The organism is Cognatundibacterium squillarum, assembly GCF_014652435.1.
In the GTDB taxonomy this organism is placed as follows: domain Bacteria; phylum Pseudomonadota; class Gammaproteobacteria; order Burkholderiales; family Burkholderiaceae_D; genus Undibacterium; species Undibacterium squillarum.
Genome location: NZ_BMYU01000009.1, coordinates 1 through 57066, shown reverse-complemented (window position 1 = coordinate 57066; position 57066 = coordinate 1). Strand labels below are relative to the sequence as shown.

The following is a 57066-nucleotide window of genomic DNA, read 5'->3' as shown; positions in this document are numbered from 1 at the left end:
ATCAATCGGTTCATACAACGTGTGCTGGCAGAACGGATGCAGGCGTCCACGGGCTGGAGCAGGTTGTGCATTTTGATACTGATCTGACTCGCACACCATATTCGTGGGTGAATGGTGTGAATGCGTTTCTGCCATCGTCAGTTGCGGTGCAGTGGGCAAAGGAGCTGGATTGTGATCCTGTTTCACCGGAAGCATTTCACTCCCGCTTTAGTGCCAGAGCACGCACCTATCACTATGTTTTGCATAATAGTAAGATTCGTTCTCCGCTTTGGGGCGGCCGGGCCGGCTGGGTTTTTCGCGAACTGAATCTTGAAAAAATGCAGGCAGGTGCAGCATTGTTATTGGGTGAGCACGATTTTTCCGCATTCAGAGCGGCAGAGTGTCAGGCAAAATCGCCGGTTAAGCACATGTATAGTATTGACATCAGGCAGCAGGGTGAGATGTTTATATTTACCCTGAAGGCCAGTGCTTTCCTTCATCATATGGTCAGGAATATTGTTGGATCGCTGGTGTTTGTCGGAACGGGTAAGCGTGAGCCTGAATGGATGCAGCAACTATTGTTGAGTAAGGACAGAAGTCTTGCTGCGCCTACTTTTATGCCCGATGGATTGTATCTCGCCCGAATTGACTATGATGCATTTTGGCAATTGCCTCAACAGAAACAATTATTGCTGCCGGGCTTCCTGTCTCTTTTGCCGGGCGACTGAGCGGATTCTCGGCTTTATCGCGGATTTCTGACTCGAAATCCGGTAAAATGACGCTTTGCAAAAAAGACTGGCAGGCGCCCGCCTGGGATTGAGCCCAGACCGGAGCGCTTTTTTTTAGCCGGTTTCGCTGTGCTTTCGAATTGAATTGTTACCCAATGAATAACATCCGGAATTTTTCTATTATTGCTCATATCGACCACGGTAAATCAACGCTGGCCGATCGTATTATTCAGTTGTGCGGCGGCCTTTCTGACCGCGAAATGGAAGCACAGGTGCTCGACTCGATGGATATCGAGCGTGAGCGTGGGATTACCATTAAGGCACAAACTGCTGCACTGAATTACAAAGCAAAAGATGGTAAGGTTTATAACCTGAACCTGATTGACACGCCGGGCCACGTTGATTTTAGCTATGAAGTCAGTCGTTCTCTTTCTGCTTGTGAAGGCGCATTGCTGGTCGTCGATGCTTCTCAGGGTGTTGAGGCGCAAACTGTAGCAAACTGCTACACCGCAATTGATCTGGGTGTCGAAGTTGTGCCGGTTCTGAATAAGATCGATTTGCCATCTGCAGATCCGGAAAACGCGACGAAAGAAATTGAAGATGTAATTGGCATCGATGCGACTGACGCGGTTCACTGCTCCGCGAAGACAGGTCTTGGTGTGGCTGATGTGCTGGAATCGCTGATCGCCAAAGTGCCGGCGCCAGAAGGCGATCCGTCCGCACCATTGCAGGCGCTGATCATTGATTCCTGGTTTGATAACTACGTTGGTGTTGTCATGCTGGTACGTATTGTTAATGGTACGTTGCGTCCGAAAGATAAAATTCTGCTGATGGCAACCGAGGCGCAGCATCTGGTTGAAAGTGTTGGTGTGTTTACGCCGAAATCGCTTTCACGTGATTCGCTGTCGGCTGGTCAGGTTGGATTTGTGATTGCCGGTATTAAGGAATTAAAAGCAGCTAAAGTTGGCGATACGATTACCACCGTTGCAAATAAGGCCAAGGAACCATTGCCTGGTTTTAAAGAAATTCAGCCTCAGGTTTTTGCTGGCTTGTTCCCGGTTGAGGCAAATCAGTATGATGCTTTGCGCGAATCTCTGGAGAAGCTGAAACTGAATGATGCTGCGCTGATGTTTGAGCCGGAAGTGTCGCAGGCACTTGGTTTTGGCTTCCGTTGCGGCTTCCTCGGATTGTTGCATATGGAAATCGTGCAGGAACGCCTCGAGCGCGAATTCGATATGGATCTCATTACGACCGCTCCGACGGTCGTATATGAGGTCGTGATGGCCGATGGCTCCATCATTCAGGTCGATAATCCGGCAAAAATGCCGGACCCTTCCAGAATTGAAGAAATCCGCGAGCCTATTGTTTCGGTGAATTTGTACATGCCACAGGAGTACGTAGGCGCGGTCATTACACTGTGTACCCAAAAACGCGGCGTCCAGATGGATATGGCTTATCACGGACGTCAGGTGAAGCTGACTTATGATCTGCCAATGGCTGAAATTGTGCTGGATTTCTTTGATCGTCTGAAGTCGATTTCCCGTGGCTATGCATCCATGGATTACGAATTCAAAGAATACCGCCATGCCGATGTTGTGAAAGTCGACATGCTGATTAACAGCGAGAAGGTGGATGCGCTGGCAATTATCGTCCACCGCGCAAACAGTCAGTATCGCGGTCGTGCCGTGGCTGCAAAAATGCGCGAACTGATTCCGCGTCAGATGTTTGATGTTGCGATTCAGGCGGCGATTGGCTCCAACATTATTGCGCGTGAAAACGTCAAAGCGATGCGCAAAAACGTTCTGGCAAAATGTTATGGCGGCGATATCTCACGTAAGCGCAAGCTGCTGGAAAAACAAAAAGCAGGTAAGAAACGTATGAAGCAGGTTGGTTCGGTCGAAGTGCCGCAGGAAGCATTCCTCGCAATTTTACAGGTGGAAGAAAAATAATGTTTCAGTCTTTGCTGACGAATTTTGCACTTATTTTGCTGATTTTGACGGTAGTGACCGGCATTATCTGGACACTCGATTTATTTGTTTTGTCAAAAAAACGTCGTGAGGCTGCGGAGAAGGCACTGGCTGAGTATGATCAGCGTGAAGCAAAGCTCGCAGCTGACGGTGTTCGTATGGATACGAATAAGCGTGAGGAAATTGCTTCAGGCCTTCTGCGTCAGCCAGTCTGGGTCGAGTATTCAGGCAGTTTTTTTCCGGTGATTTTGCTGGTCTTTGTACTGCGCTCTTTTTTGTTTGAACCATTTAAGATTCCGTCCGGCTCAATGCTACCGACACTGTTTGTCGGTGATCTGATTCTGGTGAATAAATTCACTTACGGTATTCGTTTGCCGGTAATTAATAAGAAAGTGATTGAAATCGGGCAACCGCAACGTGGTGACGTGATGGTATTTAAGTACCCGATGGATCCGCAGGTTGATTACATCAAGCGGGTTGTGGGCGTACCAGGCGATAAGGTTGAATATAAAAATAAACGTCTGACGATCAACGGAACACCGGCAAGCTATCAGCCGCTTCAGGATTTTCTCGGTGATAACAATCTGGAATACTCCAGACAATTCAAAGAAAACCTGCTTGGCGTGCAACACCATATTCTGAACAATGATGATGCTCCGGTATGGGTTGAAAAGCCTATGAAATTCCCCGGCCGTGAAAATTGCGTTTATGACAATGAAGGCTTCACCTGCGTGGTGCCGCAAGGGCAGTATTTCATGATGGGTGATAACCGCGATCGCAGTGCGGACAGCCGTTACTGGGGATTTGTACCGGATGAAAATATCGTCGGAAAAGCGTTTTTTATCTGGATGAATCTCGGAAACATTCGTCGTATCGGCAGTTTTCAGTAATCTCAGCAAAGGACAGTCATGATGAAGCAAAATGTAGTGAATCTGAAGCGTCGCCAGCAAGGTCTGTCACTGGTGGGGCTGGTTTTATCTCTGGGTATTCTGGTTGTGCTGGCGATGGTGGCGATGAAGGTTGTGCCTACCGTAATTGAATTTTCATCGATCAAAAAAGCAATTGTTACTGCAAAGAACGGTGCCAGTACACCGCGCGAAGTGCAGGTTGCATTTGATAAGCAGGCTGAAGTCGGTTACATCACTTCTATTGCAGGGAAAGATTTGCAATTCACTAAAGGTGATGACGGCATGGAAGTCAGTTTTTCTTATCAGAAAAAAATCCCGCTGGTAGGTCCTGCCAGTTTGTTACTCGAATATGAGGGAACTACAGCCCGTTCCGGCGTTGTTGCTAAAAAGCCGGAATAAGCGAAATACAATATGAATTTACAAGTATTGCAAAAGAGACTGGGGCACCAGTTCAGTAACCCCGCTTTATTGCAGCAGGCATTAACACACCGCAGTCACAGCGGTACCCACAATGAGCGCCTCGAGTTCCTCGGGGACTCGGTGCTTAATTGTGTGGTTGCAGCATTGTTATTTGACAGTTTTGCCGATATCGACGAGGGTGACTTATCACGCGTTCGGGCAAATCTGGTCAAACAACAATCGTTGTTTGAAATTGCCCAGCGGCTCGAATTATCACAGTTTTTGCGACTCGGCGAAGGGGAGTTGAAGTCCGGCGGTTTTCGTCGTCCTTCTATCCTTGCTGATACCTTAGAAGCATTGTTCGGTGCAGTTTATCTGGATGCAGGATTTGATGCGGCGAAAGCGGTCATTGTTGCGCTGTATCAGCCTGTGCTGACGTCGGTTGATCCGTCAACACTGGGTAAGGATGCAAAAACGCTATTGCAGGAATTCTTGCAAAGTAAAAAAATTGCATTGCCTCAATACAATGTTGTGGCAACTCACGGTGCTGCGCATAATCAGGAATTTGAAATTGAGTGCCTGGTGCCTAAACTGGATATTCAGGTGTTCGGAACAGGTGGCAGTCGTCGTGCTGGTGAGCAGGCCGCTGCAAAACTGGCGCTGGAAACAGCCATTGCCACGCTGGCCAGAACACCAGCCGCCAGAAAAGCGCGCACCCGTAGTCCGCAGCTGAAGCTGGCGGGTATTGGTACTGTGCAGCCGGAAGCTCAGCCGGCATCCGGCGCAGACCTTACAACCAAATCAGAATAGGTATACCCATGCAGGAAATGACAGAAAATCCCGGATTCCGTTGCGGGTATATTGCTATTGTCGGACGTCCGAATGTCGGCAAGTCCACGTTAATGAATCAGTTGATCGGCGCCAAAGTCAGTATTACGTCGCGTAAGGCGCAGACCACCCGTCACCGGATTACCGGTGTTCAGACCAAAGACCAGGCGCAGTTTGTTTATATCGACACGCCTGGTTTTCAGACGCGTCATTCGAATGCGCTGAACCGCACGCTGAACCGTACTGTTACGACGACGCTGACTGCGGTGGATGTGGTTCTTTACATCGTTGAGGCGGGTACATTTGGTGAAGCTGATCGTCAGGTTCTGGAGCTGCTGCCAAAAAATGTTCCCTGTATTCTTGTTATCAACAAAGCAGATCGCATGAAAGATAAGGCATTGCTGATGCCTTTTGCGCGCCAGGTTGCCGATGCATTTGAATTTAAGGCAGTGGTCCCGGTATCTGCGAAGCAGCGTTTCCAGTTGGATCGTCTCGAAAGCGTTGTACGCGATTTCCTTCCGGAAAATCCGCCGATGTTCGGTGAGGATGATATTACCGACCGCAGTGAAAAATTCCTCGCGGCAGAGATCGTCAGGGAAAAAGTATTCCGCTTTGTCGGTGACGAGCTGCCTTACACCAGTACCGTTATCATCGAAAAGTTTGAGCAGGAAGGTGATTTGCGCCGTGTGTTCGTTGCGATTCTGGTGGATCGCGACAGTCACAAAGCCATGCTGATTGGCCACAAAGGTGCACGCCTGAAAGAGATTTCCACGCAGTCACGTATGGACATGGAAAAACTGTTTGGTGGCAAGGTGTATCTCGAAGTCTGGGTGAAGGTGAAATCCGGATGGGCGGATAATGAAGCGGGTCTGCGCGCGTACGGTTACGAATAATTACCATGACCGGCAGTGTCCCGCTGGATGACGAAGAGCTTGCGGAATGGCTGGCAGAATCGCCTTCCGTGGCCACTGCAGTAAGTGTATCGCCGGTTGTGCATCGCAAGGTGCAGACGCAGCCGGGTTTTGTTCTTCACAGTCGCCCGTACAAAGAAACCAGTCTGGTGATTGATGTTCTGACGCGGGATTTCGGGCGCATCGCCTTAATTGCAAAGGGTGCTAAGCGACCATATTCTCAGTTAAGAACTGTGTTGCAGACTTTTCAGCCGTTGCAACTGAGCTGGACCGGAAAGCAGGAATTGAAAACCCTGACGCAGGCGGACTGGGTTGGCGGTATGATTCCCCTTGAAAAGTCCGCGCTGGTATGCGGCTTTTATCTGAATGAGCTGATGCTCAAATTGCTGGTGCGCGATGATCCTCACCCGGCTTTATTCCAACAATATGTTTCTACGCTGAATCAGCTCGCGCATGGCGAGCCCGTGGCGCTGGTGTTGCGCCAGTTTGAACTGGTGTTGCTGAAAGAGGCTGGTTTGCTTGGAGATTTGCGTTACTGCAGTGGAAGCAGAATGCGTGTTGTTCCGGAGCTGGCTTATGTGCTTGATCCGGAAGCTGGCGTGCGCCCCGCGCAACATCAGGAGTATTTTCCAGTTGTGTCCGGGGCTTGTCTGCTTGCAATGCAGGCAGGGGACTTTCGTGAGCAGCAGATTCAGATTCAAAGTAAACTCTTAATACGTTCATTGCTTCAGCATCATTTGCATGGCGCTGTGCTGAATACCCGTCAGCTGCTAATCGATTTACAGAATTTATGATGATTCAGAATGTTGCCTTTCTGCCGCGACTGGCAGTCCGTTTATCAGCGTTTGTGCCAGAGGGCGCAGCAGCAGACGCTGCATTCATGACACAACTGACGTGCTTGCTGGCGGAGTCAGGAATTGATCTCGTGCTCAACGATACGGGGTACGGGATTGCAACAACGTTTTGCGAAGTCATCACGGGGAGCGATGTCACAGAGGCTGTGCTTCCATTGCGTGATGTGTTGCCGGATGCACAGCATCTGATACTGACCAGTGCAGCACTGTCAGATTCACGTTTGTTGCATGACAATCTGCAATCGCTCGCGCTTAAAGGTAGCTCCGTCTGGTTTGAGGCTGTCAAAACGGACGACGTTTCCGTACTGGCGGATTCTTTGCAGGTACAGCAAATTCTCTTGTCCGCCGGGCTTGCGCAAGCCTGTCTGAAAGAGGGTGTTGTCAGCGCTGTCCGGAATGTATGTGCAGTCGTGGCAAAGGCGCGCGCTAAAGCAATGCAAGGGAGCTGCTGATGATTATCGGTATCGGCAACGATATCGTTCGTATCGTACGTATTCAGGCGGCTTTGCAGCGGCATGGCGATGCGTTTGCGCGTAAGGTGCTTGGCGATCTGGAGTTTCCGGTTTTTGAGGCGCGCAGGGCCCAGGCGGAAGCGCGTGCGGTTCGCTTTCTGGCGACGCGGTTTGCTGTGAAAGAAGCTTTCGGAAAGGCGTTCGGTACCGGCGTCAGTTTTCCTGTGACACTGCAAAATGTGCAGACGGTTTCCGGCGTCTCCGGTAAGCCGGAATTGCATTATGCAGGGCCTTTGCAAAGTGCAATGGCCGAGCGCGGCTGGCGCGCCCACGTGTCACTCAGTGATGAGCGTGAATACGCTGTTGCCTTCGTTGTTATCGAATCGAACTGATCATGAATGCAGATGATGTCGGGCCGGATATCCGGCAACAAGTCAGTGATACGGTGGCTCAGCTGCCGCATTTGCCCGGCGTTTACCGCTATTTTGATGCGCAGGATCAGGTACTGTATGTCGGTAAGGCTAAAGATTTAAAGAAGCGCGTCAGTTCTTATTTTCAGAAAACTTTATCCAGTCCCCGTATCGCGATGATGGTCGCCCGTATTGCCCGGCTGGAGACCACAGTAACGCGCACAGAAGCGGAAGCGCTGATTCTTGAGAATAATCTGATTAAGACGCTGAAGCCGCGTTATAACATTCTGTTCCGCGATGATAAGTCGTATCCGTATTTACGCATTTCTGCTGATGCTACGCCGCGTATCAGCTATTACCGTGGCAGTGTAGATCGTAAACACCAGTATTTTGGCCCATTCCCTTCCGCGTGGGCAGTGCGTGAATCGATGCAGATACTGCAAAGAGTTTTCTTATTACGCACTTGTGAAGACAGTGTGTTTCATAACCGCACCCGTCCCTGCCTGTTACATCAGATCCAGCGTTGCAGCGGCCCTTGTGTGGGATTGATCACGCCTGAGCAGTATCAGGAAGATGTGCGTCATGCCAGTGGTTTTTTGCGTGGTCGTCAGCATGAGATACTGCATGCTTTGGAAGCACGCATGATGCAGCATGCTGAAAAGCTGGAGTTTGAGCAAGCCGCGCTGGTGCGGAACCAGATGGCAGCCTTGTCCAAAGTGTTGCAGCAGCAAAGTATGGAGACGACCGGCACCACAGATATTGATGTTATCGCTGTACTGGTGGAAGGTGGCCGCGCCTGCGTTAATCTGGCGATGGTGCGCGGAGGACGGCATCTGGGCGACCGCGCTTATTTTCCGACGCATGTTGATGATGTGCAGGGCACGACGGAGCAGAGTATTGAAGCAGAAGTGCTTGCCGCATTTCTGGCGCAGCATTACGCGGATCAGGCAATTCCGTCTGTGCTGGTGACGAATGTGGAGCTGGATGCGCCGGAGTTGATGACTGCGTTAATGCAGCAATGCGGCCATAAAATTCAGCTGGTAATGCAACCGCAGGAACAGCGTCGTTTATGGCTGGAAATGGCTGTTAAAGGCGCCCAGCTGGCACTGGCACGATTACTGTCTGAACAGGGTTCTCAGCAGGCAAGAACCCGCGCGCTGGTGCAAGTGCTGCAGCTTGACACTGAAGAGCTGGAAACGCTGCGTATTGAATGTTTTGATATCAGTCATACGCAGGGTGAAGCTACGCAGGCCTCATGTGTGGTGTTTCATCATCACACCATGCAAAACAGTGAATACCGCCGTTTTAATATTCACGATATTACGCCCGGTGATGATTACGCTGCGATGCGTCAGGTGCTGACGCGGCGCTATGAGAAACTGGCCGCCGGTGAGCAGCAGGGTGATCAGGTAATGCCGGATCTGGTGCTGGTGGATGGTGGTAAGGGGCAGATCTCGGTGGCACGCGAAGTGTTTGAAGAGCTGGGGTTAAATGTCAGTCTGATTGTGGGTGTGGCAAAAGGTGAGGGCCGTAAAGTCGGGCTGGAAACGCTGGTGTTTGCTGATGGCAGGCCGGAGCTGGAGCTCGGTAAAGAATCCGCGGCACTGATGCTGATTGCGCAAATCCGCGATGAAGCGCACCGATTTGCGATTACCGGAATGCGTGCGAAACGCGATAAGGCGCGGCAGTCGTCGCAGCTGGAAGAGATTGAAGGCGTCGGGCCTAAACGTCGTCAGCGCCTGCTGGCGCGCTTCGGCGGCTTAAAGGGCGTTGCCGCAGCGAGCGTGGAAGAATTGTCCGGCGTTGAAGGGATATCCCGAAAACTTGCGGAAGAAATCTACAAGCGATTGCGCTAGCCCCATATAATGTCGGAAAAATATCTCGGTTGAATCCTCATGCCTTTTAATGTTCCGATATTGCTGACCTGGTTGCGGGTCGCACTGATTCCACTGGTTGTTGGTGTGTTTTACTTGCCGGAAAGCTGGCTGGCCTCGTATCACAAAGGACTTGCTGCAACGATCGTCTTTATTGTGGCGGCAGTCACGGACTGGTTTGACGGCTTTCTGGCGCGTCGCTGGAATCAGACTTCATCATTCGGCGCCTTTCTTGATCCCGTTGCCGATAAGCTGATGGTCGCCGGTGCGTTGCTGGTGCTGGTGCAACTGGATCGCGTCAATGCAGTGATTGCCTTCATTATCATCGGTCGTGAAATCACGATTTCGGCGCTGCGCGAATGGATGGCGCTGATCGGTGCATCCAAGTCTGTCGCCGTGAATTCGCTCGGCAAAATTAAGACCACAGCGCAAATGGCGGCGATTCCTATGCTGCTGTATTACGATCAGCTGATATTCGGTCTGGATGGCGCTTTGCTGGGTTCGTGGTTATTGCTGATTGCAGCAGTGCTGACGGTCTGGTCGATGTTCTATTATCTGAAAAAAGCGTGGCCGCTGATCAAGGAAAGCACGGAAAAAATGGATCAATCGAAGTGATGTGCTTGACAAATTTCTCCGGTAATTTATAATTCTGGTCTTCGTTGCTGCGGGATTAGCTCAGTTGGTAGAGCGCAACCTTGCCAAGGTTGAGGTCGAGAGTTCGAGCCTCTTATCCCGCTCCAAAAGCTTCGGAAAAAATTAGTGATGCGGGATTAGCTCAGTTGGTAGAGCGCAACCTTGCCAAGGTTGAGGTCGAGAGTTCGAGCCTCTTATCCCGCTCCAAAATTTTAGTAGTGCTGAAAAGATCAAAGCGGGATTAGCTCAGTTGGTAGAGCGCAACCTTGCCAAGGTTGAGGTCGAGAGTTCGAGCCTCTTATCCCGCTCCAGATTTCTTCAGTAGTACAGCATGTTAAATGCGGGATTAGCTCAGTTGGTAGAGCGCAACCTTGCCAAGGTTGAGGTCGAGAGTTCGAGCCTCTTATCCCGCTCCAGATTGATTGTGCCGGCAACGGTGCTGTCATGGCGGGGTAGCAAAGTGGTTATGCAGCGGCCTGCAAAGCCGTGGACGCCGGTTCGATTCCGGCCCCCGCCTCCAGAATCAAGAAAGCGCTTTAGGGCGCTTTTTTTGTAAAGATCAGATTTCCCTGCTCGCAGGGATGGGCCCGAGTGGTGAAACTGGTAGACACATCGGACTTAAAATCCGCCGCTTTCCGTAAAAGGGGCGTGCCGGTTCGATTCCGGCCTCGGGCACCATATCTGTCAAATCATCAAACCCGCTTTCGCAAGATGGCGGGTTTTTTTGTTTTTGTCGTTCAGCAGATTGTATTCTCCATGCTGTACGCCCGCTTGCTGGAAGCGCGCTGGCAGCAGTTGATGGCGCCTGGCGGGTAAGCAGTGCGCTGATTGTGCTGCGATCGTCATTTCTTATTTCCGCAAGCCCGGACTTTCTGCCGACGACCACCGGTTCGCTATGCTGAATGCCGCATTTATGTTGTTTTGATGCCATGAAAGGCGGCATCCGGCGGTGTTTGTTAGGTCCGGTACCGTCATTTCTCAGTGACGAAGTTTTCCTGTGCTAAGGTGTTGTTTTGTTAATTTTCTGAGAGAGATACAGATGTTGTTATCTTCTGCAGATCCAGTCTATCTGGATCAGTGCCGTGCGGCGCTGGCGGCTGAGCAGGCGAAATCGCTGGCGGAAACCAATAACTGGTCGCATGTCGATAAAGCGCAGATTCATGCGGACTGGCAAGTGTTGTACACAGGGATGGCTGCAGCACTGGATGGTCTGGCGGCTGATTCCGAGGCGGCGCAGGGGTGGATTGCACAGCATTGTGCGATTGCTTCGCGGTTTTATCCACCGAGCAAGGATGCGTATATCGGGCTGGCTTTATTTTATGAAGAAAATGCTGATATGAAGGCGTATCACAATGCTTATCATCCGCAGATGGTGGCATTTCTGGGCGATGCAATCTACACCTATGCCATGACGCGGATGTGAATCTGAACGTGAGTAACAATCAACACCGGCTGCGGCCGGTGTTTGTTTTTGTGCAGATCGTTCAGCTTTTCAGATCATCAAAAATCGCTACCGCACGCGTCCATCCTGCCGATGCGCCGCGGATTTTGACCGGGAAGCAGGCGATGGTGAAGCCGGTGGCGGGCAGGGCTTCGAGGTTGTGGAGTTTTTCCAGATGGCAGTAGCCGATGTCGCGTCCGGCTTTGTGGCCTTCCCAGATAATGGCCGGATTGCCTTCTTCAGCGTACTTTTTCGCGGTATGAATAAACGGCGCATCCCAGCTCCAGCCATCGGTGCCGGTCAGGCGCACGCCGCGTTCCAGCAAATACATGGTGGCGTCGTAGCCCATGCCGCAACCGGCGCTCAGGTAATCCGGCTGACCGTAGCGGCTGCCGGCGCGGGTGTTGACGACCACAATATCCAGCGGCTGCAGGCTGACTTGTATGCGGTCCAGCTCGCGTGCCACATCGTCGGCGCTGACCACATAGCCGTCTTCAAAATGCCGGAAATCCAGCTTCACACCGCGCTGAAAGCACCATTCCAGCGGCACTTCATCGATCGTGATCGCGCGCTCGCCACGGTTCATGGTGGAGTGAAAATGGTAGGGCGCGTCCAGATGCGTGCCGTTGTGGGTGATCAGTTCCACTTTTTCCACGGCCCAGGTTTCGCCGTCCGGTAAGTCGCTGGCTTGCAGGCCGGGGAAAAACGGGGCGATCTGGCCGAAGGTATCCTGATGGCGGTAGTAAGTGACTTTGGGCTGATAGCCGGGCGGGTCGGATGCGATATCGTTTTCAATCGGAATAGATAAGTCGATGATGCTGCGTGCCATTTGCGGTCTCCTGAGTTTGTTGGCAGACGGGTTGCCGGCATTGTGACGGCGGGCTTGCGTCTTTGCTGTATTGCCTGCAATGCGGCGATGGGCGAAACGGATCGCCTGATGTGTACCGGCGGCGATTGTATTTCAAAAAAAATAAGACCGGCAAGCAAAGGCAGGAAGCTTGACTGTTACACTGACTGAATCGCTGGTCACCGGCGCTGCGTAGCACACCGGAAATGCACGGAAATGCCTGAAATGCGGTGTTCAGCACAGGAAAAGGCCGGTTTTTGACGGACGTCGGCAGAAACACTGGCTGAGCGGGCAGGGTGGTTTTGAGCAAAATGCGGAGTTCTGCATCATCAGGATGAAGGGATATGGGCGACTACAATCTGGAATCGGTGCAAACCTTTGATCTGCACGCACAGCGTTACACAGAAAAATACGCGGACTTGCCGGATTACGACGGGCATTACCTGCAATTGCTCGCCGCCTTACCGGCGGAACCCTGCGCCGTGCTGGATCTGGCTTGCGGGCCGGGGCAGGTGGCGGCGTTTCTGGCGGCGCGGCGGCCGGAGCTGGATTACTGGTGTGTGGACCGTTCAGCAGCGATGCTGGAACAGGTGCAGCAGCGTTTGCCGCAGGCACGCTGTGTGCAGGCAGATTGCCGCGATTTGCAGTGTCTGCCGGAAGGTCTGCAATTCGGTGCGGCGGCGTTTTGTTTCGGCCTGAGTTATCTGAATGAAGCTGACGCGCAACGCACGCTGGCGGAACTGTTCCGTTTGTTACGCGCCGGTGCACCTTTGCTGCTGAGCAGTGTGGCGGGTGATGCGGCGCTCAGTGGTGTGCAGGTGAATGCCAGCGGTGACCGTGTTCACAGTTTTTACCGCAGCGCTGATCAGATTACTCAGATGCTGTGCGCAGCCGGTTTTCAGATTCTGGCGCAGGCAGTGATCGCCAGTCCGGCCAGTGCCAGTCTGCAAACGGAAGATGTGGTGTTGCTGGCGCGTCGCTTGTGACTGTTGGCCGCTGCATCTGTGCAACATGCCTGTGCTGCAAACGATGCGCAAATTTTGCTTGCTGCACGGAGATGTAAAAGTTGTTACGCCAGCCGTGCTGATCCCTCTTTCCATCTTGCCGGAAAGTTATGCAATCGAAATACTGAGCGGGCTGCTGATCCCGTGGTGGTGTCTGGCAGCGTGACAATTTCCTGACTTGAGGAGTGATGATGCAAGAACTGAATCTGGCTGAAATGGAAGAGGTAGGCGGTGCACTGAACTGGAGCGCAGTTGGTGTGGGTGCGTTGAAAGGGGCGTTGCTCGGCACGATGCGTGCCGGTGTGCCCGGTCTCGTGATGGGAGCGCTGGTTGGTGGCGGTATGGAAGCATTTGCGCAAACCTACGCACCGGAATCCAGCATCGCCGGTCAGGTCGGCGCGCTCTGATTGTTGCTGTACTCTCCAGATTTGAACCGGCAGGTGCATACCTGCCGGTTTTTTTACGTCTGTCAGTTGGAAAGCATGTGCGCCGCTGACGCAGATTCACCACATATCTGTCTTCATCACCTCAGCGCACATTTGTGCGCCGATGCATCCGCAAGCGGACTGCGAACCGGCTTTTCTCTCACCCTCAAACCGATGCTGCGCGTTGCCGGAAATGTCTGAAATGCGGTGTACAGCACAGAAAAAGTGCCCGCTATGCCGGACGACCGCGAAAACACTGGCTGCGCAAGGTGTGGTTTTTTCGTCAGATGCGGGTTTCAGCACAATCAGCGGCGGGGTTCCGCACCCTGCCCGCCACGCTGAAATACCGGTTTTTACAGGCAGTGGCAGCAGGTAACGGCTGCGTTTTCGCAAACTTGAGGCTCAAACCGGATAAAAGGGGTTTTTCCCCCTTTATTCCACGCTTCTGATTGCCGCACGGCATCCAATAATGATACCTGTGTGATGGTAAATGGGATTCCGGTCCCGCAATGGCATAACAGGAGCCGGCAATGGCCGAAGAAAGCGATCTCGAACGAACCGAAGAGGCCTCGCCCAAGCGCCTGGAAGAGGCGCGTAAAGAGGGCGATGTTCCCCGGTCACGTGAGTTATCGACCTGTACCGTATTGCTGGCAGCCGGTGGTGCCTTGTGGGCGATGGGCGGCTCGCTGATCAAGCAGTTAAATCAGATGCTGACCCACGGATTAAGCCTGAACCGTGAAACGATTTACGACTTTAATGTGCTGGCAGAAAAAATCGCGGCAGATTTACTGGATGTCCTGATCGCTTTTTCACCGGTAGCCGGTTTGTTGCTGGTGGTTGCAGTGGCATCGCCGGTACTGATTGGTGGCTGGGTGTTTTCTGCAAAGGCGCTGGGTCCGAATTTCGGACGTTTAAATCCGGCTTCCGGCCTTGGCAACATGATTTCTTCGCGCGCCGGTGTGGAATTGCTGAAATCCATCCTGAAAACCGTGCTGGTCGGCAGCGTGGCATGGGTGGTTGTGATGGCGCAGAAAGAAGCGATTTTCAGTCTGGCCAATGAACCGCTGCAACAGGCGCTGGCACATGCAGGCCATATGTTCGGTGTGTGTTTTATGACGATCGTGGCTTCGCTGGTGGTGATTGCGATGATCGATGCACCGTATCAGATGTGGTCGTATGCGAACAAACTGAAGATGACGCATCAGGAAGTGGTGCAGGAATCGAAAGAGATGAACGGTAATCCGCAGATCAAAGCGAAGATCCGTCAGCAACAACGTGAAATGGCCCGTCGCCGCATGATGTCTGAAGTACCGAATGCCGACGTGATCGTAACGAACCCGACGCACTACGCCGTGGCACTGAAATACGCAGAAGTCGGTATGCGTGCACCGCAGGTGGTGGCAAAAGGGGTGGATGAAGTCGCGGCAAAAATCCGCGAACTGGCACAGGAAAACAATGTGCCGATGCTGGAAGCGCCACCGCTGGCGCGTGCGCTGTACAAACATACTGAGCTGGGCGATGAAATTCCGGAAGCTCTGTATGCCGCAGTTGCCGAAGTGCTGGCCTATGTGTACCAGCTGCGGACGTATCGCAATCAGGGTGGTGACCGTCCTGAACAACCACGTGAATTACCTGTACCGAAAGAGATGGACCCTTTGAACAACAACGGAGATCGCAATGAATAGCCTCAGATTACCGCTGTGGCTGAGCAGCATGAACACCAAGGCACTGGCAGCGCCGCTGCTGATCGTGCTGATGCTGGCCATGATGATTCTGCCGCTGCCGGCATTCATTCTCGACGTGTTCTTCAGCTTCAACATCGCGATGGCGGTGATTGTGCTGCTGACCAGTCTTTACACCGTGCGTCCGCTGGACTTCATGGTGTTTCCGACTGTGCTGCTGGTGACCACGATGCTGCGTTTGTCGCTGAACGTGGCATCCACCCGTATCGTGCTGACGGAAGGTCATACCGGTCCGGATGCGGCCGGTAAAGTGATTGAAGCATTCGGTCACTTCCTGATCGGCGGTAACTACACCGTCGGTATCGTCGTGTTCATTATCTTAACGATTATTAACTTCACTGTTGTTACCAAAGGTGCAGGCCGTATCGCGGAAGTCGGTGCGCGTTTCGCACTGGATGCGATGCCAGGTAAGCAAATGGCGATCGACGCGGATCTGAATGCTGGTCTGATCGATCAGAACGAAGCGCGCCGCCGCCGTACCGAAGTATCGCAGGAAGCAGAGTTCTACGGCGCGATGGACGGTGCGAGTAAATACGTACGCGGTGACGCGGTTGCCGGCATTCTGGTGACCGTGATTAATATCGTCGGTGGTCTGATCGTTGGTATGGTGCAGCATGATCTGGATTTCGGTACCGCGATCAAAAACTATACGCTGCTGGCAATCGGTGACGGTCTGGTCGCTCAGATTCCTTCGCTGATTATTTCGATTGCTGCCGGTGTCGTGGTTTCCCGTGTTGCCAGCGATCAGGATATCAGTGGTCAGTTGGTGGCGCAGTTGTTCACCCGTCCGGAAGTCATGTACATCACCGGTGGCATCATCGGTGGCCTCGGTATTATTCCGGGTATGCCGCATCTGGCATTCATGATGCTGGGCGGTATGTTTGGTGGTATCGGTTATCTGATTCAGAAACGTGCGCAGCGTCCTGCACAGGATGCAGCAGCTGCAGCGGCTGCAGAAGCACCGGCTTCTGCCACCGCAGCGCCGGAAATCGAAGAAGCGACATGGCAGGACATTCTGCCGGTGGATACACTGGGCCTGGAAGTTGGCTATCGCCTGATTCCGCTGGTGGATAAAAATCAGGGTGGCGAATTGCTGCGCCGTATTAAGGGTATACGTAAGAAATTTGCGCAGGAAGTCGGTTTCCTGTCGCCACCGGTACATATCCGCGACAATCTTGAACTCAAACCTTCAGCCTACAAAATCGCGCTGAAAGGTGTAGAAGTCGGTACCGGCGAAGCGATGAATGGTCAGTATCTGGCGATCAATCCGGGCATGGTCAGCGGTCCGTTGCCGGGCGTGGAAACCAAAGATCCTGCTTTCGGTCTGCCAGCGATCTGGATTGATGGCGGTCTGCGTGAACAGGCACAGGTGATGGGTTACACCGTGGTGGATGCCGGTACCGTGATTGCAACGCATCTGAATCATATTATTACGACACATGCTTCTGATCTGCTCGGTCGTCAGGAAGTACAGCTGCTGCTGGATCATCTGGCCAAAGAAATGCCGAAGATGGTGGAAGATCTGGTGCCGAAACTGGTACCGCTGAATGTGCTGCAGAAAGTGCTGCAAAACCTGTTGCAGGAAGGCGTACATATCCGCGACATGCGCACCATCATCGAAACACTGTCGGAATATGCAATGCGTACACAGGATGCGAACGAACTGACCGCGTTTGTGCGTATCGGTCTGGGTCGTGCAATCGTGCAGCAACTGTTCCCTGGTACGAACGAACTGACAGTAATGACGCTGGATGGCCGTCTTGAACGCCTGCTGATGCAGGCAATCCACAGCGGTGGCGATGCTGCTGCGCTAGAGCCGGGTCTGGCTGACACGCTGACATCGCAGGCACAAATGGCAACAGCACAACAGGAACAAATGGGCGTGACACCGGTACTGCTGGTGCCTGCACCGCTGCGTCCGCTGCTGTCACGTTTCCTGCGCCGCTCGATTCCTCAGCTCAAAGTGCTGTCGCATGCTGAAGTTCCGGATACAAAAACAATACGAGTTACTAGCCTCGTCGGAGGACAATCATGAACGTAAGAAAATTCACCGCCAATACTTCACGGGAAGCTTTGCGTCTGTTGCGTGAAGCACTGGGTGCCGATGCCGTGATTCTGTCGAATAAAACCGTCAACGGCCGCGTGGAAATTCTCGCCATGGCAGACGAAGCCATTCCTGAATATGCACCGGCAGAAGCAGCGCGCCGCGCTGCGCCGGAAACAGCACGCTTCACTCCGCCGCCTGCAGCCAGCCGTCAGGCTGCTGCGTATCGTCTGGATGAAGAAGAGGAAGAAGCACCTGCACCGGCATTCCGTCCGGGCTTGTTCCGCGCACAACCGGTATTTGCGACACCTGCAGCAGAACCTGCGCCAGCACCGGTTGCAGCAGCGCCGGTGATGCGTGCAAGGCCGCAAGCGCCGGTACAGGTCGCTCCGGTCGCACCGGCAGTGCAGGCAGCGCCACAAATCATGACCGGCATGCCGGACATGCAAAGCATGATGAGCGAAATCCGCTCCATGCGTTCGATGCTGGAATCGCAGCTGGCAGAAATTTCCTGGAGCACCACGCAGCAAAAACAACCGCAGAAAGCGGAAGTGCTGCGCGAAATGCTGGCGACCGGTATCAGCGCCACGCTGGCCCGTTTTCTGGTGAACAAAATGCCGGAAGGTCTGAATGTGCAGCAGGGCATTGAATGGGTGAAATCCATTCTGGCACGCAATCTGACCACGATCAGCAATGAAAATGAAATTCTGGAAAAAGGCGGTGTGTACGCGATTGTCGGCCCGACCGGTGTCGGTAAAACTACCACCACGGCAAAGCTTGCTGCACGCTGTGTTATGCGTCACGGCCCGTCCAAGCTGGCGCTGATCACGACTGACGGCTACCGTATCGGCGGTTTCGAACAATTACGCATCTACGGAAAAATTCTGGGTGTGATGGTACATGCGGTTAAAGATGAAACCGATCTGCGTATTGCACTGGAAGAGCTGAAAGGCAAACACACCGTGCTGATCGACACCGTGGGTGTCAGTCAGCGCGACAAAATGGTGACCGATCAGGTGGCAATGCTGTCTGCTGCCGGTACTGACGTCAAACGCTTACTCTGCCTGAACGCTACCTGCACCGGCGAAACGCTGAGTGAAGTGGTGCGTGCCTATCAGGGCGGCGGTCTGGCAGGCTGCATTCTGACCAAGCTGGATGAGGCTGCAACTATCGGTGGCGCGCTGGATATCGCAATCCGTCAGCGTCTGGCGCTGTATTACGTTGCCAGCGGTCAGCGTGTGCCGGAAGATTTGCATGTTGCAAATAAGCAATATCTGATCGACCGCGCCTTCAAACTGAAACGCGAAACAGCAGCATTTCGCTATCTGGACGAAGAATTGCCGCTGATCATGGCGGGCGCAAGCGCCGCAGCACCGGTACGTGGTATGGAAAGAGAGGTATCCCTTGGTTAAGACCGATCAGGCCGAAGGCCTGCGCCGCATGCTGGCGGTGCCGAGACCACGTGTGCTCAGTTTTATTTCCGTTCTGGATGATCATCGCAAAAGCCGTATGCTGATTAATCTCAGCATGGCGCTGGCAAGTCAGGGGCAGCAAGTGATGGTGGTGGATGCACGCTGTACCCGCCACAGCATTGGTGTCTGGATGAATGCAAGATTTGACCGCTGCTTATTGGATGTGGCAAGACAACAGCGTACAATGCAAGAAGCAGTGAAGACCGTGGTAACGGGGCTGAATGTCACGCAATTGTGCCGCCAGTCTGAGTCGCTGGAATGGCTGCCGCAGGAATCCGTGCGGCAACTGAACCGTGTGCTCGATATGGCAGCCAATCACGCAGACCTGATGCTGGTGGATGCCGCGCCGGATGATCAGGATCAGTTTCCATTGTCCGCGCTGGATGACAGCGAGCTGATGGTGCAGGTATCTGCCACGCCGGAAGACATTAAAGCGGCGTATGCGCTGATTAAACGCCTGAGCCAGCGTCTGGGTCGCCGTACTTTTCATATTCTGGTCAGTGCAGCTTCAGAAAGAGACGCACGTTTGATCTATTCGAATATGGCACAGGCCGCGAGCCGTTATCTTGCAGTACCGTTGCAGTATGCCGGCTTTGTGCCGGAAGATGAATATGTAGTCAGAGCCGCACACCAGGGACAGTCGGTTACCGATGCATTCCCGCATTCCCGTGCAGCTCAGTCGTATATGGCACTGGGCGCCGCGCTGGCGCAGCAGGCCGGTATGGAAGCCGTCCGTGGGATGTCCGGTCAAGCCGATCTTGGTGTGAGTCTCGGAATGTAAATACGAATATGTACACCGCCAGTGGAAAATCCGATAAAAGCTACCTTCTCAGAGAGCATGTGCCTCTGGTGAAGCGGCTTGCCTACCAGCTCAAGGCACGTCTGCCTCCCAGTGTGGAGGTGGATGATCTTGTGCAGGCGGGCATGATAGGCTTGCTCGACGCGGTGAACCGGTATGAAGATACCCACGGTGCGCAGTTTGAAACCTATGCTGTGCAGCGTATCCGTGGCGCGATGCTCGACGAATTGCGCAATACCGACTGGTTGCCGCGTGGTGTGCGCCAGAATATGCGCAAAATTGAAGCGGCAATGAATGAATTGCAGCAAAGGCTCGGACGTCCGCCCACAGAAACCGAAGTCGCGAAATCGCTGAAACTTACGCTCAGTGAGTATCAGGATATTCTGAATGACAGTGGCGGCCACCAACTGGTGTACTACGAAGATTTCCACGATCCGGATACCAGAGAACATTTCCTCGATCATTTCTGTATTGATGATACCGGCGATCCTTTGCAGGATTTGCTGCACGAAGATTTCCGCGATGCGGTCATCGGTGCGATTGATGCATTGCCCGAGCGCGAAAAGCTCTTAATGGGTTTGTATTACGAGCAGCAGTTAAATCTGAAGGAGATCGGCGCGGTGATGGGGGTTTCTGAATCCAGGGTGTCACAACTGCACAGCCAGGCAGTCGCGCGTATGCGTGCCTTCCTCAGGGAGAGAGCGTGGACTGGGCTAGCATAACCGGTATTCTGCTGGTGCTGACCGGTATCATTGCCGGACATACTATCGAAGGCGGCAAGCTGTCCTCACTGGTGCAGCCCGCTGCTTTTCTGATTGTTTTTGTCGGCACCATTGGTGCTGTACTGCTGCAAAACAAACTTCAGACTTTCCGTCGCGGTATCAATATGCTGCGCTGGGTGGTGTCGGAACCGCCGGATAATACCCGTAAAAATATTCAGGAAGCGCTGAACTGGAGTCTGATCGCCCGTCGCGAAGGTTTCCTGAGTCTGGAGCGCACGCTGACGGAAGCCAAAGATCCGTTCATCAGCAAAGGTCTGCGTCTGATTATCGACGGCGTGGAGCCGGGTCGTCTGCGCGAAATTCTGGAAGCCGATATCTCTTTGTATGAGCTGGAGCAGCGTCAGGCTGCGCGTATCTGGGATGCTGCCGGTGGTTATTCGCCGACCGTTGGTATTCTTGGTGCGGTGCTGGGCTTGATTCATGTGATGGATAATCTTGCTGAGCCATCCAAGCTGGGTGCCGGCATCGCAACGGCTTTTGTTGCCACCGTGTACGGCGTCGGGCTGGCCAATCTGTTTTTTCTGCCGGTCGGAAACAAGCTGAAAGATATCATCATGCGCGAAATCACCCGTCGCGAAATGCTGGTGGATATCTTTTACAGTATCGCTGTCGGTGATGGTCCGCATGTGGTGGAAGAGCGGGTTGCTTCTAACCGGGGCTGATCATGGCACGCAAGCGCTTTCAGGAAGAACATGAAAATCATGAGCGCTGGCTGGTGTCTTACGCCGACTTTATCACTTTGCTGTTTGCCTTCTTTGTGGTGATGTATGCCATTTCTTCGGTCAACGAAGGTAAATACCGCGTCTTATCCAATTCTCTGAACGGTGCTTTCGGCAGTACCGTGAATGCGCCGCCGCGTTCCGGTTCAGAAACGCAACCAGTGGTGCAATTGCAGCCTTTGCCGCTGATCCGTAAGCCGGGTGAAGCTTACCGGCGTGATCGTGAGCAACTGGCAAACGTTACCCGCGACATGCTGGCTGCGCTTGATCCGCTGGTGCAGGAAGGCAAAGTCAGCGTGATGCAGACAGCTAAAGGTGTCACGATTGATATGAATGCCGGTGTTTTGTTCGCGGTTGGCGATGCCACACTCGCTCCGCAATCGGCGCAGGTATTAAGGGCGATTGCCGCTGTACTGCGTGTCGATAATCATCAGGTGCAGGTTGAAGGACATACCGACAATCAGCCCATTCATAGTGCCGCCTACGCATCTAACTGGGAACTGTCCGGCATGCGAGCCAGTACCGTTGCCCGCCTGCTGATGGAGAACGGTGTGGAGGAGCGCCGGATTACCGCCATCGGGCAGGGTGCAAAAATGCCGGTTGGCGACAATGCCACGCCGGAAGGTCGTGCGCGCAACCGTCGCGTCACGGTGAATGTGCTGGCGACGCTGGCACCGCCTGCGCCGGAAATTGCCGGCGGAACACACTGAGCTGTTCGCGCTGGTCTTCGGTAATCCCCCCGTTAATCTCTGCTTATCTGGTGCTGATCGTTGGCGTTTTTTTTTTTTGCCACGATGGCAGAGATCTTCACCCGAACATTTTTTGTAAATGGCTAAGCTTGATGAGTGCGTGCTATGCATCAATCGTCACAAGGCATTTCCGGAGAGCCGGACTTTCTGCCGACGACCGCCGGATCGCTGTGCTGAACTCCGCATTTCGGCCGTTTTTTTACGGATTGCGGCGTGCAGCAGACGGTATGAGCTGTTCTGTAAAAATAAAAACACCGGCAGTCTGAAGCAGAGCCGGTGATTTTTTGCGGTGTAATCCGGAAGATTCGGTATTTTTCCGGTGTATTGGTGTGCTATCGCAGATGCTGTTGCGCTGTGAAGCAATCAGCGGACAATCACACCTTTTACCGGTGAGGAGCGGATGCTGGTTTGTCCGGAAGGGCCATATAAGGAGCCGGTGTCGGAACCTTGTTGAAATACATTCAGCGCAGCCTGATTCTGGGCGAGCTTACGCGCGATCAGCGAACCATTGACGCGGTTTTTTTCTTTTGCCAGTTCTGTGGCGCTGAGCAAGTCCTGCCACAGCGCATGTTCGGCGGAATCGGCATTCTGATCGAGGAATTCCCGCATGCCCGATGCATCTTTGCGGTAGCCAGCGGCATTGATCAGCTGAAACCGGTTTTTTTCCAGCTCCGTGAGTAAGCGTAACACTTCGTTTTTCTGATCGAGTAACTGAATCAGTGAGCCGGCGTCATCGTCGACAAGTGCGTTCTGTTCATCATGCAGTTTCTGATGTAACTCTTGCATGGCTGACAGCTCCTGCTGCAGCGATTGTTTCAGGGTCTGTTGTCCGGCACTTGTCGTCATGATGCTATCCGCGTTTTCTGGCGCTCAGTAAGTCCTTCACTGTCTCCAGTAAACCGTCAGCGACTTTTTCAGAGTTGACCTGAAAGCGGCCTTCAGAAATCGCTAATTTGATTTCTTCCACTTTCTTAGCCTCAAACACAGCACTGCTGGCCTGTGTACTCTGCATCGCTTGCAGCTGCGAAGACAAAGAAGAGATTTGTACATTCGTAGAGGGAGGCGTCGGCGTCGAACTGACCTTTTCCGGCGCTTTCTCTGTACGACCTTGTTGGGGACTTATCGGTAAGCCACCAGTCTTGTTTATGGAGTCATTAATTTTCACAGCGATACCCTCAATAGTGGGACTTTTTCACATCTACGTTGGGGTTATCGGCCAGTAAATTTTAAACTTTAGTGATTCAGGGAAAAAACCTTAAAAAGTTTGATATTGAATTCTCCTCTTTAATAGGCAATTTCTATGATTCCGCCCGCTCTGGCAATGCCGGAAACGGTTTGTCCATTATTTAACTTTGCTCTTGCTGTTTGTCCGTCTGCGGCATTGTTCAGTGCCTGTCCATCTGTTGTGATACGGAAACCATTGCCGCCGGCCTGGATGCGGACTGCTTGCCCTTGCTGAATCACTATCGCATTCCGCAACTGATCTGCACGTAAAACTGTGCCTGCCTGTACCGAGGTTCCCATGGTTTTGCCGGTTGCCTGGTCTTCACTCAGCATGTATCCGGAGGGCAGCGCTGAAATGTCGCCGCGTATTTTGCTGATGTCTGCCTGCGTTACGGTTTGTCCCGCCGTAAGCGGATGGGCTGCCACCAGATATTCAGTAAACACCTGAATCTGCGCGCCCAGATATACCTGCCAGTTTTTTGGCGCGCTGCAACGTAATCCGACATGTGTTTTGCCGATCGTTTTTGCACCCGGCGGCATAAACGCACGCAATTCATCACAGGCTGCGAGATTCTGGCGGCTATCCAGATCCGCGATCTGAATTTTTACTTCTCCCGGTAATGAGGCAGTGACTTCTTTCAGGAATTCACTTGCCACATGTTTTGCCAGTACCGGGTCCTGACGGGCGGGCGCTGGTTGTAACGGTGCATTCTGTGCCTGTGCGCCTGCACAGATCAGAAATGTCAGTAGTGAACGCCAGAGAAGTCGCATTGCAGAATCCGTTTCCGTAAAGCGCGGGGATTTCTTACGAACCGGAAATTCCCGCTGATGAACACATTGTAGTTTCCGGCTGAAAGTATGAAGGGGCGAATAAAGGGGTTTTTCCCCCTTTGCTCAGGGAATTGCAGTTCCGGTCGCGGCACTACTATGTCAGACATAGGAAACCATCATCTGATGTGCTCATTTGCCGGAGATTACTGTGAACCGACTTGATGATTATTTGAAATTTCATGAAACCGCGTTGTCGATTCGCGGTCAGCGGCAGCAATTACTTGCGTCAAATATCGCCAATGCGGATACGCCAAATTACAAAGCAAGAGACATTGACTTTGCCAGCACGCTGCAGACAGCGTTGGGTGTGCAACAGGGTAAGCCTGTGACTGAGCTGAATAAGACAGCCGCGAAACATCTGGATGCGAAGCAAAGCGGCGATAACGATGGTGTTCTTTACCGGAAAGAGGTACAGGGCAATATCGATGGAAACACGGTGGATCTGGATGTCGAGCGTAACCAGTTCACTGAAAACGCACTGCGCTACGAGGCAAGTCTGACCATGATCAATATGCAGATCAAGGGCATGCTGGCCGCAATTCAGGGGCAATAATCATGTCACTTTTTAATGTATTTAACGTTGCCGGTTCGGCCATGAGTGCGCAGTCTCAGCGCCTGAATGTGGTTTCCAGCAATCTTGCCAATGCGGACAGCGTCACCAGTTCCAATGGTCAGCCTTACAAAGCCAAGCAGGTAGTTTTTTCTGCGGTGCCGGTCGCTGGTACAGCATCGACTGCTGTCAAAGTCAAAGAAGTCGTTCAGGATGCAACGCCGCCAAAGCTGCAGTATGACCCTAAGCATCCGCTGGCAGACGACAAGGGCTATGTCGCCATGCCGAATGTGAATGCGGTGGAAGAGATGGTCAATATGATTTCTGCTTCACGTTCCTATCAGACCAATGTTGAAACCATGAATGCAGCGAAAGCCATGCTGCTGAAAACACTGACAATCGGTCAGTCTTAATGTGTAAGGAAATCAGATCATGACCACGATACAGTCAGGAAATACCGTCGATCAAAGCTTGCTGGATGCGATGAACGGCAAAAAGAAAACCGGTAGCAGTTCGATTCAGGATGTGCAGGATCGTTTTATGTCGCTGCTGGTTGCGCAAATGAAAAATCAGGATCCGCTGAATCCTATGGATAACGCGGCTGTCACCAGTCAGATGGCGCAGCTATCGACCGTTACCGGTATTGAAAAGCTGAATGCATCGATGAATACCATGAGCGCGAATATGACGGCGAGCCAGACGCTGCAGGCCGCCAGCATGATTGGCCACGGCGTGATTACACCAGGTAATTCACTGCCACTGAGCAGTGGTAAGGCGGTCTACTCGCTGGACCTGCCATCGAATGTGGATTCGTTAAAGGTCACGATCAAGGATTCGACCGGCAAAGTGGTACGTAACCTTGATCTGGGTGCGCAGCAATCGGGTGTAAAGAATCTGACCTGGGATGGCAAGTCGGATACCGGTGCAACCTTGCCGGACGATAACTATACCTACGAAGTTGCCGGTACTGCAGCCGGTAAAAAAATTGACATCACTGCGCTGTGTTTCGGCATGGTGAACAGTGTTACTTCCGGTAGTGGCGGTATTAAGTTAAGTGTTTCTGGTGTGGGTGAAATCGGAATGGGTGATGTACGTCAGATTTTCTGATGCAGTGTGCGACAAATTGCGAAAGCTAAAGGAGAGTTAACATGGGATTTCAACAAGGTTTAAGTGGTTTGAATGCTGCATCCAAATCACTGGATGTCATCGGTAATAATATTTCGAATGCGAATACGGTTGGCTTCAAACAGGCGCAGGTACAGTTTGCAGACGTATATGCGAACTCACTGAACGGTGCCTCTGCTAATGCGGTGGGTATCGGTGTTAAGGTGTCGACGATTGCGCAGCAATTCACGCAGGGTAACATCAGCTCGACCAATAATCCGCTGGATATTGCGATCAACGGCAGTGGTTTTTTCCGCGTTTCAACGAACGGATCTGTGACCTATACCCGTAATGGTCAGTTCCAGCTGGATAAAAACGGTTTTATCGTCAATGCGCAAGGCGCGCAGCTGACGGGTTATCTGGCGAACGCAAGCGGCGTGTTATCAACTGGCTCACCGGCTGCGCTGAGTATTAATACAGCGGATATTGCGCCGAACCAGACCACCAAAATTAACGCAATTATGAATCTGGATTCTCGTGAACTGGTTCCGGGAACGCAGAAGCCGGTTGCGATTCCACCGGTCATTACGCCGATTGCTTTTTCTCCGACAGATCCGACTTCCTATAATAAATCGACTTCGGTGACCGTATTCGATTCGCTTGGTAACTCACACGTACTGCAAACATATTATGTGCGCGTGGATCCGGCAACCACACCGCCGGCAACTGCCGGTTCGATCGAGTGGAACGTATTTGCCACAGTTGACGGAAATCCTTTTGATGCCACGGGCGCACTGGTTCCAACCGGTACAACACCAACGCCGATCGGTAAGCTGGCCTTCGATAATATGGGCAAATTGCTTGGTGCAGTACCTGCATACAGCACAACATCCCCGCGTGCCCTGCAAATGATTGTGCCGGTGAATTCCGGTGCGGTAACACCAATCAACACCACGGCAAATATTGCATTTGACTACACCAGCTCCACACAGTTTGGTTCTGATTTCAGTGTTAGTACGATGAAGCAGGATGGCTATACATCCGGTAAGCTTTCTAAATTTATTACTTCAAAAGACGGAACAATTGTCGGTAACTACACCAACGGACAAACCAAAGTTCTGGGGCAGGTTGTGCTGGCTGGCTTTACGAATCCGAATGGTTTGCAGTCTCTGGGTGATAACCAGTGGGCTGAGACATCTTCTTCCGGTCAGGCGCTGGTTGGCCCGCCGGGAAATGGCGCACTCGGTGTGCTGACAGCATCTGCGACGGAAGATTCTAATACCGATCTGACCGGTGAGCTGGTAAATATGATTACAGCCCAGCGTGTCTATCAGGCCAATGCGCAGACGATTAAGACGCAGGATCAGGTCTTGCAGACAATTGTGAATCTGCGCTGATCATAATGACCGAATGACGGAGTAAAGCATGGACAGGATGATCTATACCGCAATGACCGGAGCGAAACACGTTCTGGAACAACAAGCGACTAATACCAACAATCTTGCGAACGCCACGACAACAGGCTTCAGGGCGCAGCTGGATTCCTTCCGTGCTGTTCCCGTCATCGGTGCTGAGTTGCCAACGCGCGCATTCGTTGTCGATGCGACCGTAGGTACTGATTTTTCAACCGGCAGTGTACAGATGACCGGACGCGAGCTGGATGTTGCAATTCAGGGTAAGGGCTGGTTTGCGATTGAGCTGGCAGACGGTAGTGAGGCTTACACCCGCGCTGGAAATTTTAAAGTCAGTGAGACCGGCGTTTTGCAAACACAGCGCGGACTGAATGTTTTAGGCGAGGGCGGAACGATCACTTTGCCGCCGGACACTTCGGTCACGATTGCAAAGGACGGCACGATTTCTGCCGTACCGAACGGCAATCAGGTGAATAACGTGCAAGTCATCGGACGTCTGAAACTGGTCAATCCGGAAGAAAATTCGCTGACCCGTGGAGACGATGGATTATTCCGCACGAAAGGTGGTGTTCCTGCCGATGCAGACCCGGCAGTTTCGGTTGCGGGCGGTATGCTCGAGAACAGCAATGTGAATGTGGTTGAGTCCATGGTGACCATGATTAACCTGGCCCGTTCTTTCGAGATGCAAATGAAATTAATTCAGAACGCTGAGAATAACGAGACAAAAGCCGCTCAGATCCTCAGTTTGAGTTGATGCACGCTGGTGCAAAATAGCATTAACAGTCAGTCAGTAAAGCAAGCCGGTAACGGCGGGAGAAAATCATGATACGTTCATTGTGGATTGCAAAAACCGGTCTGGATGCGCAGCAAACGCATATGGACGTGATTTCAAATAACCTCGCAAACGTCAGTACAACCGGCTTTAAACGCTCCCGCGCTGTATTTGAGGATTTGTTGTATCAGACTGTACGTCAGCCCGGCGGCCAGAGTTCTCAGCAAACTCAGCTGCCATCGGGTTTGCAGCTGGGTACCGGTGTGCGCCCGGTAGCGACCGAAAAGATTTTTACGCAAGGTAACCTGCAGCAAACCGGTAACAGTAAAGATGTTGCTATTCAGGGTCAGGGTTTCTTTCAGGTCTTGCTGCCGGATGGCACAACGGCTTATACGCGCGATGGTTCGTTTCAGACCGATAGCCAGGGGCAACTGGTTACTTCCAGCGGTTATGTGATTCAGCCAGCAATTACGATCCCCGGAAATGCGCAAAGTATTACGGTCGGACGCGATGGCACGGTGTCTGTGATGCAGCCGGGTTCCGCTGCACCGGTTCAGGTTGGCTCCTTGCAGCTGGCGACGTTTATTAATCCGGCAGGTATGCAATCCCTGGGCGAGAACCTGTTTGTCGAGACTGCAGCTTCCGGAAATCCGAATGCGAATACACCGGGTACAAATGGCGCAGGCTTGCTGATTCAGAATTTTGTCGAAACATCGAATGTGAATGTGGCAGAAGAGCTGGTCAATATGATTCAGACGCAGCGCGCTTATGAAATTAACAGTAAAGCCATTTCCACATCGGATCAGATGCTGCAGAAGTTATCGCAACTGTAATGTGAGTGAGGTCTGACATGAAAAAACTGATTCTGATCATTCTTCCGGTGATTGCTTTGCTTTCCGCTTGTGCAACAACACCGGCGCCGATTGTGCATCAGCCAATGTCGATGACTGCGCAGACAGCAAAGCCGATGCGCGAAGTGAATGGTGCGATTTTTCAGAGTGCGTCTTACCGTCCGATGTATGAGGATAACCGTGCACGGATGGTGGGTGATGTGCTGACGATTAACATCAGCGAAAAAACATCCGCTGCAAAATCCAGTGCAAATTCCGGCAGTAAAACTGCAAGCACATCGATGGCAACACCTAGTTTATTTGGCTTGGGGACAGCGGTCACTTCCCGTGGCTCGCTGAGTACCAGCGCCGCTTCAAAGGTAGACGAAAAAGGTGCAGAGACTGCCAGCAATACCTTCACCGGTACGATTACAGCTACAGTGATTGATGTATTGCCGAACGGTAATTTGCTGGTCAGTGGTGAAAAACAGCTGGCGTTTGATAAGGGTGCAGAGTTTGTGCGTTTTTCCGGTGTGGTGAATCCCACATCGATTGCTGCCGGAAATGTTGTGAATTCTACCCAGGTAGCAGATGCACGGTTTGAGTATCGTTCTACCTCCCGACTGGATAAGGCGGAATTCAGTTCTATGCTGAGTCGTTTTTTCCAGAGTCTGCTGCCAATGTAACCGGGGATTTTTATGAAAGCCATCTCAACATGTCTGCTTGCCGCTTGTATCAGTTTCGCACTGATGCCGTCGACAGTACACGCAGAACGTCTGAAAGATCTGGCCGGCATTCAGGGTGTGCGTCAGAATCAGTTGCTGGGATATGGTCTGGTTGTCGGCCTGGATGGCACCGGTGATCAGACGACACAGACCCCGTTTACGGTGCAGAGTATCGTCAGTATGTTGCAGCAAATGGGTATCAGTCTGCCGACCGGTACCAGTCTTCAGTTGAAAAACGTTGCGGCTGTGATGGTGACTGCCAGTCTTCCGCCGTTTGCGCAGCCGGGGCAGGCAATGGACGTCACAGTTTCTTCGATGGGTAATGCAAAAAGCCTGCGTGGCGGGACTTTGCTGATGACGCCGCTCAAAGGTGCGGACGGCCAGATATACGGCATGGCACAGGGCAATGTACTGGTTGGCGGGGTTGGTGCTGCTGCTAACGGCGCAAAAGCGCAGGTGAATCATCTGAGCGTCGGGCGGATCTCCGGCGGCGCAACCGTAGAACGCGCTGTCGCCTCACCTCTGACGCAGGGTGATCTGGTACAGCTCGATCTGAATCAGGCAGATTTTTCGACTGCCAGCAAAGTAGTGGATGCGATTAACCGACGTTTCGGACAAGGCACGGCAGCGGCGCTGGATGGTCGTTCGATTCAGGTGCGTGCACCGGCTTCTCCGGATCAGCGCATTGCGTTTCTTGGTCAGCTCGAAAGTCTGGATGTAACGCCTGCGCAGCAGGCTGCCAAGGTGATTCTGAATGCCCGTACCGGTTCGATTGTGATGAATCAGGCAGTGACACTGGAAACCTGCGCAGTTGCGCACGGTAATCTGTCAGTGGTGATTAGCACTGACAACGGTGTCAGTCAGCCGAATCCGCTGGCCGCAGGGCAGACAACGGCAACTGCCAATTCCAATATCAGTATTACCAAAGATCCGGGGCAGTTGCTGATGCTGAAGGCGGGCGCTTCGCTGGCGGATGTGGTGAAAGCTTTAAACGCAATCGGTGCAACGCCGCAGGATTTACTCGCGATTCTTCAGGCGATGAAAGCTGCCGGGGCATTGCGTGCTGACCTTGAAATTATCTGAGTGAGAATACAATGATCAGGGGCAACGATTACACGACCAGTACCGCTGCGTTCGATACGCGCAGTCTGGACGGTCTGCGCTCTCAGGCGAAAGATAATTCGCAAGAGTCTGTGCGCGCTGCCGCCAAACAGTTTGAGGCTTTGTTGCTGAACAATATGCTGAAATCCATGCGCCAGGCTTCCGGGCAGGACGGTATTTTTGACTCTGAGCAAACCAAAACGTTTACTGCCATGCTGGATCAGCAGTTATCGCAGCATATGGCGAATAAGGGTATGGGGTTGGCAGATGCGCTGGTACGTCAGCTGACGCACCAGTCTTTACAGCAGGCAGTGCAGCCGGAAAACGGAACGCAGACAACGCAGCCGGTGGGCAATACGCTGGCGCGCGGCATTGATGCCTATCTGGCAAACCGTCGTATGGAAACGCAAACCAGTGACAGTCAGGTGCAGACGGCTACTTCCGGTCCGGCCCATGTTCGTGAATTCCAGAACCGGCTTGGTGCACATGCAGAAGAGGCCAGTCGTGAAACCGGTATTCCGGCCAAATTTATGCTCGGACAGGCTGCATTAGAAACCGGCTGGGGCAAAAAAGAAATTAAAACGGTGGACGGTACAAACAGTCACAACATTTTTGGTGTGAAAGCAACCAAAGACTGGAAAGGCAAAACCGTGGATGCCGTCACCACGGAATACATTAACGGCGTGGCACAACGCCGCGTGGAAAAATTCAAAGCCTATGACAGCTATGCAGATGCATTTAAAGATTATGCACGTTTGCTGACCCGCAATCCGCGCTATGAATCCGTGATCGCCAATGCAAAAGATGCTGTGCAGTTTGCACAGGGATTGCAACGTGCCGGTTATGCAACCGATCCGAACTATGCTGCTAAATTAACAAAAATCATTAAGCAGACTTTATCTGCGTAACAATGACCGGTATCACAGGTCTTTTCGGATTTCCTGAGGGTAACAGCTAAAGTTTGATGCTTTTGCGCCGAAAACCCTGATGCGAACCGGTTGAAACCGGCGACTCTCTACACAGGTTAATCTATGGGTACCAATATTCTGAACATCGGCCAGACCGCCTTGCAGGCTGCGCAGATGGGCATTACCACCACCGGGCACAATATTGCTAACTCGGCAACGCCGGGCTACAGCAGACAGGTGCTGGTTCAGACCGCGAATGCACCGCAAAATCTCGGTGGCGCATTTGTCGGGCAAGGGGTATCGATCAGTCTGATTCAGCGTCAGTACAATCAGTTTATCGGTCAGCAGGTGAATGCCGCGCAGACCAGTACAGGTCAGATTGATGCCTACTACACACAGATCAAGCAGATTAACAATCTGGTTGCAGATTCGTCGGCCGGTGTAACTCCCGCGTTACAGGATTTTTTTAAGGCAGTACAGAATCTGTCTACCAGTCCGAATGGTACGGCAGGCGCGGCTGCACGGCAGTCAGTCCTGTCTACCGGACAGGCATTGTCCAGCCGGCTGAACGACTTGCAGGGTCGTATGGATATGATCCGCAACGACATCAATGGCGAGATCAATACTGCGGTGAACAGCATTAATGCGTATGCAACCGAACTCGCTGCGCTGAACGATACGATTGCCAAATCACAAAGTACAACCGGTTCACCGCCAAATGATTTGCTGGATCAGCGTGATCAGATTGTGACGGAATTATCCAAACTGACCAAAGTGACCGTGATTCCGCAAGACAATAAATACAATGTCTTTATTGGTAACGGCCAGCCGATTGTGCTGGGTGGCTCTGTGAATCAGTTGCAAGTCAGCGTGTCTCCGACTGATCCTACCCGTACGCAGATTGCGTACACCTCAAACGGTAAACTGACGCAGATTCCTGAGAATGGTTTGCCGGGCGGTAAGCTGGGTGGGCTGTTTGATTTCCGTGCCAATACGCTCGATCCTGCACAAAGTTCGATAGGCCGCATTGCGATTGGTGTGGCATCGGCATTTAACGATCAGCATACGCTTGGTCTGGATCTGAACGGTCAGGCCGGAACCCAGTTTTTCAAAATTGACCCGCCGGTGGTGAAACCTTCATCAGCGAATACCAGTCAGGCTTTGCTGACGGCCAGCGTGACAGATGCATCGCAACTGACCACCAGTGATTATCGTTTGCAGGTCACAGGTGCAGGTCAGTACCGTATCACGCGCATGTCGGATGGCATTGTCACTAACGGGACTTCCCAGCCCATGACCGTAGATGGCGTTCGTTTTGAATTTCCGCAGCCACCGCAACCGCAACCGGCAGTCGGTGATGAGTTCCAGATTAAGCCGACTGCTTACGGTGCAGCAGGCATTGCCGTACAGATTATCGATCCGAATAAAGTTGCAGCAGCAGCACCGCTGACGACCTCGATTCCGAGCACCAATACCGGTACCGGAAAAATATCGAATGGTGTTCAGGATTCACCGGTAGCGACCAGTACCACTTCTGCGACAGCAACCATTGGTACTGTGAAAACCGATGATGCGTTTAAGACTTCGACTGTTTCCTCGCCGGTAACGCTGACGTATTCCGGCGGTAACCTGACAGGTTTTCCGGTAGGGCAGGTGGTGACCGTAACGAGCGGTGGTACCCAGACCAATTACAATCCGCCGGCAACAGTTCCGTACACCAGCGGCGCAACCATCAGTGTTGCAGGGATGAGCTTTTCAATTACGAATGGCACAGCAGCACCGGCGAACGGGGATGCATTCACTCTGGGTAGCGCAATCCCTGCAACCGCAACCAAGCTGACGTTTGCGTCCGCTACCAATACTTTGTCTGGTTTCCCGGCCGGTGCAAACGTCACCGTCAAAAATGGTAACAGCAGTACGATTTATACGGCCGGAACACCGGTTCCTTATACACCGGGTGCTACCTACAGTTTTAACGGCAGCAGTGTCACACTGACCGGCGCACCGGCGAATGGTGACGTGTTTAATATAGGTCCGAACAGCAGTGGCGGTGGTGATAACCGAAATGCGCTGGAACTGGCAAAAATTCAGACCGCGAATATCATGAATGGCAGCAGTACCACGATTCAGGGTTCGTATGCACAGTTTGTGAGCCAGATCGGCAATAAAACCGCCGAACTGGCAGTGACCAAAGATTCTGAAAACAAAATGCTGCAGCAGGCAGTCGCTGCGCAACAAAGTGAATCCGGGGTGAATCTGGATGAAGAAGCAGCAAATTTACTTCGTTATCAGCAGGCTTATCAGGCGGCTGGCAAACTGATGCAGATTGCCAGTCAGTTATTTGATGCATTGCTGAATATCGGCAGATAGGTTGAATCATGCGTATCAGTACTAATACGATCTTTGCATCGTCCACCAACAAAATGAGTGATCTGCAGGTTGGGATTAACAAAACCCAGCAGCAGATTTCCTCCGGACGCCGTGTGCTGACGCCGGAAGATGATCCGATTGGCTCCGCCCGTGCGCTGGTGATTCAGCAAGCGGATTCGATGAATGAACAATTCGCGACCAACCGTAAAAATATTACCAATACCCTGAGTATTGCCGACGGCGTTCTGGGCAATGTGACGGATACCCTGAACAGCATTAAGTCGCTGATCGTCAAAGCGGGTGGCGGTGTGCTGACGGATTCCGACCGTGCTTCGATTGCGACAGAATTGCAGGGCAATCTCGACCATCTGATGGGGTTGGCGAATTCGACGGATGGTACCGGTGGCTATTTGTTTTCCGGTTACTCAACAACGACGTCGCCATTCAGCAAAACCATCAATGGCGCCAATTACAACGGTGATCAGGGACAGCGTTATCTGCAAGTGGACAGCGCAAGACAATTGCCGCTGACGATGTCCGGTGACCAGATTTTCGGCAATATCCGTACCGCTGCCACGACGTTTAACGTGCAGCCGAATCCGTCGAATATCGGTCAGGGCGTTGCGACGGCAAGCATCGCCAATGCATCGGCACTGACCGGGCAGAATTATGAGCTGAATTTTGACGTTACCGGTACGCAGGTATCGGTGGTGAATAAGACGACAGGCGCTACCGTCTTGCCCGCCACGCCGTATGTCAGCGGCGGCACAATTTCATTCGATGGCATCGATATGACCATCACCAGCAGTCCGGCAGCACCGGCACCGGGTGATAAATTTTCTGTTCAGCCGGGAAATCAGAATATCTTTGAAACACTGACGGATCTGGTCAATGCGCTCAATACGCCGGTAAATACCGTAGCGGGTAAAAAAGACCTGACGGCGGCACTGCAGCAAGCGAACGGTAATCTGGATAAATCGCTCAACAATGTACTGACTGCGCGTGGTCAGATCGGTGTGAGCCTGAAAGAAGTGGAATCGCTGGACAGTGAAGGCGACGCAAAAGGTCTGGCCTTTAAACAATCGCTCGCAGAAATTCAGGATGTGGATTATGTGAAAGCGATCAGTGATCTGACGCAGCAACAGTTTGTACTGCAGGCGGCGCAGCAATCCTTTGTGAAGACTGCCAACCTGTCCTTATTCAGCTATATCAACTGAGCCAGCTGAGTTTCGCTGTCATAGCGGGGCGATACGGCCTGAGTGCTGCAACCGTGCAGACTCCGGCCGTTTTTTTATCCGGATTCGAAACCGGAACGGCGAAGTCTGTCTGCACAGAGTTTGTTGCCGGTGGGTGCAGAAAGCGCAAAAACGTAACCCGCAAATACCGTAAAAGACGGGTGAAGAGGGGCCGGGAGCTCAAAAACAGGTCAAATGCGGAGTTCTGCACAGAAAAAAACGGCTTTTTCCCTGACGTCGGCAGAAAGTCCGGGCTTCCGGACCCCCGGTATTTTTGCCTGAGGCGGACTTCTGCACAATGTGAGCCTTTGCGGGCTCAGACTTTCTCGACTTCGTCACCATCCAGTGCAATCACGTGCGATTGCGGATGACCTTTTTCGTCGTGCCATTCGCGCATGATGCAGGGTGCGCCGTCTTCATCAATCGCAACTACGCGGAAGAACTGACCCACCATCGAAGAAATCAGTATTTGTTCATCTTCCGGAAAAGCATCAATGAAATCTTCACTGAAATGGACAACGCGGACGATATCGTCAAGGGCAATGATTTTCTGATTCCGGTCTTTAACGTTGGATTGCATAGGATGGGCAGGGCAGTTGTGGGTGAGAGATGCTGCGGTCCGGCAGGACGGCAGCTCAGAGGGCGCATTGTAATCGCTGGGCATCTGCAGGTAAAGAAAAAGGCCGGATGTCAGCGCGACATCCGGCCTTTTCCATGGCAGGGTCAGTCAGCCAGTGATTCAGCTGGCTTTATTCTTTTCACGCGCAACGAAGTACAGCACCGCTGCGATCAGCACGTAAGGAATCATGGTCAGCAGATTCGCATTCGGGCCGTTGAAGAATGGATTATTGGCAGTCGCCCAGTCATTGAGCGATTTATCCAGATCCACCAGAACACCCGCAGTGAACGCGATGATGATACCGGCCAGCGCGCCACCGGCGATGTAGCCGGAAGACAGCAGAACGCCATTGCTGCGGTCGCCTGCAGCCTGCATTTCTTCTTCATTCAGGTTTTTGTACTGATCCAGCTTGTTATTACGGCGATCTACCAGCCAGCGGATCATGCCGCCGATAAACAGCGGTGCAGACGATGACAATGGCAGATACACGCCTACAGCAAATGCCAGCGAAGGAATGCCGGACATTTCCAGCACCAGCGCAATCATCACGCCGAACAGAACCAGCGTCCACGGCAGTTGCTGATCCAGAATACCTTTGATGATGTAAGACATCAGCACGGCTTTCGGTGCATCGAATTTCTTCACTTCAGTACCGTCAGGACGCTTGTTGTACGCGCCGTTGATACCCGGATCGACCAGGTACACAGCCTGACCTTCATTGTTGACCAGATACTTACCGGCAGGTGCGCCATTGCTGTCGGCTTTGTGCCAGACCTTGTAAGTATTTTTATCCTGTTCAGCCTGAGGGCCTTGCAGCACAGCGGTTTCAGTCAGACGGGTCGCATCGGTTTTCAGTGCCGGTGCTACTTGTGCTGCCGGAACATAAATCGTACCGGCATCGTTCAGCTTCAGCAGAATCGGGCCGAGAATCAGCGCAGAAGAAAACGCACCGGCCAGAATCGCATATTGCTGCAGACGCGGCGTGGAGCCGACCAGATAACCGGTTTTCAGATCCTGCGAGGTGGTACCGGCATTACTGGAAGCGATACAGACGATCGCACCAACTGACAGCGCGGTTACGTAATACTGGCCACCGGTCCAGCCCATGATCAGGAAAATCAGGCAGGTGAACAGCAGAGTCGCCACCGTCATACCGGAAATCGGGTTCGACGACGAACCGATTTCACCGGTCAGGCGCGAAGATACGGTCGCAAACAGGAAACCGAACACCAGAATCAGCAGCGCACCGAGGAAATTCATGTGCAGCGGTGTCGCGAACGTGATCACAGCGATAATCGCCAGTGCACCGATCACTACCCATTTCAGCGGAATATCCTGTTCCGTACGCAGAACAGATTCGACTTGCGCCTTACCGCCGCGCATGCCGGACAGACCTGCGCTCAGGCTGCGCCAGATGGTTGGCATTGCACGACCGAGACTGACCAGACCACCGGCAGCCACGGCACCGGCACCGATGTACAGCACGTAGGCGCTGCGGATATCGTGCGGCGACATTTCGCTGATCAGCTTGGTGCCCGGTGTCAGTGGCACGGTCAGTGCATCACCGAAGAATTTAATCATCGGGATCAGCAGCAGATAGGACATCACGCCACCCGCTGCCATAACGGCAGCAATACGCGGGCCGATGATATAACCGACGCCCAGCAATTCCGGTGATACTTCCGCGCCCAGCGAACCGGCTTTCAGCGGCGCGCCAAAAGTCACTTCCGGCGTGTCTTTCCAGCCGCGCAGGGCAACGTTCGCAATTTTGTAGAACAGGCCGATTGCAAAGCCACCGAAAATAATTTTCGCGCGGCGGTTAGCGTCTTCTGCTGCATTCGGGTTGCTGGCTTCACCGGCTGCTTCACGCGATGTTTCAGTGGCAGCGGCTTTCAGTACTTCCGCACAGGCGGTGCCTTCCGGATATTTCAGCTCGCCGTGTTTTTCCACGATCATGGTGCGGCGCATCGGAATCATCAGCAGAATACCGAGCAAACCACCAAGACAGCCAACCAGCATCACGCGCGAAATTTCCAGATCGAAACCCAGGATCAGAATGGCCGGCATCGTCACACCAAGGCCGAAGGCCAGCGATTCACCGGCAGAACCGGCAGTCTGAGTAATACTGTTTTCCAGAATGGTGGAATCTTTCGCACCGAACTTATTGCTGAGGCGGAACAGCGTGATCGCAATCACAGCAACCGGAATCGAAGCACTGACGGTCAGACCGACTTTCAGCACCAGATACAGCGACGAAGCACCGAAAATCATCCCCAGCACCACACCCATAATCAGGGCGCGGGCGGTCATTTCCGGCAGTTGCGCGTTGGCTGGAATATACGGCTTGAACGCGGACACTGGCGTTTCTTTTGACATGTTTTACCTTTATTGTTTTTACTCGATAGTTCAGTCTGTCGCTGAACCTCCCCCGACCGGCAGGCCCGCAAGCGCAGACCGGACTGTCAATTGAACATTATCGAGCCAATAAGTTTCATTTCGCAATCACGGTGTGGGTTCCGTGGCGGCAGAATGACGTATTTCGGGTAAATGTCGTAAGTTGCGGATGCGTTTGTGACGCCATGCCAGAATCGCGCCCGCCATTACGGTAATGCCGGCAAACGCCAGTGCGCTGCGCAGACTGATGTGTTCGCCCATCCAGCCGCCCAGCAATGCACCCGGTCCGGCGGGTATTACAATCAGCCAGCGCATGGTGCTGGTCATGCGGCCCAGCATCGGTTCCGGCGTGACGGACTGACGCAGGGCGAGGAAGTTAATGAAAATGAAGATGCCACCGATCGAATAGCACATCAGCATCAGAATGAACGCAAAATCACCCAGCGGGCCCACCGGCGCAATCGCCAGCACACTCCAGCCGATGCCGCAGATGACCATTCCAAGAATCATGCAGGGGCCGGGGCCGATGCGCTGACTGACCCGGTGGCCGATGAAACTGGCAAATACACTGCCTGCACCAATGCCCATATAGCTGAAGCCGACAGCTTGCTCCGTAAAGCCCAATTCCCGTGTCGCAAACAGAATCTGCACCACCAGTGCCGCGTTATAGCAAAGCTCCCACAAGCCGACGGCTGCTGCCAGCGACAAAAGCAACGGTTGGCGGAATACAAATTGCAAGCCTTCCTTCAGATCGCGCCAGAAATGGCCGTCTTCTGCCGGTTTGCGTACCTCATCCACCCGTATGCCGCGCAGGATCAGTGCTGAAGATAACAGCAGCAGTGCATCCGCACACAGTGCCAGCGGCGCACTCAGAAAACGGACCATCAACCCGGCTGCTGCCGGTCCGCCGATTTCTGCACCCGACGTAGCCAGCGCGTTTTTGGCATGGGCTTCCACCAGGCGCTCACGCGGTACGATCTGCGTCAGGACGATCTGTGCCGCAGATCCTGCAGTCGTGTTTACTGCGCCAATCACAAAGCCGACCACATACAGCAACGGCATATTCATCAGCTTGAAATACCATGCCACCGGCACACTGAATACCGCCAGCGCAATCGCAATTTCGCCCCAGATATACACCGGCAGTTTTTTAACACGGTCCAGCCAGACGCCGGAGGGTAAAGACAGCAGCACAAAGGGCAGGGTTTCCATCATGGTCAGGATACCCATCTGACTTGGCGTGGCGTGCAAAAGCACCGCTGCGGTTAATGGCAACGCCAGCAGGGTGATTTGTGCGCCGAATGAACTGATCAGTATTGAAGTCCATAAGCGGCGGTAAATTCTGTCGCGCAATAAGTCATTGCGCGGTAAATGCAATAAACGACTGAACATGTGATTTTCAGAGAAAGGGCGGGGAGCTTCCGGCAGCGCGGATGCTGCCTGTACCGCAGTGTTGGTGCTGTGTTTGCGCATTGCCTCGTAGTACTGCGCGCAAGCTGTTATAAATGGATTATATTTAGCAAACTAAGTTCCTGCGATTTTTTCGCATCTGATTTTCATGTCACTTTTTAAAACTCCACTGGTGGTACTTGATTTCGAGACTTCCGGTCAGGCGCCGCATCAGGGGGCGCGCATTACCGAGGTTGCCGCCATTCGCATTGAAGGCAATGCCATTACCGACCGTTACTGCTCGCTGGTGAACTGCGGAATCAGAATTCCGTATTTCATTACCGAGCTGACCGGTATTACGCAAAAGATGGTGGACAATGCGCCGCCAGCAGCAGAGGTTGTACCGGATTTACTGCGCTTCATCGGCAGCGACACGCTGGTGGCACATAACGCAGCGTTTGATGAGGGATTTCTGAAATCCGAAGCTGACCGCGCCGGTATCTGGCCGGAATATGATGGCGTGATTTGTACCGTAAAGCTGATGCGTCGCGTGTTTCCCGGTCTGCCATCGTATTCACTCGGCAAACTGGCTGCCAGTCTGGGAGTGCGTTTTCAGGGCGCGGCGCACAGGGCGGAAGCGGACGCGCAGGTGACTGCTGAACTGATGCTGAAGGCTGGTATGCAGTTGCAGCAGCAATGGCAGCTGGAATCAGTGGATCCGCGCTGGCTGATGTATCTGAATCAGCAGACGCCGGCGGCATTGCGTAAAAATCCGGCGCTGTGGCAAATTAGCACCTGAGGTTCGCGGGCTAAAATGGAATTAGCGCACTCAGGGCTGAGTGCGCTGTGATTATTTCATGGAATGAAATCCGATCATATTTCCGTCCGGATCTAAAGCCAGACTAATAAAACCATACGGACCTATCGACATTTTTGCCCGTTCAACTTTGCCGCCAGACTGCACGACCCGGCTTTCCTCCTGTGCGCAATCTTCACAGGAAAAATACACTAATGTACTATTGCCGCCGGATGCAACACATTCAGCCTGTACTAAAGCACCGCTGGCGCCGGTTTTTTCAGGATCCATGCCAAAGACCCACATTTCAAATTCCGGACCTGCTAATTTTTCCAATTGAACCTGCAAAACACCTTCATAAAACGCTTTCGCACGATTCATGTCTTGCACATAGATTTCGAACCAACCAACAGGATTTACACGCATTTCAAGCTCCTATTTTCTGCAATAAAGTTGAATTCAGACTCAAGGCGAATCTTGAGCTCTTGTGAGTATAGGTTATCAAATAACGATGGAACATCCTGATCTCGACGCTTTACGTTTTTGCGCTGCGGCGCTGGATGCCGGCCAAGCTGTGATGCTGGTTACCGTGGTCAGCACCTGGGGCTCCAGTCCGCGTCCGGAAGGTTCGGTGATGGCGATCCGTGCCGATGGCGCGGTGACCGGCTCTGTGTCCGGCGGCTGTATCGAAGATGATCTGGTGCATCAGGTACTGGAGCATGGCATACGCTGGCAGCAGCCGGAGCTGGTGACTTACGGCATCAGTGCCGATGAAGCACATCGCTTCGGCTTGCCGTGCGGCGGTACTTTGCAGTTATTGCTGGAGCCATTGCACGCGGCTTCCGGAATTCATACTTTGCTGGCGCTGACGAATCAGCAAAAGCTGGTGGCCCGCATGGTTGATTTGCAGAGCGGGCAGGTGACACTGCGTGACGCTGTAGCCGGTGAAAAGCTGGTGATGGATAAGCATTGCCTGACAACCATCTGGGGGCCGGGCTGGCGCTTGCTGATTATCGGTGCAGGTACAATGTCGCGCTTTCTGGCGACGGTGGCCACCGGCATGGGCTATCAGGTCTTCGTCTGCGATCCGCGTGAAGAATACCGGCATCAGTGGGATTTGCCGCAAGTGCAATTGCTGACCGGCATGCCGGATGATGAAGTGCTGGCGCTGCAACCGGATCAGCGCACTGCGATTGTGGCACTGACGCACGATCCCAAACTCGATGACCTGGCACTGATGGAAGCCCTGCAGTCACCGGCGTTTTATGTGGGCGCAATCGGTTCCCGCAAAAATAATCAGAAGCGGCGCGAACGGCTGGTGGAATTTGGTGTGACAGCAGAACAGCTGGCACGTTTGTTTGGCCCGGTCGGCATGTATATCGGCAGCAAAACACCACCGGAAATTGCGATTTCGATTCTGGCAGAAATGACCGCTGTGAAAAACGGTGTGGTTGAATCCGTGCAGTGGAATACCGGCGCACATAAAGCGCAGACACAGAGCAAGCTTTGAGCAGAATCCGTTGTGAAAGCAGGATAATCGGGTTGTTCGGCTTATTTTTGCAGGGGTTTTCGCGTAAAATCGCCGTCAACTTATACAGCAGGAGAAGCGCATGAGCATCAAGTCAGACAAATGGATACGCCGCATGGCGGAGCAGCACGGCATGATCGAGCCGTTTGAACCGGGACAAGTGCGTCAGCGCGATGGTCAGCGTATCGTCAGCTTCGGTACTTCTTCTTACGGTTACGATATTCGCTGTGCTGACGAATTCAAAATTTTTACTAATATCAACAGCACGATTGTTGATCCGAAAAATTTTGATGAAAAATCCTTCGTCGACTTTAAAGGCGATGTTTGTATCATCCCGCCAAATTCGTTTGCGCTGGCCCGCACGGTCGAATACTTCCGCATTCCACGCAATGTGCTGACTATTTGCCTCGGTAAATCCACGTATGCGCGTTGCGGCATCATCGTGAATGTCACCCCGTTTGAACCGGAGTGGGAAGGCTACGTTACACTGGAATTCTCGAATACCACACCGCTGCCAGCCAAGATTTACGCTGGCGAAGGTTGCGCACAGGTGCTGTTCTTCGAAAGTGATGAAGTCTGCGAAACCTCGTACAAAGACCGTGGTGGCAAATATCAGGGACAACACGGCGTCACACTGCCGAAAACCTGAGTTCGCACACATGCAGTCGCCATTGCGTGGCTGCTGCTCCGAAAAACCGCCAGTGGATACCGGCGGTTTTTTTACGTCTGTCACCTTGTTGAGCATTACGCTGATCACGTCGTCCACGGCGCTGTGTATCGCGCCCCGTTCGCTGATGATCTGCAGAGCGTCTGAAGATGGTTGCCAGATGCCATAAAGTGCCTCAAAACATGCCAAATGCGGAGTTCAGCATACCAATCCGGCGGTCGTCGGCAGAAAGTCCGGGCCTCAGAAAATTGCGGATGACGATATTTGCATAGTCTTGTGGATTTTTTCCGCGCTGGAAAAAAGAAAAGCACTGTTTCCATTGGCGGAACACAGTGCTATTTTTCGGTTGAAGCGATGAGTGACAGCAGGTTCAGTCAGTTTCCGCCAGTGTCTGATGTACGAAGGCAGACAGCACCAGTTTGTCGCGCTGCGTCAGGTCGATGAATTCAAACCCGTGGCGGAAGTCGCTGCTGTTTTCAGCCGGCGCCACTGAGCGCAGTATCGCTTTCAGGCTCAGGTATTCATCCGCACCGGCAGCATTGACGCGGAATTTAATGATCGCCGCATCGCCTTTGTGACCGAGTTGCCGTTTGATGGTACCGGATGCGCCGCCGATACTCAGGTCGCCCAGCGTTGCAGCAGCACTTTGTTCTGGTACGCCAATGCTGACTGCAGCAATGATTTTGACCGAAGCCCGCGCCGCCTGACGAATTGTGGTGGAGCGGACTTCTTTCGGATAATTCAGATGCAGGTAAGGGTAGGGCGAATAGACGTTTTTCTGCAGCGCTGTAGAGAATGCGTAAGCTTTTTTCCCGGGAAACGCGCGTACGATGAAATGCTGTCCCTCGCGGATTAAGGCTGCTTTTCCGTCCACCAGCGGTGCGGTAACGAGAATGGTTTTGTTTTTGACGAAGCCGATCAGACGCACGGTGTAACGCGCCGCGGCATTGTCTGCTGCCTGCAGGTAAAACACTTCTCCAACGGTCCAGCGCACGCTGTCCAGATCGATCACCGCATCTTTGGCCTGATGATCTTCTGCACGCCTGCCGGGCAGGGCAACCGGTAAATTCATTTCAGCGCCGGATTTTTGCGTTTCTCCGGTGGCCGCGGTACTGGTCTGGACGGGCACGACTGGTGCTGCCGGTGTAGGAATACTGTCCCACAGGTAGTCAGAGCTGCAATAGCCGGTGTCCAGCAAGTGATTTAACTGCTGCTGATCTTCAATCTTTAATCCGGCCGGATGCAGCAGCTCACCGGCATGGTTATATACCGGCCAGTGCAGTGTTTGACCGACGCAAACATCTGCGTGCTTCAGGGACATCAGGCCTTGTACATCATTCATGTCAGATTCAGTGTGAGTGGAATAGCAGCGGTGAAAAACAGCATTACCCAGCGTCTTGCCACATCGGAGAAGTAGGGTAGCGACACATGGAATGTGTATACCCTGCAAGAAGCCGGCTTTTGGATTCTTGTATCAGCTTCCTGATACTCAAAAACAGTTTAAAACTCTTGCCGGAATCATGCTCAATGTGACTTGATGACAATATCGTCCGACATTTCACAATTTCATGAATATTTTTGAAATGTGTGCACACGCATCATAATTTAATTGCCAACGGAATGCAGCTAAAAAAAAGGCATCTGTATCAATCGACACAGATGCCGTTCAGTGTATGCGGGGCAGATTATGCTGCTTTGACGCAATCGACAAAATAACCGCGTTTGCCATCCACTTCCGCTTTAACAAGACCGTGGCAGTCGGTTTCGAAGCCCGGGAATTTCTCGTTAAATGTACGGACGAAGCGCAGGTAATCAACGATGGTTTTGTTGAACTGCTCACCCGGAATCAGCAGCGGAATGCCCGGTGGGTAAGGGGTCAGCAGAATCGCTGTGATACGGCCTTCCAGTTCATCAATCGATACACGTTCGATTTCGCGGTGAGCCATCATCGCAAACGCATCCGATGGTTTCATCGCCGGAATCATGTCAGACAGATACATTTCTGTGGTCAGACGTGCAACGTCGTGCGCTTTGTATTCCTGATGGATTTCCTGACACAGATCGCGCAGACCAACGCTCTCATAGCGCGGATTTGCTGCAGCAAATTCCGGCAGAATACGCCACATTGGCAGGTTTTTATCGTAATCGTCTTTGAACTGCTGCAGTGCCGTTACCAGTGTGTTCCAGCGGCCTTTGGTAATGCCGATGGTGAACATAATGAAGAAGGAATACAGACCGCATTTTTCAACGATAACACCGTGTTCTGCCAGATATTTGGTCACAATCGCGGCAGGAATACCGGTTTCGCCGAATTTACCTTCCAGCGACAGGCCAGGCGTCACGATAGTTGCTTTGATCGGATCCAGCATGTTGAAGCCGGAAGCCAGATTGCCGAAACCATGCCAGTTATCTTCGCTGCGCAGTACCCAGTCTTCACGACTGCCAATGCCGTCTTCTGCAAAATGGTCTGGACCCCAGACCTGGAACCACCAGTCTTTGCCCCATTCCTGATCGACTTTCTTCATCGCGCGGCGGAAATCCAGTGCTTCCAGAATCGATTCTTCCACCAGCGCTGTACCGCCCGGTGCTTCCATCATCGCTGCTGCGATATCGCAGGAAGCGATAATCGAGTATTGCGGCGATGTGGATGTATGCATCAGGTAGGCTTCGTTGAAGCTGCCTTTATCCAGTTTGCGGGATTCCGATTCACGCACCAGAATCTGCGATGCCTGAGAAATACCGGCCAGCAGTTTGTGGGTGGATTGGGTTGAGAAAATCATCGACTCTTTTGCGCGCGGACGGTCTTTGCCGATCGCGTGCATGTCTTTGTAGAAGTCATGGAAGGTTGCGTGCGGCAGCCATGCTTCATCGAAGTGCAGCGTGTCGATTTCGCCATCCAGCTTATCTTTAATGGCTTCGACGTTGTACAACACACCGTCGTAGGTCGATTGCGTAATGGTCAGAATACGTGGCTTTTTGTTTTTTGCTTCGCGTGCAAACGGATTTGCTTCGATTTTGCGACGGATGCTTTCCATCGAAAATTCTTCCAGCGGGATCGGGCCGATAATGCCCAGATGGTTACGCGTTGGCATCAGGAATACCGGAATCGCACCGCACATGATGATGGAGTGCAGAATCGATTTGTGGCAGTTACGGTCTACAACCACGATATCGCCCGGCGCCACAGTGGAGTGCCAGACCATTTTGTTGGAAGTGGATGTGCCGTTAGTCACAAAGTAGCAGTGGTCTGCATTAAAAATACGTGCCGCATTACGCTCAGAAGCTGCTACCGGACCGGTATGATCCAGCAACTGCCCCAGCTCTTCCACCGCATTACAGACGTCAGCACGCAGCATGTTCTCACCAAAGAACTGGTGGAACATCTGGCCGATCGGCGATTTCAGGAACGCCACGCCACCGGAGTGACCAGGGCAGTGCCAGGAGTAGGAGCCATCGTTTGCGTAGTGAACCAGCGCACGGAAAAATGGTGGTGCCAGACTGTCCAGATATGAACGGGCTTCACGGATGATGTGACGTGCAACGAATTCCGGTGTGTCTTCAAACATATGAATGAAGCCGTGCAGCTCGCGCAGGATATCGTTAGGGATATGGCGCGATGTGCGGGTTTCACCGTACATGTAAATCGGAATGTCAGAGTTTTTGTAGCGGATTTCTTCAACGAAGGCGCGCAGGGATTTCAGTGCGGTTTCGGTTTCTTCTTCAGTGCCATCGCCGAATTCTTCATCGTCGATCGACAGAATAAATGCGGATGCGCGGGATTGCTGTTGCGCAAACTGCGACAAGTCACCATAGCTGGTGACGCCGAGCACTTCCATACCTTCGGATTCAATCGCATCAGCCAGCGCGCGGATGCCCAGACCGGAAGTGTTTTCAGAGCGGAAGTCTTCGTCAATGATGACGATGGGGAAGCGGAATTTCATGGAGGTCTCCAAAAAAGCTTGTTACAAGGGAGACGCCTGGGCAAGTTGAATCAACCGCTTGCGCGCCGAAAAAATCGAAGTGCGAATTCTCGCAGATATCTGCAAAATCAGGTAAGAAAATTCATTCTTTTTGCATCGCGCAAAAATGTCATCACACCGTCAGAAAATGCTGTCAGTTGTTTCCGGTAGCGCAATAAAAAAGAGCACCGCAGCGGGTGCTCTTTTGATGTCACGCCGGTGTTGTCAGAAGCGATAAGTTGTCACCGAAAAGACAGTAACCGGATTTTTCTGGAATACAAACGGACTGCGCGACGCATCGCCCTGAAGGCGGCTTGCAGACGCGCCGGTTACGATAGACCAGTTGCTGTCCAGTGCCCAGCGCCAGCTGGCAGACAGTTTGATATCGGTCACGCCGGAAGAGGGGGTGAACTGGCTGTAGCCACTGGCTGCAGACTGTTGCGCATTCACACCAAAATACGATTGCATGTAGGCAGAATTTGCCCAGTTTGCACGTACTGTTGCTGAAATACGGTGATTCTCGCTCAGCGCCGTCGAAAAGCGTCCGCCTACGCTGAACTGCAAGCCATTATGATCGGTGCCGGAGCCATAGCGAACAGATGATACCAGGGCGTAATTTTCGCTCAGTGATAAATTCGCAAATGCGCCCGGTTCTACGGCAGTATTCACATCTCCGAGGCCATTCAGTTTCGATGAGCGTGATTCGTCACGCGCACCTTCCAGCGATAAACGCAAGCCGTATTGCAGGGCTGGCTTTTTGGAAAAGTTATAACCGAGTCCGTTGGTGGCGCTGAAAAATGCACCACTTTTCCATTGCACGTCAAACATCGGGTAAGCCGCGAGGCGGCGTTCGTCCGAACCCGTGTATTTCGGTACGGAAAGTGCTGCCACACCCAGCGTGACGTTGGTATCTTTTTGCAGGTACGCTTCCGGTACCGTATTCACAAACTCAGATGTTTGCGCCCAGGCCGCCGAACTGAAGGCGATGGCGATGATGGCGAGGATTTTCTTCATATAATATTGGTTAAATATGCATCCAGGCTAAAGCAGCCAGCACCAAACCAACCCCGGCGACTCCGTAAGAGGTGACTTGCAGCCACTTCTTCTTCGTTAACAGTGTAATCGCTGCCAGCGAAATCGCAATCTGAATTGCGGTCATCGCCTGCGCCCAGCGATGGTGTTGATGCAATGCCTGCTCGGAAGCGTGTTCCCATTTTTCAACTTCAGCTTCCAGTGCTTCGGCCTGTTGTTTAATTTCTTCTTTTTCAGTTTTGTAGCGCGCTACTTCTGCTTTGTACTTTTCAGTATCTGCACCCGGCAGTATCGCTGCCAGCTCAGCAAGATTTTGCTTGCTGGACTTAGACTGGTAATAGCTCCATTTGTTCGCAGCTTCTGTTTTTTTAATCGCAGCATTATTTTTAAACATGGCTGCATCATTTTGTGTCGCACCGCCTTCGTAGCCGAACAATGCACCAACCGTGGCAAGAATCGCAGTCATGACCGCAATTTTGCTGGCAAAGCTGTCATTGCCGTGTGCTGCGTGTTCGACTTCGTGGTCGTGCGGGCCGTGAACGTGAAAACCGTGTCCGGACATAATTTTTTACTCCTTATTCTTCTTTGTATAAGTAACGAAAGCGTACGGAATGTTAGTTGCAGATACGTGCGCTTCGCGATTTGTTTCCAGCCATGTGTCATCACTGAATGCCGGGAAAAACGCATCGCATTCAAAAGTTTGACCAATTTCCGTAATGATCATTGTGTCTGCGAGGTCAAGCGCCTGCCGGTAAATTTCAGCACCGCCGATAATATAGGCAGTTTGTTCTTTTACAAGCGCCTTTGCTTCTTCCAGCGAATGGCAAATATCAACACCTTCTGTCTTCCATTCCGGATTGCGGGTGATGACGATGTTACGGCGATTTGGCAACGGTCTGCCTATCGATTCAAACGTCTTTCTTCCCATCAGGATCGCGTGACCGGATGTCGTCTTTTTAAAATGGGATAAATCTTCCGGCAAGTGCCATGGCAGAGCGTTCTGAATGCCAATGCCAGAGTGCTTATCACGCGCAACGATAATGATGAACGATGACATATTGATGAAAATGATTAAATCGCAACCGGCGCTTTGATTGCCGGATGGAATGTATAGTCGGCAAACTCAAAATCCTCGTAACGGTACGAGAAAATATCTTCGGGTTGACGATGGATGATTAGTTTCGGCAGTGGCAGTGGCTCGCGGCTTAATTGGGTTTCAACTTGCTCGAGATGGTTGCTGTACAAATGACAGTCTCCGCCTGTCCAGATGAAATCACCCGGCATAAGTCCCGTTTGCTGGGCGATCATATGTGTCAGTAATGCATACGATGCGATATTGAATGGAACGCCGAGAAAAATATCGGCACTTCGCTGATACAACTGGCAGGACAGTTTGCCGTCAGCCACGTAAAACTGGAACATCGCGTGGCATGGTGGCAGTTTCATTTGCGGAATTTCCGCAACATTCCACGCGGAAACGATCAGGCGGCGGGAGTCCGGATTATTCCGGATCTGATCCATTAACTGGCTGATCTGGTCGATGTGTTTTCCGTCTGGTGTTGGCCAGCTGCGCCATTGTGAACCATAAACCGGCCCCAGATTGCCGTTTTCATCAGCCCACTCATCCCAGATCGAAACTCCGTTTTCTTTCAGATACTGAATGTTGGTAGAGCCTTGTAAAAACCACAGCAGTTCATGCACGATGGATTTCAGATGCAGTTTTTTTGTGGTGACCAGCGGGAAACCTTTGCTGAGGTCAAATCGCATCTGGTGACCGAAAACAGATACCGTACCTGTGCCGGTGCGGTCCGTTTTACGCGTTCCGTGGTCGCGTACGTGACGCATAAAGTCAAGATATTGCTGCATGATGAAAATTTGAGAAAAAGTCGCCTATTTTAACTGATCCGGCATTCAGCGTCAGTGATGGTGTAGCGAGAATGCGATGTGTTGAAAGACAAAAAGCCGGAGGAATAAGGCCTCCGGCTTTAGAAAATCTGTTTTCAGGCTTCATGCACTAGCTGCCGAAATACATGGTGTCGTCTTTTGCATCGCCCGGCGCAACCAGGGGTAAGCGTAATTCAAATCGTGTTCCGGCACCAGCTTCGCTGGACACATGAATTGTGCCGCCAAGTACATTGGCAACCATATTAAATGTGATACTGAGTCCGAGACCAGAACCACCCTGGCCAAATTTTGTAGTAAAAAACGGTTCGAAAATTCTGTTGATGATTTCTTGCGGAATTCCTTTGCCGTCATCAGTGAAAACAATCTGAACATGGTCACCCTGACGTTCTGCAGTGCAACGCATCTTGCCCGAAGCCTTGCCTTCAAGTCCATGAATAACGGCATTGTTAACTAGATTGGTAAACACTTGCCCTAATGGGCCGGGGTAACTGTCGAGTTCGATATCCGCAGGGATATCCAGTTCGAGGGTGTACGGTGTTTTTTTGAGACTGGAGTGCAGCAGCGCACTTAATTCCTGCAATGTTACCAGTAATCCGAACTTACGCCGCTGTGCGCTGGACTGGTCAACAGCTACCTGTTTGAAATCCCCAACCAGATGTGCAGATTGTTGCAGTCCGCGTAGTAACAATTTTGTGGAATCCAGTGCAGTGTTTGCATACCTGGTCAGATCAGAGCGGCGAATTTGGCCATCTTCCACCATTTGCAGCAAGCGTCCGGTTTCATCTTCGAGTGTACTTGCTACCAGTAAGCAGTTACCCAGTGGCGTGTTCAGCTCATGCGCCACTCCAGCCACCATAGAACCTAGCGCGGCCATACGTTCCACGCGGGCGAGTTCAGCCTGCGCAGAGTTAACATCTTTTAACGCAGCTTCAAGATTAGTGTTTGCATTCTCCAGCTCATGGGTACGTTGTTTTACTTTTGATTCCAGAGTACTTGAGTATTCAAGTAATTGCTGATTTTTGATTTCGAGTTCACCAAACGAGTGTTTCAGTGCACGGCGTGTCATTTCCAGACTGTGTGCAAGTCGGCCAAGCTCGTCTTCTCTGTTCAGCGCAATTGGCTCGTCCAGCTCGCCATTTGCAAGCCTGTCGGACTTCTCCATCAGAATCTTGACCGGGCGCACAAGACGCCACTGCAATACCAGCAGAATAAACAGGATCGCCAGCAGTAACGACAAAACTGAGGTTGTGACGAACCGGCGGAAATCGCTGCGCAGACTTTCCTGCATTAGGTCTTCTGCAAGTTCGAGTTTGACTTCGCCAATGACCTGTCCTCCATGGCGAATTTCCCGAACCATACTGGTGAAAGGACCTTTTTGCGTCTGCTTACGGATATTATTTTTTATGAAATCTTTATGATCCGGGAGTGTGATGACTTCAATACTGGAAACTCTTGGGTCAGAATAAACGACTTCACTGGAAATATTGGCAATTTCAGGCGTGATTTGCCACAGTGGTTCGCTCAGAATGACCGACAGAATATCGACCAGACGATTGTGGTCTTCAATATTTTTTTGTCGTGCCGCTGATTCAAGCGTGTTCAGGTAATACGGTACCAGCACAGCAGATGGAACCGTCAATCCAACGACGACGGCAAGAATGATCGCCAGTCGCAGTGAAATGCTGCGTCGTATCCACGGAAGAAGTTGGTCTAACCTCATAGTTGGTCTTTACAGGGCTTGGCGGTAGCTTGATTCGGGGTGGGGCTCCGTTGAGTGCTGATTCATCGCAAAACGGGATTATTTTTCGAAACTTTAGGATATCAAGATATTGCCCGAAGGGCAGCAAATTTCGGGATTATGCTGAAAAAGTCCGTTTGCAGGCGCAAATAAACGACAAGGCCGCCGGCGAACTGGCGGGCGGCCTCATCTGTTGTAATCGCGGATCAATCAGTGATTTTCGCGAGCGTGATTGATTGTGTACTTGGGAATTTCAACGGTGATGTCTTTTTGTCCAATTTTTGCCTGACATGATAGACGAGAGGTTGCCTCCAGTCCCCAGGCCGCATCCAGCAAGTCTTCTTCATCTTCGGTGGATTCGTTAAGACTGTTATAGCCTTCGCGAATGATCACATGGCAGGTTGTACACGCGCAGGACATTTCACAAGCATGTTCAATTTCAACATCATTTTCGACCAGTGCTTCACACACCGATTTCCCTTCTTCCGCTTCAATGACGGTACCTTCTGGGCAAAGAACTGCGTGGGGGAGAACGATAATTTTTGGCATAATTTTCTTTCGGTATCAGGTGCAATCGCTCAGCCGAGCTCATCCAGTTTTTTTCCCGCTAATGCACTGCGCACACTTTGGTCCATGCGACGTGCCGCGAATTCTTCCGTACCTTTCGCCAGATTTTCGACAGCTTTATGAAGTACTTCGTGTTCATTACTGTGCATTAGTTCACGCACATTGGTCATCAACTGTCCGATTGTGGTGAGCTCAGCCTCAGAAAGTAAATGTGCATCCGCTGTTAAAGCAGAATCAATCGCAATCAGAATTCGTTCAGCTTCGACGACTTCTTCACGTAATGCACGCTGTTTCATATCGTCACCGGCAGTCTGGTGCGACTCTTGCAGCATGCGGGCAATATCGTCATCCTTGAGACCGTATGACGGCTTCACTGAAACGGATGCCTCTACTCCAGATCGTAATTCGCGTGCTGAAACAGATAAGAGACCATCTGCGTCAACCTGATAAGTGATGCGGATTCGCGCAGCTCCTGCAGCCATTGGCGGAATTCCGCGTAATTCGAATCTTGCAAGCGAGCGACAGTCGCTCACCAGTTCACGCTCACCCTGGACCACGTGAATCGCCATTGCTGTCTGGCCATCTTTGAATGTGGTGAATTCCTGTGCACGAGCACACGGAATTGTCGAGTTGCGCGGAATGACTTTTTCAGCAAGGCCACCCATCGTTTCCACGCCCAGCGATAAAGGGATAACATCCAGCAGCAGCCAGTCATCTCCGGGGGCGCGATTTCCTGCCAGTAAGTTCGCCTGTACGGCGGCTCCGAGAGCAACCACTTTGTCGGGGTCAATGTTGGACAAAGGAGTCGTCTGGAAAAAATCCCCGACAGCTTTGCGGACATGCGGCATCCGTGTTGCACCGCCTACCAAGACTACGCCATCAACCTCATCTGCACTGAGTCCCGCGTCACGAAGCGCTTTGCGACACGGAGTGATTGTTTTGAGTACCAGATTCTGAGTCATTTCAGCAAACTGGGTTGCTGTTATTTGCAAATGCACAGACTCGCCGCTATTCAGTTTTGCATCGATAAAGGTACTTGGCTTAGCGGATAAGATTTCTTTCGCTTCGCGCGCTTTCATCATCAGTAAGCTGGTGTCTTCGTCAGAAAGCAGGCTTAATTTCGATTCCTGTAATATCCAGCAGAACAAACGGTGATCAAAGTCGTCACCACCCAGAGCGGAATCTCCGCCGGTTGCGAGGACTTCAAATACGCCTTTTGACATGCGCAAAATCGAAATATCGAAAGTGCCGCCGCCTAAGTCATATACTGCGTAGATGCCTTCTGAACCATGATCCAGCCCGTAAGCGATTGCTGCGGCTGTTGGCTCATTCAAAAGACGTAAGACATTTAATCCTGCCAGCTTCGCTGCATCTTTTGTTGCCTGACGCTGAGCGTCATCAAAATAAGCAGGTACTGTAATTACTGCGCCGACCAGATCATCGCCGAGGCTATCTTCCGCACGCTGACGCAGTGTTGCCAGAATTTGGGCGGAAACTTCAACCGGACTTTTAATGCCAGCGATGGTTTTAAGCTGCACCATCCCAGGCTCATCGTGAAAATCGTAAGGCAGATTTTCCGTATATGGAATGTCTTTCAGTCCACGCCCCATGAATCGCTTAACGGAAACGATTGTGTTTCTCGGGTCATTAATTTGCTCTGCCTGTGCCTTGAAACCAATATGCGCATGCCCGTTGCTCAGGTAGCGAACGACGGAGGGTAGTAATGATCTGCCTTCCTCGTCATTGATGACTTCCGGAATACTGTTGCGAACAGTCGCAACGAGGGAGTTTGTTGTCCCGAGATCAATACCAACTGCCAGCCTGTGCTGGTGCGGAGCAGTGGACATGCCTGGTTCGGAGATCTGCAGTAAAGCCATATTGAGTCGCCGTGTGACGGCTTAGAAAATTTAAAGAAACCTGGATTGAGTCAATGTTCAGTCGTCGAGCGAAGCAATATCAATGAGGAATTTTTCTATAAACATACTAGTTCGTATTAAGCCTGCAACCGTATGGAAATCATTCCTTTCACAGGCACTTTGAATATTGCGAATAGTAAGTTTAAGTGACGATTGAACTTCCTGCTCAAGGTGCTGCAATCCAGTGGGGTTTGTGCCAGACCTCAGTTCATCCAGTGATTCGCGCCATTCCATTTGTTGCATCAGGAATACGGCGGGCATGCTGGTGTTGGATTCCGCAGCAATGTCGACGCCATTGAGCTCACATAAATAGGCTGCGCGCTTCAATGGTTTTTTTAACGTCTGATAAGCTTCATTCGCACGGGTTGTCCACTGCATTGCAACACGTTTTTCAGTATCAGTTCCGGATGCATATTTATCCGGATGTACCTGATTCTGGATTTTTCGGTAAGCAGCATCCAGCGTACCGAGATCAATTTCGAAACTGACCGGTAATCCGAAAAGTTCAAAGTGATTTTGCATAGTGCGCATCAGATACGGAAGCTTTCGCCGCAACCGCATTCGTCTTTAACATTCGGATTGTAAAATTTAAAGCCTTCGTTCAGTCCCTCGCGGGCAAAATCCAGTTCAGTGCCGTCGATGTAAGGCAAGCTTTTCGGGTCAACGAAAATTTTTACTCCGTGAGATTCAAAAACCTGGTCCTCAGCACCGATTTCGTCTACGTACTCCAGTTTGTATGCCATTCCGGAGCAGCCGGTTGTACGAACGCCAAAACGAAGTCCAAGTCCTTTGCCGCGACGCTCGATGTATCGTGAAACATGCTTTGCAGCTTTTTCAGTCAGTGTAATTGCCATTTTTTGAATCTCTCTCAGCTCAACGAAGTAAATCAGCCGTTATGCTTGTTTTTGTAGTCCAGGACAGCTGCTTTAATCGCATCTTCGGCCAGAATGGAACAGTGGATTTTGACTGGTGGCAGTGCCAGTTCTTCAGCGATTTCTGTGTTTTTGATTTCCAGAGCCTGATCCAGCGTTTTACCTTTTACCCACTCTGTTACCAGAGAGGAAGATGCAATTGCGGAGCCACAGCCATAGGTTTTGAATTTTGCATCTTCAATCACGCCATCTGCACCGACTTTGATTTGTAACTTCATTACGTCGCCACAAGCCGGTGCGCCCACCATGCCAGTTCCTACACTGTCGTCACCTTTTTCAAAAGAGCCAACGTTACGTGGATTTTCATAATGATCAAGAACTTTTTCTGAATATGCCATGATATTTCTCCTGAATTCTGTTGAGGTCAGCTAAGCGCAGCGATTTAGTGTGCTGCCCATTGAATCGTTGATAAATCGATGCCTTCTTTGTACATATCCCAAAGAGGTGATAGTTCGCGTAATTTTGCGACTTTGCTTTTCAGTAAATTCACTGCGAAATCGATATCTTCTTCAGTGGTAAAGCGACCAATTGTAAAGCGGATGGAACTGTGTGCCAGCTCATCACTGCGACCCAGTGCGCGCAACACATAAGATGGCTCGAGACTGGCGGATGTGCATGCAGAGCCGGACGAAACGGCAATATCTTTCACTGCCATAATCAGCGACTCACCTTCTACGTAATTGAAGCTCACGTTGAGGTTGTGAGGAATGCGGTGATCCATATCACCATTCACGTATGTTTCTTCGATTTCCTGCAGTCCTTTTGCCAGACGGTCACGCATGGCACGAATATGTGCCAGCTCTGACTGCATTTCTTCTTTTGCAATGCGGAATGCTTCGCCCATACCGACACATTGATGTGTCGCAAGCGTTCCTGACCTGAAGCCGCGCTCATGGCCGCCACCGTGCATTTGTGCCTCAAGGCGGACACGCGGTTTGCGACGAATATATAACGCGCCGATACCTTTTGGTCCATACGATTTGTGAGCAGAGAAAGACACGAGGTCTACTTTAACTTTCTCCAGATCAATTTCGACCTTGCCGGTTGCCTGTGCGGCATCGGAGTGAAAAATAATGCCTTTTTCACGGCAAAGCTCACCAATTTCAGCGATAGGCTGAATAACGCCGATCTCATTGTTAACCCACATCACTGAAATGATAATGGTGTCAGGGCGGATTGCCTCACGGATCTGGTCGAGTGTAATCAGTCCATCTGCGCCTGGCTGCAGGTAAGTTGCATCGAAGCCCTGACGCTCAAGTTCGCGTACTGTATCAAGCACTGCTTTGTGCTCAGTTTTAACAGTAATAATGTGCTTGCCTTTGGACTTATAAAAATGTGCGGCACCTTTAAGCGCAAGATTGTTACTTTCCGTTGCTCCGGATGTCCAGACGATTTCACGGGGGTCAGCATTGACCAACGCGGCAACATGACCACGTGCTTCTTCAACAGCGGCTTCAGCATCCCATCCGTACATATGACTGCGCGACGCCGGATTTCCGAACTGCGCGCGCAGATACGGAATCATTTTGTCTGCCACACGTGGATCGACCGGTGTCGTAGCAGAATAATCCATGTAAATGGGGAAATGTGGTGTCTTCAGAGAATCAATCATGGATTGTTCCAGTGCTGCGTTCATTCGCGACTCCAAATCAAGGTGTTATGGTGTTGGCAGACGGGGGGCGCATGACGACAACCTGGCTGTCTGCCTGTTTCTGTTTTTGTTGGTTGACCAGATCCTGGAGCGACACAGAGTCAAGGTAGTCCACCATCTTAGCGTTAAGCGTGGCCCACAAATCATGCGTCATACAGTGAAGTCCGTTTGCATGATCACTACCATGACAATTCCCTTTTCCGCCACACTGTGTCGCGTCTAGCGGTTCATCAACGGCAATAATGATGTCTGCAACGGTAACATTCTGAGCTTTGCGCGCGAGGTGATAACCACCACCCGGGCCACGAACCGATTCGACGATTTCGTGCCGTCGCAATTTTCCGAACAGTTGTTCAAGGTATGAGAGGGAAATGGACTGACGCTGACTTATTGCAGCCAGTGTCACTGGTCCCTGATCCTGACGCAGGGCCAGATCGATCATCGCGGTGACGGCAAAACGTCCTTTTGTCGTAAGGCGCATAAGTGAGACTCCGGATGCAGTTTGCATGCATCGTCTAATTTCCTGATTTGTTGAGCAATTTTCTCAAGTATAGCAAACCTGAGTGATTTTGTCTGGTATCGGTTTTTTGGGGGGCAAAGAAAGTCGCTGGAAAAAGGGTGCTATGTTTGAATTGATTGGTGGGTACGTAAATTCCTTAAGTGGGTTTTCCATTGTCCTGCGAAAGATTACTCTTGATAGGATTAGTAGCGAACAGATAAAAAAACTCCCCGGTCCTTGCGGAGCGGGGAGGAGTGAGGAGTTAACTACTTGCTGCCTTCGTAAAACAGCATCCAGGCAGCCGGATGCTTAAATCACTCAGACTTCAAACTTAATCCCTTGCGCCAGCGGCAGGGAATGGCTGTAGTTGAAGGTGTTGGTCGTGCGGCGCATATAGGCTTTCCAGCTGTCAGAACCGGATTCGCGGCCGCCGCCGGTTTCTTTC

At 52.0% G+C, this 57066-nt stretch carries 57 protein-coding genes, 6 tRNA genes and 1 pseudogene (1 of these 64 only partly in view); 41 read left to right on the top strand and 23 right to left on the bottom strand.

The features are described 5' to 3' along the window. From truA to IE092_RS15770, 17 genes and pseudogenes are all read left to right on the top strand, one after another. Positions 1-707, top strand: partial view of a tRNA pseudouridine(38-40) synthase TruA gene (truA, locus tag IE092_RS15850; protein ID WP_189358180.1) — the 3' portion only. Its footprint begins 118 nt before the window's first position; the window shows 707 of its 825 coding nt (coding positions 119-825); its start codon lies off the left edge, out of view; its stop codon occupies positions 705-707. Positions 708-862: 155 nt separating this feature from the next. Continuing rightward, on the top strand, positions 863-2656 hold the full coding sequence (gene lepA / locus IE092_RS15845) for a translation elongation factor 4 (RefSeq protein WP_189358179.1): 1794 nt from the start codon (positions 863-865) through the stop codon (positions 2654-2656). Beyond that, on the top strand, positions 2656-3564 hold the full coding sequence (gene lepB, locus IE092_RS15840) for a signal peptidase I (protein WP_189358178.1): 909 nt from the start codon (positions 2656-2658) through the stop codon (positions 3562-3564). Before lepA ends, lepB begins: the two co-directional genes overlap by 1 nt. Positions 3565-3582: 18 nt before the next feature. After that, positions 3583-3981 carry a DUF4845 domain-containing protein gene (locus tag IE092_RS15835; protein WP_189358177.1) on the top strand — a complete coding sequence of 133 codons (399 nt, stop codon included), beginning with the start codon at positions 3583-3585 and terminating at the stop codon, positions 3979-3981. A gap of 12 nt (positions 3982-3993) precedes the next feature. Further along, a pseudogene (gene rnc, locus IE092_RS15830) lies at positions 3994-4755 on the top strand (ribonuclease III); the annotation flags it as partial. 44 nt (positions 4756-4799) lie between these two features. Then, positions 4800-5702 carry a GTPase Era gene (gene era / locus IE092_RS15825; RefSeq protein ID WP_189358175.1) on the top strand — a complete coding sequence of 301 codons (903 nt, stop codon included), beginning with the start codon at positions 4800-4802 and terminating at the stop codon, positions 5700-5702. A gap of 5 nt (positions 5703-5707) precedes the next feature. Continuing rightward, the gene (recO, locus tag IE092_RS15820; protein WP_189358174.1) at positions 5708-6514 is read left to right on the top strand and encodes a DNA repair protein RecO; all 807 of its coding nucleotides are present in this window, start codon (positions 5708-5710) and stop codon (positions 6512-6514) included. Beyond that, complete coding sequence (locus tag IE092_RS15815; protein WP_189358173.1) at positions 6511-7026, top strand: hypothetical protein; 516 nt, start codon at positions 6511-6513, stop codon at positions 7024-7026. The genes recO and IE092_RS15815 overlap by 4 nt, the downstream gene beginning before the upstream one ends. After that, positions 7026-7418: a holo-ACP synthase gene (acpS, locus tag IE092_RS15810; protein ID WP_189358172.1), complete on the top strand. Its 393-nt coding sequence runs from the start codon at positions 7026-7028 to the stop codon at positions 7416-7418. Before IE092_RS15815 ends, acpS begins: the two co-directional genes overlap by 1 nt. Before the next feature lie 2 nt (positions 7419-7420). Continuing rightward, entirely contained in the window at positions 7421-9292 is a 1872-nt protein-coding gene (gene uvrC / locus IE092_RS15805; protein WP_189358171.1) for an excinuclease ABC subunit UvrC, read from the top strand. Between the two features lie 39 nt (positions 9293-9331). Beyond that, complete coding sequence (gene pgsA / locus IE092_RS15800; protein WP_189358170.1) at positions 9332-9925, top strand: CDP-diacylglycerol--glycerol-3-phosphate 3-phosphatidyltransferase; 594 nt, start codon at positions 9332-9334, stop codon at positions 9923-9925. Between the two features lie 49 nt (positions 9926-9974). Continuing rightward, a tRNA-Gly gene (locus IE092_RS15795) sits at positions 9975-10050 on the top strand. Between the two features lie 24 nt (positions 10051-10074). Then, positions 10075-10150, top strand: a tRNA-Gly gene (locus tag IE092_RS15790). Positions 10151-10178: 28 nt separating this feature from the next. Further along, positions 10179-10254 (top strand) — tRNA-Gly (locus IE092_RS15785). A 29-nt stretch (positions 10255-10283) separates the two neighbouring features. After that, positions 10284-10359 (top strand) — tRNA-Gly (locus IE092_RS15780). A gap of 30 nt (positions 10360-10389) precedes the next feature. Further along, positions 10390-10463: transfer RNA gene (locus tag IE092_RS15775), tRNA-Cys, on the top strand. Positions 10464-10528: 65 nt separating this feature from the next. Continuing rightward, a tRNA-Leu gene (locus IE092_RS15770) sits at positions 10529-10621 on the top strand. Between the two features lie 6 nt (positions 10622-10627). Here the strand turns inward: IE092_RS15770 and IE092_RS15765 are convergent. Then, positions 10628-10789, bottom strand: coding sequence for a hypothetical protein (locus IE092_RS15765; RefSeq protein WP_189358169.1), 162 nt, complete (start codon positions 10787-10789; stop codon positions 10628-10630). A 193-nt stretch (positions 10790-10982) separates the two neighbouring features. On the opposite strand from IE092_RS15765, the gene IE092_RS15760 reads away from it, so the two are divergent. Next, positions 10983-11366 carry a TipAS antibiotic-recognition domain-containing protein gene (locus tag IE092_RS15760; protein WP_189358168.1) on the top strand — a complete coding sequence of 128 codons (384 nt, stop codon included), beginning with the start codon at positions 10983-10985 and terminating at the stop codon, positions 11364-11366. Between the two features lie 61 nt (positions 11367-11427). Here the strand turns inward: IE092_RS15760 and IE092_RS15755 are convergent, their stop codons facing one another. Beyond that, a complete protein-coding gene (locus IE092_RS15755) occupies positions 11428-12213 on the bottom strand; it encodes a cyclase family protein (RefSeq protein ID WP_189358167.1) in 786 nt (261 codons plus the stop codon). A gap of 362 nt (positions 12214-12575) precedes the next feature. Between IE092_RS15755 and IE092_RS15750 the strand changes: the two genes are divergently transcribed. The 9 genes from IE092_RS15750 (at position 12576) to motD (ending at position 21928) form a co-directional block, all read left to right on the top strand. Then, positions 12576-13217, top strand: a complete 642-nt coding sequence (locus IE092_RS15750) for a class I SAM-dependent DNA methyltransferase (protein ID WP_189358166.1) — start codon at positions 12576-12578, stop codon at positions 13215-13217. A 206-nt stretch (positions 13218-13423) separates the two neighbouring features. Continuing rightward, on the top strand, positions 13424-13642 hold the full coding sequence (locus tag IE092_RS15745; protein WP_189358165.1) for a hypothetical protein: 219 nt from the start codon (positions 13424-13426) through the stop codon (positions 13640-13642). Between the two features lie 548 nt (positions 13643-14190). After that, positions 14191-15345, top strand: coding sequence for a flagellar biosynthesis protein FlhB (flhB, locus tag IE092_RS15740; RefSeq protein ID WP_189358164.1), 1155 nt, complete (start codon positions 14191-14193; stop codon positions 15343-15345). Further along, positions 15338-17437: a flagellar biosynthesis protein FlhA gene (flhA, locus tag IE092_RS15735; RefSeq protein WP_189358163.1), complete on the top strand. Its 2100-nt coding sequence runs from the start codon at positions 15338-15340 to the stop codon at positions 17435-17437. Before flhB ends, flhA begins: the two co-directional genes overlap by 8 nt. After that, on the top strand, positions 17434-18858 hold the full coding sequence (flhF, locus tag IE092_RS15730; RefSeq protein ID WP_189358162.1) for a flagellar biosynthesis protein FlhF: 1425 nt from the start codon (positions 17434-17436) through the stop codon (positions 18856-18858). Before flhA ends, flhF begins: the two co-directional genes overlap by 4 nt. Further along, positions 18851-19699 (top strand): MinD/ParA family ATP-binding protein, encoded by an 849-nt coding sequence (locus tag IE092_RS15725; RefSeq protein ID WP_189358161.1) that lies wholly within the window; start codon positions 18851-18853, stop codon positions 19697-19699. The genes flhF and IE092_RS15725 overlap by 8 nt, the downstream gene beginning before the upstream one ends. A gap of 8 nt (positions 19700-19707) precedes the next feature. Next, entirely contained in the window at positions 19708-20439 is a 732-nt protein-coding gene (locus tag IE092_RS15720) for an RNA polymerase sigma factor FliA (protein ID WP_189358160.1), read from the top strand. Then, positions 20421-21161 carry a flagellar motor protein gene (locus tag IE092_RS15715; RefSeq protein WP_189358159.1) on the top strand — a complete coding sequence of 247 codons (741 nt, stop codon included), beginning with the start codon at positions 20421-20423 and terminating at the stop codon, positions 21159-21161. The genes IE092_RS15720 and IE092_RS15715 overlap by 19 nt, the downstream gene beginning before the upstream one ends. A 2-nt stretch (positions 21162-21163) precedes the next feature. Then, positions 21164-21928, top strand: a complete 765-nt coding sequence (motD, locus tag IE092_RS15710; RefSeq protein WP_189358158.1) for a flagellar motor protein MotD — start codon at positions 21164-21166, stop codon at positions 21926-21928. A gap of 402 nt (positions 21929-22330) precedes the next feature. On the opposite strand, the gene IE092_RS15705 is transcribed toward motD, so the two are convergent. From IE092_RS15705 to flgA, 3 genes are all read right to left on the bottom strand, one after another. After that, complete coding sequence (locus tag IE092_RS15705) at positions 22331-22813, bottom strand: flagella synthesis protein FlgN (protein WP_189358157.1); 483 nt, start codon at positions 22811-22813, stop codon at positions 22331-22333. Positions 22814-22817: 4 nt separating this feature from the next. Further along, positions 22818-23132: a flagellar biosynthesis anti-sigma factor FlgM gene (flgM, locus tag IE092_RS15700; protein WP_189358156.1), complete on the bottom strand. Its 315-nt coding sequence runs from the start codon at positions 23130-23132 to the stop codon at positions 22818-22820. A 119-nt stretch (positions 23133-23251) separates the two neighbouring features. Beyond that, complete coding sequence (gene flgA / locus IE092_RS15695) at positions 23252-23962, bottom strand: flagellar basal body P-ring formation chaperone FlgA (RefSeq protein ID WP_189358155.1); 711 nt, start codon at positions 23960-23962, stop codon at positions 23252-23254. Between the two features lie 208 nt (positions 23963-24170). Between flgA and flgB the strand changes: the two genes are divergently transcribed. From flgB to flgL, 11 genes are all read left to right on the top strand, one after another. Next, entirely contained in the window at positions 24171-24575 is a 405-nt protein-coding gene (flgB, locus tag IE092_RS15690; protein ID WP_189358154.1) for a flagellar basal body rod protein FlgB, read from the top strand. Positions 24576-24577: 2 nt separating this feature from the next. Then, positions 24578-24985, top strand: coding sequence for a flagellar basal body rod protein FlgC (gene flgC, locus IE092_RS15685; protein WP_189358153.1), 408 nt, complete (start codon positions 24578-24580; stop codon positions 24983-24985). 19 nt (positions 24986-25004) lie between these two features. Then, complete coding sequence (locus tag IE092_RS15680; protein ID WP_189358152.1) at positions 25005-25679, top strand: flagellar hook assembly protein FlgD; 675 nt, start codon at positions 25005-25007, stop codon at positions 25677-25679. Between the two features lie 41 nt (positions 25680-25720). Continuing rightward, entirely contained in the window at positions 25721-27073 is a 1353-nt protein-coding gene (gene flgE / locus IE092_RS15675) for a flagellar hook protein FlgE (RefSeq protein ID WP_189358151.1), read from the top strand. 28 nt (positions 27074-27101) lie between these two features. Then, positions 27102-27842, top strand: coding sequence for a flagellar basal-body rod protein FlgF (flgF, locus tag IE092_RS15670; RefSeq protein WP_189358150.1), 741 nt, complete (start codon positions 27102-27104; stop codon positions 27840-27842). 68 nt (positions 27843-27910) lie between these two features. Beyond that, a complete protein-coding gene (gene flgG / locus IE092_RS15665) occupies positions 27911-28693 on the top strand; it encodes a flagellar basal-body rod protein FlgG (protein ID WP_189358149.1) in 783 nt (260 codons plus the stop codon). A gap of 17 nt (positions 28694-28710) precedes the next feature. Further along, positions 28711-29376, top strand: a complete 666-nt coding sequence (locus tag IE092_RS15660; protein WP_189358148.1) for a flagellar basal body L-ring protein FlgH — start codon at positions 28711-28713, stop codon at positions 29374-29376. Positions 29377-29439: 63 nt separating this feature from the next. Beyond that, positions 29440-30498, top strand: coding sequence for a flagellar basal body P-ring protein FlgI (locus IE092_RS15655; protein WP_229793217.1), 1059 nt, complete (start codon positions 29440-29442; stop codon positions 30496-30498). An 11-nt stretch (positions 30499-30509) separates the two neighbouring features. Beyond that, the gene (gene flgJ / locus IE092_RS15650) at positions 30510-31424 is read left to right on the top strand and encodes a flagellar assembly peptidoglycan hydrolase FlgJ (RefSeq protein WP_189358146.1); all 915 of its coding nucleotides are present in this window, start codon (positions 30510-30512) and stop codon (positions 31422-31424) included. Positions 31425-31547: 123 nt separating this feature from the next. Continuing rightward, on the top strand, positions 31548-33794 hold the full coding sequence (gene flgK / locus IE092_RS15645) for a flagellar hook-associated protein FlgK (protein ID WP_189358145.1): 2247 nt from the start codon (positions 31548-31550) through the stop codon (positions 33792-33794). Between the two features lie 8 nt (positions 33795-33802). After that, on the top strand, positions 33803-35011 hold the full coding sequence (gene flgL, locus IE092_RS15640; protein WP_189358144.1) for a flagellar hook-associated protein FlgL: 1209 nt from the start codon (positions 33803-33805) through the stop codon (positions 35009-35011). 334 nt (positions 35012-35345) lie between these two features. Here flgL and IE092_RS15635 read toward each other — a convergent pair whose 3' ends face one another. The 3 genes from IE092_RS15635 to IE092_RS15625 all read right to left on the bottom strand — a co-directional run bounded on the left by IE092_RS15635 (position 35346) and on the right by IE092_RS15625 (position 39434). Continuing rightward, positions 35346-35609: a hypothetical protein gene (locus IE092_RS15635; protein ID WP_189358143.1), complete on the bottom strand. Its 264-nt coding sequence runs from the start codon at positions 35607-35609 to the stop codon at positions 35346-35348. Between the two features lie 159 nt (positions 35610-35768). Beyond that, a complete protein-coding gene (locus IE092_RS15630; RefSeq protein ID WP_189358142.1) occupies positions 35769-38024 on the bottom strand; it encodes an OPT family oligopeptide transporter in 2256 nt (751 codons plus the stop codon). Between the two features lie 126 nt (positions 38025-38150). Beyond that, positions 38151-39434: an MFS transporter gene (locus IE092_RS15625; RefSeq protein WP_189358141.1), complete on the bottom strand. Its 1284-nt coding sequence runs from the start codon at positions 39432-39434 to the stop codon at positions 38151-38153. 166 nt (positions 39435-39600) lie between these two features. Here IE092_RS15625 and IE092_RS15620 point away from each other — a divergent pair, with 166 nt between their 5' ends. Then, the gene (locus tag IE092_RS15620; protein ID WP_189358140.1) at positions 39601-40230 is read left to right on the top strand and encodes a 3'-5' exonuclease; all 630 of its coding nucleotides are present in this window, start codon (positions 39601-39603) and stop codon (positions 40228-40230) included. A gap of 51 nt (positions 40231-40281) precedes the next feature. Here IE092_RS15620 and IE092_RS15615 read toward each other — a convergent pair whose 3' ends face one another. Further along, the gene (locus IE092_RS15615; RefSeq protein ID WP_189358139.1) at positions 40282-40653 is read right to left on the bottom strand and encodes a VOC family protein; all 372 of its coding nucleotides are present in this window, start codon (positions 40651-40653) and stop codon (positions 40282-40284) included. A gap of 85 nt (positions 40654-40738) precedes the next feature. Here IE092_RS15615 and IE092_RS15610 point away from each other — a divergent pair, with 85 nt between their 5' ends. After that, positions 40739-41737, top strand: coding sequence for an XdhC family protein (locus tag IE092_RS15610; protein ID WP_189358319.1), 999 nt, complete (start codon positions 40739-40741; stop codon positions 41735-41737). A gap of 100 nt (positions 41738-41837) precedes the next feature. Further along, positions 41838-42404 (top strand): dCTP deaminase, encoded by a 567-nt coding sequence (dcd, locus tag IE092_RS15605; RefSeq protein WP_189358138.1) that lies wholly within the window; start codon positions 41838-41840, stop codon positions 42402-42404. Positions 42405-42792: 388 nt separating this feature from the next. On the opposite strand, the gene IE092_RS15600 is transcribed toward dcd, so the two are convergent. The 14 genes from IE092_RS15600 to iscR form a co-directional block, all read right to left on the bottom strand. After that, a complete protein-coding gene (locus IE092_RS15600; protein WP_189358137.1) occupies positions 42793-43764 on the bottom strand; it encodes a flagellar brake protein in 972 nt (323 codons plus the stop codon). A gap of 343 nt (positions 43765-44107) precedes the next feature. Further along, the gene (locus IE092_RS15595; RefSeq protein ID WP_189358136.1) at positions 44108-46363 is read right to left on the bottom strand and encodes an arginine/lysine/ornithine decarboxylase; all 2256 of its coding nucleotides are present in this window, start codon (positions 46361-46363) and stop codon (positions 44108-44110) included. A 243-nt stretch (positions 46364-46606) separates the two neighbouring features. Continuing rightward, the gene (locus IE092_RS15590; RefSeq protein WP_189358135.1) at positions 46607-47395 is read right to left on the bottom strand and encodes a MipA/OmpV family protein; all 789 of its coding nucleotides are present in this window, start codon (positions 47393-47395) and stop codon (positions 46607-46609) included. A gap of 10 nt (positions 47396-47405) precedes the next feature. Beyond that, entirely contained in the window at positions 47406-47975 is a 570-nt protein-coding gene (locus IE092_RS15585) for a DUF4337 domain-containing protein (protein WP_189358134.1), read from the bottom strand. Between the two features lie 6 nt (positions 47976-47981). Then, the gene (locus IE092_RS15580) at positions 47982-48470 is read right to left on the bottom strand and encodes a dihydrofolate reductase (RefSeq protein WP_189358133.1); all 489 of its coding nucleotides are present in this window, start codon (positions 48468-48470) and stop codon (positions 47982-47984) included. Between the two features lie 14 nt (positions 48471-48484). Next, positions 48485-49279: a thymidylate synthase gene (locus tag IE092_RS15575; RefSeq protein WP_189358132.1), complete on the bottom strand. Its 795-nt coding sequence runs from the start codon at positions 49277-49279 to the stop codon at positions 48485-48487. Positions 49280-49427: 148 nt separating this feature from the next. Then, positions 49428-51038 (bottom strand): sensor histidine kinase, encoded by a 1611-nt coding sequence (locus IE092_RS15570; RefSeq protein WP_189358131.1) that lies wholly within the window; start codon positions 51036-51038, stop codon positions 49428-49430. A gap of 228 nt (positions 51039-51266) precedes the next feature. Then, on the bottom strand, positions 51267-51605 hold the full coding sequence (gene fdx / locus IE092_RS15565; RefSeq protein WP_189358130.1) for an ISC system 2Fe-2S type ferredoxin: 339 nt from the start codon (positions 51603-51605) through the stop codon (positions 51267-51269). A gap of 29 nt (positions 51606-51634) precedes the next feature. Next, positions 51635-53500, bottom strand: coding sequence for a Fe-S protein assembly chaperone HscA (gene hscA, locus IE092_RS15560; RefSeq protein ID WP_189358129.1), 1866 nt, complete (start codon positions 53498-53500; stop codon positions 51635-51637). A gap of 57 nt (positions 53501-53557) precedes the next feature. Continuing rightward, a complete protein-coding gene (gene hscB, locus IE092_RS15555) occupies positions 53558-54061 on the bottom strand; it encodes a Fe-S protein assembly co-chaperone HscB (RefSeq protein WP_189358128.1) in 504 nt (167 codons plus the stop codon). Between the two features lie 8 nt (positions 54062-54069). Then, positions 54070-54393, bottom strand: a complete 324-nt coding sequence (iscA, locus tag IE092_RS15550; RefSeq protein WP_189358127.1) for an iron-sulfur cluster assembly protein IscA — start codon at positions 54391-54393, stop codon at positions 54070-54072. Between the two features lie 32 nt (positions 54394-54425). Continuing rightward, positions 54426-54809: a Fe-S cluster assembly scaffold IscU gene (gene iscU / locus IE092_RS15545; protein ID WP_189358126.1), complete on the bottom strand. Its 384-nt coding sequence runs from the start codon at positions 54807-54809 to the stop codon at positions 54426-54428. Between the two features lie 44 nt (positions 54810-54853). Further along, positions 54854-56107 (bottom strand): IscS subfamily cysteine desulfurase, encoded by a 1254-nt coding sequence (locus IE092_RS15540; RefSeq protein WP_189358125.1) that lies wholly within the window; start codon positions 56105-56107, stop codon positions 54854-54856. A gap of 13 nt (positions 56108-56120) precedes the next feature. Continuing rightward, the gene (gene iscR / locus IE092_RS15535; RefSeq protein WP_189358124.1) at positions 56121-56603 is read right to left on the bottom strand and encodes a Fe-S cluster assembly transcriptional regulator IscR; all 483 of its coding nucleotides are present in this window, start codon (positions 56601-56603) and stop codon (positions 56121-56123) included. Between the last annotated feature and the right edge of the window lie 463 nt (positions 56604-57066).

Bases quoted from the DNA above. Each gene is read 5' to 3' on its own strand.
- lepA (WP_189358179.1), top strand. From the start codon at position 863: ATGAATAACATCCGGAATTTTTCTATTATTGCTCATATCGACCACGGT.
- lepB (WP_189358178.1), top strand. From the start codon at position 2,656: ATGTTTCAGTCTTTGCTGACGAATTTTGCACTTATTTTGCTGATTTTG.
- IE092_RS15835 (WP_189358177.1), top strand. From the start codon at position 3,583: ATGATGAAGCAAAATGTAGTGAATCTGAAGCGTCGCCAGCAAGGTCTG.
- era (WP_189358175.1), top strand. From the start codon at position 4,800: ATGCAGGAAATGACAGAAAATCCCGGATTCCGTTGCGGGTATATTGCT.
- recO (WP_189358174.1), top strand. From the start codon at position 5,708: ATGACCGGCAGTGTCCCGCTGGATGACGAAGAGCTTGCGGAATGGCTG.
- IE092_RS15815 (WP_189358173.1), top strand. From the start codon at position 6,511: ATGATGATTCAGAATGTTGCCTTTCTGCCGCGACTGGCAGTCCGTTTA.
- acpS (WP_189358172.1), top strand. From the start codon at position 7,026: ATGATTATCGGTATCGGCAACGATATCGTTCGTATCGTACGTATTCAG.
- uvrC (WP_189358171.1), top strand. From the start codon at position 7,421: ATGAATGCAGATGATGTCGGGCCGGATATCCGGCAACAAGTCAGTGAT.
- pgsA (WP_189358170.1), top strand. From the start codon at position 9,332: ATGCCTTTTAATGTTCCGATATTGCTGACCTGGTTGCGGGTCGCACTG.
- IE092_RS15765 (WP_189358169.1), bottom strand. From the start codon at position 10,789: ATGACGATCGCAGCACAATCAGCGCACTGCTTACCCGCCAGGCGCCAT.
- IE092_RS15760 (WP_189358168.1), top strand. From the start codon at position 10,983: ATGTTGTTATCTTCTGCAGATCCAGTCTATCTGGATCAGTGCCGTGCG.
- IE092_RS15755 (WP_189358167.1), bottom strand. From the start codon at position 12,213: ATGGCACGCAGCATCATCGACTTATCTATTCCGATTGAAAACGATATC.
- IE092_RS15750 (WP_189358166.1), top strand. From the start codon at position 12,576: ATGGGCGACTACAATCTGGAATCGGTGCAAACCTTTGATCTGCACGCA.
- IE092_RS15745 (WP_189358165.1), top strand. From the start codon at position 13,424: ATGATGCAAGAACTGAATCTGGCTGAAATGGAAGAGGTAGGCGGTGCA.
- flhB (WP_189358164.1), top strand. From the start codon at position 14,191: ATGGCCGAAGAAAGCGATCTCGAACGAACCGAAGAGGCCTCGCCCAAG.
- flhA (WP_189358163.1), top strand. From the start codon at position 15,338: ATGAATAGCCTCAGATTACCGCTGTGGCTGAGCAGCATGAACACCAAG.
- flhF (WP_189358162.1), top strand. From the start codon at position 17,434: ATGAACGTAAGAAAATTCACCGCCAATACTTCACGGGAAGCTTTGCGT.
- IE092_RS15720 (WP_189358160.1), top strand. From the start codon at position 19,708: ATGTACACCGCCAGTGGAAAATCCGATAAAAGCTACCTTCTCAGAGAG.
- motD (WP_189358158.1), top strand. From the start codon at position 21,164: ATGGCACGCAAGCGCTTTCAGGAAGAACATGAAAATCATGAGCGCTGG.
- IE092_RS15705 (WP_189358157.1), bottom strand. From the start codon at position 22,813: ATGACGACAAGTGCCGGACAACAGACCCTGAAACAATCGCTGCAGCAG.
- flgA (WP_189358155.1), bottom strand. From the start codon at position 23,962: ATGCGACTTCTCTGGCGTTCACTACTGACATTTCTGATCTGTGCAGGC.
- flgC (WP_189358153.1), top strand. From the start codon at position 24,578: ATGTCACTTTTTAATGTATTTAACGTTGCCGGTTCGGCCATGAGTGCG.
- IE092_RS15680 (WP_189358152.1), top strand. From the start codon at position 25,005: ATGACCACGATACAGTCAGGAAATACCGTCGATCAAAGCTTGCTGGAT.
- flgE (WP_189358151.1), top strand. From the start codon at position 25,721: ATGGGATTTCAACAAGGTTTAAGTGGTTTGAATGCTGCATCCAAATCA.
- flgF (WP_189358150.1), top strand. From the start codon at position 27,102: ATGGACAGGATGATCTATACCGCAATGACCGGAGCGAAACACGTTCTG.
- flgG (WP_189358149.1), top strand. From the start codon at position 27,911: ATGATACGTTCATTGTGGATTGCAAAAACCGGTCTGGATGCGCAGCAA.
- IE092_RS15660 (WP_189358148.1), top strand. From the start codon at position 28,711: ATGAAAAAACTGATTCTGATCATTCTTCCGGTGATTGCTTTGCTTTCC.
- IE092_RS15655 (WP_229793217.1), top strand. From the start codon at position 29,440: ATGCCGTCGACAGTACACGCAGAACGTCTGAAAGATCTGGCCGGCATT.
- flgJ (WP_189358146.1), top strand. From the start codon at position 30,510: ATGATCAGGGGCAACGATTACACGACCAGTACCGCTGCGTTCGATACG.
- flgK (WP_189358145.1), top strand. From the start codon at position 31,548: ATGGGTACCAATATTCTGAACATCGGCCAGACCGCCTTGCAGGCTGCG.
- flgL (WP_189358144.1), top strand. From the start codon at position 33,803: ATGCGTATCAGTACTAATACGATCTTTGCATCGTCCACCAACAAAATG.
- IE092_RS15635 (WP_189358143.1), bottom strand. From the start codon at position 35,609: ATGCAATCCAACGTTAAAGACCGGAATCAGAAAATCATTGCCCTTGAC.
- IE092_RS15630 (WP_189358142.1), bottom strand. From the start codon at position 38,024: ATGTCAAAAGAAACGCCAGTGTCCGCGTTCAAGCCGTATATTCCAGCC.
- IE092_RS15625 (WP_189358141.1), bottom strand. From the start codon at position 39,434: ATGTTCAGTCGTTTATTGCATTTACCGCGCAATGACTTATTGCGCGAC.
- IE092_RS15620 (WP_189358140.1), top strand. From the start codon at position 39,601: ATGTCACTTTTTAAAACTCCACTGGTGGTACTTGATTTCGAGACTTCC.
- IE092_RS15615 (WP_189358139.1), bottom strand. From the start codon at position 40,653: ATGCGTGTAAATCCTGTTGGTTGGTTCGAAATCTATGTGCAAGACATG.
- IE092_RS15610 (WP_189358319.1), top strand. From the start codon at position 40,739: ATGGAACATCCTGATCTCGACGCTTTACGTTTTTGCGCTGCGGCGCTG.
- dcd (WP_189358138.1), top strand. From the start codon at position 41,838: ATGAGCATCAAGTCAGACAAATGGATACGCCGCATGGCGGAGCAGCAC.
- IE092_RS15600 (WP_189358137.1), bottom strand. From the start codon at position 43,764: ATGAATGATGTACAAGGCCTGATGTCCCTGAAGCACGCAGATGTTTGC.
- IE092_RS15595 (WP_189358136.1), bottom strand. From the start codon at position 46,363: ATGAAATTCCGCTTCCCCATCGTCATCATTGACGAAGACTTCCGCTCT.
- IE092_RS15590 (WP_189358135.1), bottom strand. From the start codon at position 47,395: ATGAAGAAAATCCTCGCCATCATCGCCATCGCCTTCAGTTCGGCGGCC.
- IE092_RS15585 (WP_189358134.1), bottom strand. From the start codon at position 47,975: ATGTCCGGACACGGTTTTCACGTTCACGGCCCGCACGACCACGAAGTC.
- IE092_RS15580 (WP_189358133.1), bottom strand. From the start codon at position 48,470: ATGTCATCGTTCATCATTATCGTTGCGCGTGATAAGCACTCTGGCATT.
- IE092_RS15575 (WP_189358132.1), bottom strand. From the start codon at position 49,279: ATGCAGCAATATCTTGACTTTATGCGTCACGTACGCGACCACGGAACG.
- IE092_RS15570 (WP_189358131.1), bottom strand. From the start codon at position 51,038: ATGAGGTTAGACCAACTTCTTCCGTGGATACGACGCAGCATTTCACTG.
- fdx (WP_189358130.1), bottom strand. From the start codon at position 51,605: ATGCCAAAAATTATCGTTCTCCCCCACGCAGTTCTTTGCCCAGAAGGT.
- hscA (WP_189358129.1), bottom strand. From the start codon at position 53,500: ATGGCTTTACTGCAGATCTCCGAACCAGGCATGTCCACTGCTCCGCAC.
- hscB (WP_189358128.1), bottom strand. From the start codon at position 54,061: ATGCAAAATCACTTTGAACTTTTCGGATTACCGGTCAGTTTCGAAATT.
- iscA (WP_189358127.1), bottom strand. From the start codon at position 54,393: ATGGCAATTACACTGACTGAAAAAGCTGCAAAGCATGTTTCACGATAC.
- iscU (WP_189358126.1), bottom strand. From the start codon at position 54,809: ATGGCATATTCAGAAAAAGTTCTTGATCATTATGAAAATCCACGTAAC.
- IE092_RS15540 (WP_189358125.1), bottom strand. From the start codon at position 56,107: ATGAACGCAGCACTGGAACAATCCATGATTGATTCTCTGAAGACACCA.
- iscR (WP_189358124.1), bottom strand. From the start codon at position 56,603: ATGCGCCTTACGACAAAAGGACGTTTTGCCGTCACCGCGATGATCGAT.